The organism is Photobacterium profundum (assembly GCF_003026285.1).
In the GTDB taxonomy this organism is placed as follows: Bacteria; Pseudomonadota; Gammaproteobacteria; order Enterobacterales; family Vibrionaceae; genus Photobacterium; species Photobacterium profundum.
Genome location: NZ_PYOD01000021.1, coordinates 1 through 57,671, shown reverse-complemented (window position 1 = coordinate 57,671; position 57,671 = coordinate 1). Strand labels below are relative to the sequence as shown.

The 57,671-nt window shown below is 42.1% G+C and carries 49 protein-coding genes and 1 tRNA gene (1 of these 50 running past the window's edge); 18 read left to right on the top strand and 32 right to left on the bottom strand.

What is annotated here, in order from left to right:
• The 11 genes from lpxD to rpsB all read right to left on the bottom strand — a co-directional run.
• Positions 1 to 452, bottom strand: partial view of a UDP-3-O-(3-hydroxymyristoyl)glucosamine N-acyltransferase gene (gene lpxD / locus C9J48_RS25040; protein ID WP_006232674.1) — the start only. Its footprint begins 574 nt before the window's first position; the window shows 452 of its 1,026 coding nt (coding positions 1-452); it begins with the start codon at positions 450 to 452; the stop codon falls past the left edge of the window.
• Positions 453 to 532: 80 nt separating this feature from the next.
• Positions 533 to 1,042: an OmpH family outer membrane protein gene (locus tag C9J48_RS25035; protein ID WP_006232673.1), complete on the bottom strand. Its 510-nt coding sequence runs from the start codon at positions 1,040 to 1,042 to the stop codon at positions 533 to 535.
• A 19-nt stretch (positions 1,043 to 1,061) separates the two neighbouring features.
• On the bottom strand, positions 1,062 to 3,482 hold the full coding sequence (bamA, locus tag C9J48_RS25030) for an outer membrane protein assembly factor BamA (protein ID WP_006232672.1): 2,421 nt from the start codon (positions 3,480 to 3,482) through the stop codon (positions 1,062 to 1,064).
• A gap of 37 nt (positions 3,483 to 3,519) precedes the next feature.
• Entirely contained in the window at positions 3,520 to 4,875 is a 1,356-nt protein-coding gene (gene rseP / locus C9J48_RS25025) for a sigma E protease regulator RseP (protein WP_006232671.1), read from the bottom strand.
• A 2-nt stretch (positions 4,876 to 4,877) separates the two neighbouring features.
• The gene (gene ispC / locus C9J48_RS25020) at positions 4,878 to 6,071 is read right to left on the bottom strand and encodes a 1-deoxy-D-xylulose-5-phosphate reductoisomerase (protein WP_006232670.1); all 1,194 of its coding nucleotides are present in this window, start codon (positions 6,069 to 6,071) and stop codon (positions 4,878 to 4,880) included.
• A gap of 62 nt (positions 6,072 to 6,133) precedes the next feature.
• A complete protein-coding gene (locus C9J48_RS25015) occupies positions 6,134 to 6,982 on the bottom strand; it encodes a phosphatidate cytidylyltransferase (protein WP_006232669.1) in 849 nt (282 codons plus the stop codon).
• Positions 6,983 to 7,094: 112 nt separating this feature from the next.
• A complete protein-coding gene (gene uppS / locus C9J48_RS25010; RefSeq protein ID WP_006232668.1) occupies positions 7,095 to 7,859 on the bottom strand; it encodes an undecaprenyl pyrophosphate synthase in 765 nt (254 codons plus the stop codon).
• Between the two features lie 85 nt (positions 7,860 to 7,944).
• Positions 7,945 to 8,502, bottom strand: coding sequence for a ribosome recycling factor (gene frr / locus C9J48_RS25005; RefSeq protein WP_006232667.1), 558 nt, complete (start codon positions 8,500 to 8,502; stop codon positions 7,945 to 7,947).
• A gap of 143 nt (positions 8,503 to 8,645) precedes the next feature.
• Positions 8,646 to 9,368: a UMP kinase gene (gene pyrH / locus C9J48_RS25000; protein WP_006232666.1), complete on the bottom strand. Its 723-nt coding sequence runs from the start codon at positions 9,366 to 9,368 to the stop codon at positions 8,646 to 8,648.
• A 99-nt stretch (positions 9,369 to 9,467) separates the two neighbouring features.
• Complete coding sequence (gene tsf, locus C9J48_RS24995; protein WP_006232665.1) at positions 9,468 to 10,313, bottom strand: translation elongation factor Ts; 846 nt, start codon at positions 10,311 to 10,313, stop codon at positions 9,468 to 9,470.
• A 111-nt stretch (positions 10,314 to 10,424) separates the two neighbouring features.
• A complete protein-coding gene (rpsB, locus tag C9J48_RS24990) occupies positions 10,425 to 11,153 on the bottom strand; it encodes a 30S ribosomal protein S2 (RefSeq protein ID WP_006232664.1) in 729 nt (242 codons plus the stop codon).
• A 324-nt stretch (positions 11,154 to 11,477) separates the two neighbouring features.
• Between rpsB and map the strand changes: the two genes are divergently transcribed.
• The 3 genes from map (at position 11,478) to C9J48_RS24975 (ending at position 15,655) form a co-directional block, all read left to right on the top strand.
• Positions 11,478 to 12,305, top strand: a complete 828-nt coding sequence (map, locus tag C9J48_RS24985) for a type I methionyl aminopeptidase (protein WP_006232663.1) — start codon at positions 11,478 to 11,480, stop codon at positions 12,303 to 12,305.
• A 156-nt stretch (positions 12,306 to 12,461) separates the two neighbouring features.
• On the top strand, positions 12,462 to 15,086 hold the full coding sequence (gene glnD / locus C9J48_RS24980; RefSeq protein ID WP_006232662.1) for a bifunctional uridylyltransferase/uridylyl-removing protein GlnD: 2,625 nt from the start codon (positions 12,462 to 12,464) through the stop codon (positions 15,084 to 15,086).
• Positions 15,087 to 15,274: 188 nt separating this feature from the next.
• Positions 15,275 to 15,655 carry a DUF3461 family protein gene (locus tag C9J48_RS24975; protein ID WP_006232661.1) on the top strand — a complete coding sequence of 127 codons (381 nt, stop codon included), beginning with the start codon at positions 15,275 to 15,277 and terminating at the stop codon, positions 15,653 to 15,655.
• A 45-nt stretch (positions 15,656 to 15,700) separates the two neighbouring features.
• On the opposite strand, the gene C9J48_RS24970 is transcribed toward C9J48_RS24975, so the two are convergent.
• The 3 genes from C9J48_RS24970 to C9J48_RS24960 all read right to left on the bottom strand — a co-directional run bounded on the left by C9J48_RS24970 (position 15,701) and on the right by C9J48_RS24960 (position 17,361).
• Positions 15,701 to 16,156: a flavodoxin gene (locus tag C9J48_RS24970; protein ID WP_006232660.1), complete on the bottom strand. Its 456-nt coding sequence runs from the start codon at positions 16,154 to 16,156 to the stop codon at positions 15,701 to 15,703.
• Positions 16,157 to 16,303: 147 nt separating this feature from the next.
• Positions 16,304 to 17,038 carry a tRNA pseudouridine(65) synthase TruC gene (truC, locus tag C9J48_RS24965; protein ID WP_006232659.1) on the bottom strand — a complete coding sequence of 245 codons (735 nt, stop codon included), beginning with the start codon at positions 17,036 to 17,038 and terminating at the stop codon, positions 16,304 to 16,306.
• Between the two features lie 2 nt (positions 17,039 to 17,040).
• Positions 17,041 to 17,361, bottom strand: a complete 321-nt coding sequence (locus tag C9J48_RS24960; RefSeq protein WP_006232658.1) for a YqcC family protein — start codon at positions 17,359 to 17,361, stop codon at positions 17,041 to 17,043.
• Positions 17,362 to 17,542: 181 nt separating this feature from the next.
• Here C9J48_RS24960 and C9J48_RS24955 point away from each other — a divergent pair, with 181 nt between their 5' ends.
• The 4 genes from C9J48_RS24955 (at position 17,543) to C9J48_RS24930 (ending at position 21,770) form a co-directional block, all read left to right on the top strand.
• The gene (locus tag C9J48_RS24955; RefSeq protein WP_036804077.1) at positions 17,543 to 18,583 is read left to right on the top strand and encodes a DUF3549 family protein; all 1,041 of its coding nucleotides are present in this window, start codon (positions 17,543 to 17,545) and stop codon (positions 18,581 to 18,583) included.
• Between the two features lie 41 nt (positions 18,584 to 18,624).
• Positions 18,625 to 18,939, top strand: a complete 315-nt coding sequence (locus C9J48_RS24950; RefSeq protein WP_006232656.1) for a DUF3301 domain-containing protein — start codon at positions 18,625 to 18,627, stop codon at positions 18,937 to 18,939.
• 2,278 nt (positions 18,940 to 21,217) lie between these two features.
• Positions 21,218 to 21,448 (top strand): DUF2789 domain-containing protein, encoded by a 231-nt coding sequence (locus tag C9J48_RS24935; protein WP_006232651.1) that lies wholly within the window; start codon positions 21,218 to 21,220, stop codon positions 21,446 to 21,448.
• A 46-nt stretch (positions 21,449 to 21,494) separates the two neighbouring features.
• Entirely contained in the window at positions 21,495 to 21,770 is a 276-nt protein-coding gene (locus C9J48_RS24930; RefSeq protein ID WP_006232650.1) for a hypothetical protein, read from the top strand.
• Between the two features lie 117 nt (positions 21,771 to 21,887).
• On the opposite strand, the gene C9J48_RS24925 is transcribed toward C9J48_RS24930, so the two are convergent.
• Both C9J48_RS24925 and syd read right to left on the bottom strand, forming a co-directional pair.
• The gene (locus tag C9J48_RS24925) at positions 21,888 to 22,661 is read right to left on the bottom strand and encodes a Zn-ribbon-containing protein (protein WP_006232649.1); all 774 of its coding nucleotides are present in this window, start codon (positions 22,659 to 22,661) and stop codon (positions 21,888 to 21,890) included.
• A gap of 2 nt (positions 22,662 to 22,663) precedes the next feature.
• Positions 22,664 to 23,218: a SecY-interacting protein gene (gene syd / locus C9J48_RS24920; RefSeq protein ID WP_006232648.1), complete on the bottom strand. Its 555-nt coding sequence runs from the start codon at positions 23,216 to 23,218 to the stop codon at positions 22,664 to 22,666.
• Between the two features lie 156 nt (positions 23,219 to 23,374).
• On the opposite strand from syd, the gene queF reads away from it, so the two are divergent.
• The 5 genes from queF to xni all read left to right on the top strand — a co-directional run bounded on the left by queF (position 23,375) and on the right by xni (position 30,843).
• On the top strand, positions 23,375 to 24,220 hold the full coding sequence (gene queF, locus C9J48_RS24915; RefSeq protein WP_006232647.1) for an NADPH-dependent 7-cyano-7-deazaguanine reductase QueF: 846 nt from the start codon (positions 23,375 to 23,377) through the stop codon (positions 24,218 to 24,220).
• Between the two features lie 117 nt (positions 24,221 to 24,337).
• Complete coding sequence (locus C9J48_RS24910; protein WP_006232646.1) at positions 24,338 to 26,617, top strand: tetratricopeptide repeat protein; 2,280 nt, start codon at positions 24,338 to 24,340, stop codon at positions 26,615 to 26,617.
• Positions 26,618 to 26,753: 136 nt separating this feature from the next.
• Positions 26,754 to 28,313 carry a GGDEF domain-containing protein gene (locus C9J48_RS24905; protein ID WP_006232645.1) on the top strand — a complete coding sequence of 520 codons (1,560 nt, stop codon included), beginning with the start codon at positions 26,754 to 26,756 and terminating at the stop codon, positions 28,311 to 28,313.
• 296 nt (positions 28,314 to 28,609) lie between these two features.
• Entirely contained in the window at positions 28,610 to 29,983 is a 1,374-nt protein-coding gene (gene ppnN / locus C9J48_RS24900) for a nucleotide 5'-monophosphate nucleosidase PpnN (RefSeq protein ID WP_006232644.1), read from the top strand.
• Between the two features lie 83 nt (positions 29,984 to 30,066).
• On the top strand, positions 30,067 to 30,843 hold the full coding sequence (xni, locus tag C9J48_RS24895) for a flap endonuclease Xni (protein WP_006232643.1): 777 nt from the start codon (positions 30,067 to 30,069) through the stop codon (positions 30,841 to 30,843).
• A gap of 125 nt (positions 30,844 to 30,968) precedes the next feature.
• On the opposite strand, the gene rlmM is transcribed toward xni, so the two are convergent.
• The 4 genes from rlmM to C9J48_RS24875 are packed head-to-tail and all read right to left on the bottom strand — an operon-like array spanning position 30,969 to position 34,036.
• Positions 30,969 to 32,051, bottom strand: a complete 1,083-nt coding sequence (gene rlmM, locus C9J48_RS24890) for a 23S rRNA (cytidine(2498)-2'-O)-methyltransferase RlmM (RefSeq protein WP_006232642.1) — start codon at positions 32,049 to 32,051, stop codon at positions 30,969 to 30,971.
• A 9-nt stretch (positions 32,052 to 32,060) separates the two neighbouring features.
• Positions 32,061 to 32,435 (bottom strand): DUF423 domain-containing protein, encoded by a 375-nt coding sequence (locus C9J48_RS24885; protein ID WP_006232641.1) that lies wholly within the window; start codon positions 32,433 to 32,435, stop codon positions 32,061 to 32,063.
• Positions 32,425 to 33,135 carry an alpha/beta family hydrolase gene (locus C9J48_RS24880; RefSeq protein WP_006232640.1) on the bottom strand — a complete coding sequence of 237 codons (711 nt, stop codon included), beginning with the start codon at positions 33,133 to 33,135 and terminating at the stop codon, positions 32,425 to 32,427. The genes C9J48_RS24885 and C9J48_RS24880 overlap by 11 nt, the downstream gene beginning before the upstream one ends.
• A complete protein-coding gene (locus C9J48_RS24875) occupies positions 33,128 to 34,036 on the bottom strand; it encodes a transcriptional regulator GcvA (protein WP_006232639.1) in 909 nt (302 codons plus the stop codon). The genes C9J48_RS24880 and C9J48_RS24875 overlap by 8 nt, the downstream gene beginning before the upstream one ends.
• 439 nt (positions 34,037 to 34,475) lie before the next feature.
• Between C9J48_RS24875 and csdA the strand changes: the two genes are divergently transcribed.
• Together csdA and csdE are read left to right on the top strand one after the other, a co-directional pair.
• On the top strand, positions 34,476 to 35,696 hold the full coding sequence (gene csdA, locus C9J48_RS24870; protein ID WP_006232638.1) for a cysteine desulfurase CsdA: 1,221 nt from the start codon (positions 34,476 to 34,478) through the stop codon (positions 35,694 to 35,696).
• Positions 35,697 to 35,710: 14 nt separating this feature from the next.
• Positions 35,711 to 36,145 carry a cysteine desulfurase sulfur acceptor subunit CsdE gene (gene csdE, locus C9J48_RS24865; protein ID WP_006232637.1) on the top strand — a complete coding sequence of 145 codons (435 nt, stop codon included), beginning with the start codon at positions 35,711 to 35,713 and terminating at the stop codon, positions 36,143 to 36,145.
• 119 nt (positions 36,146 to 36,264) lie between these two features.
• On the opposite strand, the gene tcdA is transcribed toward csdE, so the two are convergent.
• The 3 genes from tcdA to C9J48_RS24850 form a co-directional block, all read right to left on the bottom strand.
• Entirely contained in the window at positions 36,265 to 37,077 is an 813-nt protein-coding gene (tcdA, locus tag C9J48_RS24860) for a tRNA cyclic N6-threonylcarbamoyladenosine(37) synthase TcdA (RefSeq protein ID WP_006232636.1), read from the bottom strand.
• Positions 37,078 to 37,209: 132 nt separating this feature from the next.
• On the bottom strand, positions 37,210 to 38,313 hold the full coding sequence (mltA, locus tag C9J48_RS24855) for a murein transglycosylase A (protein ID WP_006232635.1): 1,104 nt from the start codon (positions 38,311 to 38,313) through the stop codon (positions 37,210 to 37,212).
• Between the two features lie 300 nt (positions 38,314 to 38,613).
• Complete coding sequence (locus tag C9J48_RS24850) at positions 38,614 to 38,988, bottom strand: DUF2850 domain-containing protein (protein WP_050764926.1); 375 nt, start codon at positions 38,986 to 38,988, stop codon at positions 38,614 to 38,616.
• 187 nt (positions 38,989 to 39,175) lie between these two features.
• Here C9J48_RS24850 and argA point away from each other — a divergent pair, with 187 nt between their 5' ends.
• Positions 39,176 to 40,501, top strand: coding sequence for an amino-acid N-acetyltransferase (gene argA / locus C9J48_RS24845; RefSeq protein ID WP_006232633.1), 1,326 nt, complete (start codon positions 39,176 to 39,178; stop codon positions 40,499 to 40,501).
• Between the two features lie 224 nt (positions 40,502 to 40,725).
• Here the strand turns inward: argA and recD are convergent, their stop codons facing one another.
• From recD to C9J48_RS24825, 4 genes are all read right to left on the bottom strand, one after another.
• Complete coding sequence (recD, locus tag C9J48_RS24840; RefSeq protein WP_006232632.1) at positions 40,726 to 42,831, bottom strand: exodeoxyribonuclease V subunit alpha; 2,106 nt, start codon at positions 42,829 to 42,831, stop codon at positions 40,726 to 40,728.
• On the bottom strand, positions 42,824 to 46,444 hold the full coding sequence (recB, locus tag C9J48_RS24835) for an exodeoxyribonuclease V subunit beta (protein WP_036804073.1): 3,621 nt from the start codon (positions 46,442 to 46,444) through the stop codon (positions 42,824 to 42,826). Before recB ends, recD begins: the two co-directional genes overlap by 8 nt.
• Positions 46,445 to 46,899: 455 nt before the next feature.
• The gene (gene recC / locus C9J48_RS24830; protein WP_006232630.1) at positions 46,900 to 50,364 is read right to left on the bottom strand and encodes an exodeoxyribonuclease V subunit gamma; all 3,465 of its coding nucleotides are present in this window, start codon (positions 50,362 to 50,364) and stop codon (positions 46,900 to 46,902) included.
• A 196-nt stretch (positions 50,365 to 50,560) separates the two neighbouring features.
• Positions 50,561 to 51,538: a TDT family transporter gene (locus C9J48_RS24825; protein ID WP_006232629.1), complete on the bottom strand. Its 978-nt coding sequence runs from the start codon at positions 51,536 to 51,538 to the stop codon at positions 50,561 to 50,563.
• A 183-nt stretch (positions 51,539 to 51,721) separates the two neighbouring features.
• Between C9J48_RS24825 and C9J48_RS24820 the strand changes: the two genes are divergently transcribed.
• Positions 51,722 to 52,612, top strand: coding sequence for a LysR family transcriptional regulator (locus C9J48_RS24820; protein ID WP_006232628.1), 891 nt, complete (start codon positions 51,722 to 51,724; stop codon positions 52,610 to 52,612).
• Positions 52,613 to 52,629: 17 nt separating this feature from the next.
• On the opposite strand, the gene C9J48_RS24815 is transcribed toward C9J48_RS24820, so the two are convergent.
• Positions 52,630 to 53,316 (bottom strand): DNA-3-methyladenine glycosylase I, encoded by a 687-nt coding sequence (locus C9J48_RS24815; protein ID WP_006232627.1) that lies wholly within the window; start codon positions 53,314 to 53,316, stop codon positions 52,630 to 52,632.
• 83 nt (positions 53,317 to 53,399) lie between these two features.
• Between C9J48_RS24815 and C9J48_RS24810 the strand changes: the two genes are divergently transcribed.
• Positions 53,400 to 53,702: a YebG family protein gene (locus C9J48_RS24810; protein ID WP_006232626.1), complete on the top strand. Its 303-nt coding sequence runs from the start codon at positions 53,400 to 53,402 to the stop codon at positions 53,700 to 53,702.
• 302 nt (positions 53,703 to 54,004) lie between these two features.
• Positions 54,005 to 55,036, top strand: coding sequence for a 2,3,4,5-tetrahydropyridine-2,6-dicarboxylate N-succinyltransferase (dapD, locus tag C9J48_RS24805; RefSeq protein WP_006232625.1), 1,032 nt, complete (start codon positions 54,005 to 54,007; stop codon positions 55,034 to 55,036).
• A 92-nt stretch (positions 55,037 to 55,128) separates the two neighbouring features.
• Here the strand turns inward: dapD and C9J48_RS24800 are convergent, their stop codons facing one another.
• The 4 genes from C9J48_RS24800 to C9J48_RS24785 all read right to left on the bottom strand — a co-directional run bounded on the left by C9J48_RS24800 (position 55,129) and on the right by C9J48_RS24785 (position 57,666).
• On the bottom strand, positions 55,129 to 55,452 hold the full coding sequence (locus tag C9J48_RS24800) for a DUF2799 domain-containing protein (protein WP_242610864.1): 324 nt from the start codon (positions 55,450 to 55,452) through the stop codon (positions 55,129 to 55,131).
• Between the two features lie 99 nt (positions 55,453 to 55,551).
• Positions 55,552 to 56,748: a multidrug effflux MFS transporter gene (locus C9J48_RS24795; protein ID WP_006232623.1), complete on the bottom strand. Its 1,197-nt coding sequence runs from the start codon at positions 56,746 to 56,748 to the stop codon at positions 55,552 to 55,554.
• A gap of 113 nt (positions 56,749 to 56,861) precedes the next feature.
• Positions 56,862 to 57,164: a hypothetical protein gene (locus C9J48_RS24790; RefSeq protein WP_006232622.1), complete on the bottom strand. Its 303-nt coding sequence runs from the start codon at positions 57,162 to 57,164 to the stop codon at positions 56,862 to 56,864.
• 425 nt (positions 57,165 to 57,589) lie between these two features.
• Positions 57,590 to 57,666: transfer RNA gene (locus C9J48_RS24785), tRNA-Asp, on the bottom strand.
• Positions 57,667 to 57,671: the final 5 nt, after the last annotated feature.

Here is a 57,671-nt window from a genome sequence, read left to right as displayed (position 1 = left end):
CCTGCACCAATAACTGCATGCTGTCCAATAAAGGTGCCAGCACCTATTTGTACATTGGCGCCTATTTGAGCGCCTGATTCAATAACCGCATTATGACCAATAGCAGCACCTTCACCGATTATTGCATCATCAGCAATATATGCAGATGACGCAATATTTGAAGCAGATTTAGGTGTCGTATCCAATAATTGAGCAAGAAGTGCGTACCCTAAATACGGGTCCTTCAGTACCAGTGCATTCCCATCAAAAAACGGTAAATCGGCCTCTTTCAGCATAACTGCCGACGCCTGACATTCTGCTAAATGTTTACGGTACTTACTTGCAGACAAGAAGGTAATTTGCCCTTCAGCCGCTTTTTCCATGCCAGCAATTGATTGAATTTCTACAGAACCATCTCCACGAAGTTCCGCACCCAATTTATCTGCTATTTCAGCAAGAGTAATACGTGCCATTGTTAACCTTATTCTTTTATAACTGCTCAGCTCAACGCTATCTTGCCGTTGAGCAAAATAGCGTTAAGAGAATAATCACTTTATTTTACTGCAGTGATAACTTTATTAGATAAGTCATCTTTAGGATCTGCAAACAATACAGCTTGTGCATCAACCACGATATCATAGCCTTCTTTCTTCGCTACAGTTTGGATTGCTGTACGAATTTTCATCACTAATTTCTGTTCTTCTTCTTGACCACGACGACGCTGGTCTTCTTGAAGTGCTTTAGCCTTTAGCTTGTACGTAGAATCAAGAGATGCTAATTCACGCTGAATCTTAGTACGATCAGTTGAGCTCATTAACTCACCATCACGCTTCATTTTCTCGACCTTTGTTTTCATTCTATTTTCAATGCCGCGAAGCTCATCAATGCGATCTTTGAACTCTTTACGTAGCTTTTCAGACACATTGTAACGCTTAGCTAACTGAGCCATTGCTTGACCCGTTGCAACATAGCCCACTTTTTGTGCAGCTTCAGCTGCTTGCGCATACATTGAAGATGATAAAATAACTAAACTTAAACTTGCTGCTTTAATCCACTGTTTCAAAAGACTTCTCCTCAAAAAATTAGAATGTTCGTCCAATAGTGAATGTGAAGAATTCTTCATCATCACCGTCGTATTTCTTGATCGGACGAGCAATCGAGAATACCAATGGGCCCATCGGTGACATCCACTGTAAAGCAGCACCGTATGACGCACGAATTAATCCCATGTCGGAATAATCTTCAAGATATTTACCGTCAGTATCTTTCAAATCATATTCCGTATCCCACACTGTACCTGCATCAATAAATAGACTAGTACGGATCTGATTACGAATTTCATCTGATGCAAACGGAGTTGGAACAATAAGCTCCATACTTGCTAATGCAACGGCGTTACCACCAGCAGCATCGTCAGTACCTGTTGCACAATTGTTATTACCACCAATTGAGCTACCTGAACTACAACCACCAACATAAACAGCTTTAGGACCAACAGTGTTAGAACGGAAACCACGTAACGTAGTGAAACCACCCGCGTAGAAGTTTTCGTAGAATGGCAGTAATTGATCACTACCATTGTCGGTTGTGCCATAACCATTACCGTAACCTAAACGACCACGAAGCAATAAGCTAAAATCATGCCCGTCGTTTAATGGGAAGTATTGGCGAACATCGTACTGCGTTTTGAAGTACTGAGCATCAGAACCCGGAATTGTCATACGGAACGATGCACGTTGGTGATTACCCGCTGTAGGGAAATAACCACGGTTCAAGTTATTACGAGTCCATGAAACCGACCAATCAAAGTCATCTAATTCAATCACATTTTGACCTCGATCGAAGCCATGAATCTTTTTGAATTTTTCAATTTGGTAATATTCTTGGGTATTCGAAATCTTGTTATGATCGTAACCTAGGCCAAATTCGAAGAAGTTTAATTCATCAAACGGGAAGCCCCATGTCAAACTTGTACCATAACTTTGGTTGGTATAGTCCGAAATGTTTGCATCCGATGCTTCAAACTCGTTGTAGTAAATTTTACCACCTAAGCTAATACCATCGATCGTAAAGTAAGGGTCACGGTATTCTAAACTTACATTTTTTTGGTAGTCGTTCATCATCGCATTGATGCCAAAACGATTACCTGTACCTAAGAAGTTATCTTGCTGTATACCCGCCTGGAAGCTGATACCTGACTCAGTACCATAACCAACACCGAAGTTAATGCTACCAGCATTAGCCTCTTTCACGACATATTTGATATCGACTTCATCATCAGAACCCGGTACACGAACGGTTTGTACATCGACGGTTTCAAAAAAGCCAGTTCGATTCAAACGGCTCTTACCGCTTTCAACCGATTTAGAGTTCAGCCAGCTGCCTTCCATTTGACGCATCTCTCGACGCAACACTTCATCTTTTGTTGATGTGTTACCTGAGAACTGGATATTACGTACATAAATACGCTTGCCAGATTCAACGTTTACAAGCAATGAGACTTCATTATTATCGTCATCAAAATCAGGAATAGTCGTTACCTGCGGGTACGCATACCCAGACTCACCTAATGTTCGCTTAACGGCTTCTTCAAGTGCCGTCACTTGTGCACCGTTATAGGTATCACCAGTGTTGATCGTAACAAGCTCGTTTAGGTCATTATTATCTTTCGACAAATCGCCACGGAACGTTACATCTTTCACTTGATACTGCTCGCCCTCATCAATTTTAAGCGTGATATACACACCTTTTTTATCTGGAGAGATTGAGACTTGAGTAGAGTCTAACTTGTATTTCAAGTAACCATTATTCAAGTATTGCGAGCGTAATATTTCTAAATCACCTGCGAGCACTTGCTTTTGATATTTTTCATCAGCAAGGAAATTCCACCATGGAATATCAGCCTTCAAGTTAAATTTACTGCTCAGCTCTGCATCAGTAAAAACGTCATTACCAATGAAGTTGATCTGCTGAATTTTTGCCGATACACCTTCAGTGAAAACAAATTTAAGATCCGCTCGATTTCGAGGCAATGGCGTAACAACAGCTTGTACGCTGGCGTTATATTTACCGACACTATAGTAAAAGTCTTCTAACCCTTTTTCTATTTTACTGAGTGTCGTACGATCAAGTGCTTCACCAATACGAAGATTCGATGAATCTAGATTATCAGTAAGTTGCTCTTCCTTGATCGCCTTGTTTCCCGAAAATGTTATATTGGCAATTGTCGGACGCTCAAGCACTTTGACAACCAGTGCATCACCATCACGAAATACTTTAATATCTTCGAAGTTACCGGAAGCAAAAAGAGCCTGAATAATTTCCGCCACATCACGGTCATCAACATTATCGCCTACACGTACTGGCATTTTTAACAATGCAGCCCCCATAGTGACACGTTGAAGCCCTTCAAAACGAATATCATCAACTACAAATTGTTCCGCGCTCTGCGCAACACTGCTACCGAGTAAGAGTGATGCGATCAACAGTTTTTTTATCGCCATTACTGTTCTAATTATTCCTTGCTAAAAAACGCACTTATTAAAGGCGGGTAAAATCATTGAATAGCGCTACGGCCATTAATGCAACCAAAATGGCTGATCCCACTCTATAGCCAAGATCCTGGACACGCTCAGAAACGGGACGACGGGTTACAGCTTCAATGGCAAAATACATTAAATGTCCACCATCAAGTACCGGAAGCGGTAACAAGTTAACTATCCCTAAGTTCACACTAATCAGAGCTAAAAATCCAAGGAAATACACCAAACCGTAATCGGCGGTCATTCCAGCCCCTTTCGCTATGGATATTGGGCCACTTAGATTTTTAAGCGCCACATCACCAGTTACCAACTTTGTCACCATGTCAAAGGTCAACGTCACCAACTGCCATGTTTTTTCTGTTGCTTTTCCTACTGCTTCTATAGGACCAAACTGAAGGTTAATACGGTATGACTCGGGCCAAGCTTCCACTTCTGGCGCAAAACCTGCGTAGCCAATTAACTCATCATTCGCTAATTTTTTTGATTTCGGTGTCAAAGTCACCGAAACACGCTGCCCTTCACGCTCTAATTCAAACAACAGTGCTTGTTCAGGGTGCGATCGAACAGCATCAACAACCTCTTTCCATTGGGTGATCGGGGTATTATCGATCGCCACAATTTTATCATTTAACCTGAATCCAGCATCAATTGCTGCTCCACCGTCAACAAGTTGTGAGATGGAAAGGGTTATTGACGGTGAATAGGGTGTAATACCAAGAGTTGTTAGAACACGTTCGCTTTCAGGGTCAAATGACCAAGAACTTAGGTTTAAAGTGCGCTGAACCTCATAATCATTATTAGGTTCAGTGACTGTAATAACCATTTCTTTATCACCAATATGAGAAATCATCGCCATATTAGCGGATTCCCAATCAGCGGTTTTGATTCCTGAAATAGATTTTAGTTCCATTCCAGAGCTAATTCCTGCTTCCGCCGCTATCGATTGCGGAGCGACTTCACCAATTATGGGACGAACTGCAGGAATTCCAATCAGATAAACGACCCAATAAGCAAAGATAGCAAACATAAAGTTCGCCATTGGTCCGGCAGCAACAATCGCACTACGTTGCCATAGTGGTTTATTATTGAAAGCCATATGTTTTTTATCAGCTGGTACGTCATCAACACGCTCATCGAGCATTTTAACGTAACCACCAAGTGGAATCATAGCCAGAGTATATTCTGTGCCATCTTTACCGACTTTACGCCATAACGACTTACCAAAACCGATGGAAAAACGTTCAACATAGACACCGCAACGTCGTGCGACCCAAAAGTGACCGAATTCATGTGCTGCAATTAGAATCCCTAAAGCCAGTATAAATGACCCTAGATTCCATAAAATACTCATCATATTCATGCTACCTTACGAATTATGTTGTGAGTCAAAATACGAGCCCGCATATCTAACTCAATCACACTTTCTAAATCTACTGGTGTCGTCATATCGGCAGAATTAAGAATTTGCTCATTTATTACAGCAATATCGGTAAAACCGATTTCATTATTTAAAAACGCCGCAACCGCTATTTCGTTCGCAGCATTCAATGCCGTTGTAGCGGCTTGACCTTCATAACATGCATCAATAGCAAGTTTCAGACAAGGATAGCGCGAGTAGTCTGGCGGCAAGAAAGTAAATTCGCCAATATTACTAAAATCTAATGGTGCAACACCCGCATCCACTCTATTTGGGTAGGACATTGCACACGCAATTGGCGTTTGCATGTCGGGTAAGCCCATTTGCGCCAATACTGAACCATCTTTGTATTGCACCATGGAGTGAATAACGGACTGTGGGTGAATAATCACTTGCAGCTGCTCTCTAGACGCATTGAATAACCACCGAGCCTCAATATATTCAAGCCCTTTGTTCATCATAGTTGCGGAGTCAACTGAGATTTTAGGTCCCATAGACCAATTAGGATGTGCGATTGCCATCTGCGGCGTAACCGATGCCAATTCAGATATATCAGTATACCTAAATGGCCCACCAGAGCCCGTTAACAAGATTTTACTAATACCGTGTTCTTCTAGATCACAACGCCCCATTGCTCGTTGAATCTCAGCAGGTAAACATTGGAAGATAGCATTATGTTCACTATCAACAGGTAGTAGCTCTGCACCATATTGCTCACACGCATCAATAAACATCTGACCAGACATCACTAATGCTTCTTTGTTTGCTAATAAAATTCGTTTACCCGCTTTCACACCAGCCATTGTCGGTAATAAACCTGCAGCCCCAACAATTGCGGCCATGACAGTATCAATCTCATCAAGTGCAGCGACTTGGCAGAGTCCAGCGTCACCAGCCAGAACTTGGGTACTAATTTCATGCTTTTTCAGTAATGCCGACAATTCCTTCGCTGCCTGTAAAGATGCCATGGCCGCGTATTTTGGTTTCCAAATACGGCATAACTCGAGCATTTTCTGACTATTCGTACCGGCAGCTAAAGCAACAACCTCAAACAATTGTGGGTTCTGTGCTGCAACAGCCAATGTACTACTTCCAATAGAGCCAGTAGCACCAAGAATCGTTAACTTACGCATAAAATCACTTAATTCAGCTATGAAGGGCAGCTTAAGAATCGCTGCCCGCTATATGATGTTGCTTACAGTACCCAAAGGTACAGTAACGCAAAAACAGGAAGGGCAGCCGTTAAACTGTCAATACGGTCAAGGATACCACCGTGACCAGGTAAAATATTACCGCTATCTTTGATGCCGGAAACACGCTTGAACATACTTTCAACCAAATCACCCAAAACAGATGCAATCACTGTAATAATAGCAATGATGAAAAGATTGCTTAAGCTCGTAAATGGAATATCCATCAAAGTAGCTCCACCCCATGTGATAAGGATCGCTAACAATGCCCCGCCGACTAAACCTTCGATAGTTTTATTCGGGCTAACCGCAGGTGCCATTTTAGTTTTACCAAAACGTTTACCAGAGAAGTACGCGCCAGTGTCTGCTGACCACACCAGAAAGCAAACCAATAACACGAGTTTTGCACCATGGTATGGATTCTCTACATAGTTAACAGCTCGGAGCATTAAGATACTCCAAAAAAATGGGATGAGCGTAAGTAACCCAAAGAAGTATTTTAGCGAAGAAGATGTAGACCAAAGTTTTACGCTGGATGGGTATGTTATTGCTAAAGTAGATGCAATTAACCACCAAATTCCACCAACAAACAATATGCCATGGTGTGATTCGGTCAGTGTTGATAATGCAGTTACATCGGAAGGTATTACTACTAAGCTTAAGCCTAGGGTCATCACAGGTACGATCATAGCCACAATTCGCGATTTAGCATCAACAAACTGTGTCCATTCCCAGAAACCAATCAACGTAATCGCGGCAAGAGCAACGACGAAAAAAGAAAATGGTAGTAAAAATATCCCAGCAATCACTAAAGGCGCGAGGATTAGTGCAGTAATAATTCGTTGCTTTAACAAGCGGCGTCCTCTCGTTTGTTATTTATTTTCATTATTCAGATAGAACATCACGATTATATTTTCATGATAATAATCAATGCGTTTTATTAAAAACGCATCATTTGAATAATATTTATTCTTGTATTAAAGCTTTAATCTGTTCACCCGTACAACCAAAGCGGCGTTCGCGGTTAATATACCATGCTATAGCGTTAGCAAAGCTTTCTTCATCAAAATCAGGCCAGTGCTGCTCTGTAAAGTATAATTCGGCATAAGCTGCCTGCCACAACATGAAATTACTAATACGGCATTCACCACTCGTACGGATCATTAAATCCACATCTGGTAAATCAGCAGTCGACATGCCTGCAGACAACATATCCTCAGTGATATCTGAAGCAGTTAAACCTTGTTCAGCAATTTGAACGGCCAATTTTTTCGTTGCTTGCAAGATATCCCATTGCCCACCGTAATTGGCTGCAATATTCAAGACTAAACCAGTATTGTTAGCCGTTAACGCTTCCGAGGTTGCTATTTTTCGTTGAAGTCGCTCACTAAAGCCACTTTTGTCACCGATAATACGTAACTGGATATTGTTTTTATGAAGACGTTTAACTTCACGAGTCAGTACAGTCATAAACAGTTCCATCAATAATGAAACTTCGTCTTCAGGGCGACGCCAGTTTTCGCTACTAAAAGCAAACAATGTCAAAACCTTAACGCCAAGACGGTTAGCCGTCGAGACACTTTTACGCACGGCTTCAACGCCAGCCTTATGGCCAAATACTCGAGCCTTTCCTTTTGCCTTCGCCCACCGACCATTCCCATCCATAATGACGGCAACATGCTTCGGTAAACATTCAGCAGAAAGTTCAGTTTCGATAGTACGCTCTGCCATGTTTCTCCCTCAAAAAAAAACGCTGTGCTGTACGCACAGCGCTTCAAATATCATAAAGCTAAATTATATTGAAAAGACAAGTGCCTTAAACTTCCATTAGCTCTTTTTCTTTAACTTCAAGAACAGCTTCAATATTCTTAACAGCAATATCTGTCAATTTCTGAATTTCATCTTGTGCACGACGATCATCATCTTCAGATATTTCTTTGTCTTTTAGCAATGCTTTTAAATCTGCATTCGCATCACGACGGATGTTACGAATAGCCACACGGCCTTGCTCTGCTTCTTTACGTACAATCTTCACAAGATCACGACGACGCTCTTCCGTTAACGGAGGCAATGGTACACGAATTACGGTACCTGCAGACATTGGGTTTAACCCCAGATCTGACATCATGATAGCTTTTTCGATTTTTGGCGTTAGCTCTCGGTCAAAAACCGTAATCGCCAACGTACGTGAGTCTTCAGCAACAACATTTGCAAGCTGCTTAAGTGGTGTATTCGCACCGTAGTATTCTACGTAAATGGTATCAAGTAGACTTGGATGCGCACGACCAGTACGGATCTTAACAAGTTGGTTTTTTAGCGCGTCAACGCTTTTTCCCATACGCTCTTGCGCATCATTTTGAATTTCATTAATCACGATTTAGTACCCCTGCTTGATAATGGTCAGGTTATTTAGTCACGGCGGAGGCCTCAAAAGCCCCCATCCTGAATTAGTCGTTTTTATAGCCAACATGTTTTAAAGCTTCACCAACGTGAAGGCTCATACTTTCACATTAACTATTAAGAGATCAAAGTGCCTTCTTGCTCACCCATTACTACGCGACGAAGAGAGCCAGGTTTAGTCATGTTAAAAACACGAATTGGCATTTTATGGTCACGAGCAAGCGTAAATGCAGCTAAGTCCATCACTTTAAGCTCTTTTTCAAGAACATCTTGGAAACCAAGCTTATCACAAAGAACTGCATCTGGGTTTTTAACTGGATCATCAGTGTAAACTCCGTCAACTTTCGTTGCTTTCAATACTACGTCAGCTTCAATTTCGATGCCACGAAGGCATGCTGCTGAATCAGTAGTAAAGAACGGATTACCAGTACCAGCAGCGAAGATCACAACGCGACCTTGGCGAAGTTGGCTAATAGCTTCAGCCCAGTTGTAACTGTCACATACACCATTTAGTGGAATTGCAGACATCACTCGAGCGTTCACATAGGCACGGTGTAATGAATCTCGCATTGCCAAACCATTCATTACAGTTGCTAGCATACCCATGTGGTCGCCCACAACTCGATTCATACCCGCTTCAGCTAAACCAGCGCCACGGAACAAATTACCGCCACCGATAACAAGGCCAACCTGTACACCCAGTTCAACGAGTTCCTTAACTTCTTGTGCCATACGGTCAAGAACTTTTGCATCAATACCGAAACCTTCTGATCCCTGTAGTGCTTCACCACTTAGTTTAAGTAAAATTCGTTGATAAATTGGTTTAGGGTTTGTGGTCATAAGTATTACCTTCCAGGCTAACTAAACTAAAGAGATATGGAGTTGTAAAAAGACCGCAGCCTTGGCTACGGTCTTTAGAGTTCTTTTTGCTGTAAAGGATTAACCCTTCTGAACAGCTGCAACTTCTTCTGCGAAGCTCATTTCTTGTGCTTTCTCGATGCCTTCACCAACTTCAAAACGGATGAAGTTTGTTACTGTAGCACCTTTAGCTTTCAACATTTGACCAACAGTTTGTGCTGGGTCCATGATGAATGCTTGACCAGTTAGAGAAACTTCGCCGGTGAATTTCTTCATGCGGCCAACAACCATTTTCTCTGCGATTTCAGCTGGCTTACCAGATTGGATAGCGATATCGATCTGGATTTGCTTTTCTTTAGCAACAACTTCTGCAGGTACATCTTCAGGAGTTACGAACTCAGGCTTAGATGCAGCAACATGCATAGCTACTTGCTTAACTGTTTCTTGGTCTGCATCAGATGCAACAACAACACCAATACGGTCGCCGTGACGGTAAGAACCAATTTGTGCGCCTTCGATGAACTCAACACGACGAATGCTGATGTTTTCACCGATTTTAGTTACTAGAGCAATACGCTTCTCTTCGAAAGTAGTTTGAAGTTCAGCAACTTCAACACGACCTGCAAGAGCTGCATCTGCTACTTCATTAGCAAACGCAAGGAAGCTAGCATCTTTAGCAACGAAATCTGTTTGACAGTTAACTTCTAGAATTGCAGCAACGCCATCAACTTCTTTGATGATAATTGTGCCTTCAGCTGCGATGTTACCTGACTTTTTAGCAGCCTTAGCAGCACCGCTCTTACGCATGTTATCAATTGCTAGCTCGATGTCGCCATCTGCTTCAACAAGTGCTTTTTTACAATCCATCATGCCTGCAGCTGTACGCTCACGCAGTTCTTTAACTAGGGCAGCTGTAACTGTTGCCATTGTCATATCCTCGGTTTGAATTCTTGATATAAAAATCAGGGGCCGAAATGGGCCCCTGTTAACCATTCTTAGTTTACATTAGGTAAGCTAAGAAACTCAAAAGAGCGGCTATTAAGCTTCTGCTACGAAACCATCTTGTTCAGCTTGAACAACGATATCTTGGTTACGAGCTTCAGTTACAGTTTGTGCTACAGCACCAGTGTAAAGCTGAATTGAACGGATTGCATCATCGTTACCAGGGATAACGAAGTCAACGCCGTCTGGGTTTGAGTTAGTATCTACAACAGAGAATACAGGGATACCCAGGTTGTTAGCTTCTTTAATAGCGATGTGTTCGTGATCAGCATCAATTACGAACATTGCGTCAGGAAGACCGCCCATGTTCTTGATACCACCTAGAGACTTTTCAAGTTTCTCCATTTCACGAGTACGCATTAGCGCTTCTTTCTTAGTTAGCTTTTCGAACGTACCATCAGCTGACTGAATTTCTAGCTCTTTCAGACGTTTGATTGACTGACGAACAGTTTTCCAGTTAGTCAGCATACCACCCAACCAACGGTTGTTTACGTAGTACTGATCACAGTTGATAGCTGATTCTTTGATAGATTCGCTGGCTGCACGCTTAGTACCAACGAAAAGCACCTTACCTTTACGAGCTGCAATCTTGTTGATTTCAGCTAGTGCTTCGTTGAACATTGGTACAGTTTTCTCAAGGTTGATGATGTGTACCTTGTTACGAGCACCGAAAATGAATGGCTTCATTTTTGGGTTCCAGTAACGAGTTTGGTGACCAAAGTGTACACCAGCCTTAAGCATGTCGCGCATTGATACAGTTGCCATTGAATAATTCCTCTATGGGGTTAGGCGTCCACATATCCCATCCTACCGACCCTCTATCCATTTTACCTAAGTCCATAATGGGCTTATTAAAAATGGCGGGCACCCCGGAGCATGTGTCGATATGTGTGAGTGATTAATAAAAGTGTGTGTAATTTAACTAATAGAGTCGAAACCAAATTAGCTAATTACGGCGCGTTTTATACCATATCTTTATAGCAATAATCCAGACTAAGTTTAGTTGATGTATCTAAACTTGGTTTCCATCGCCCCTCCTCACTGTTAACATATGATTAATAGCAAACAGTAAAATATAGAGAATATTGTATGAGCATTAAGATCAAAACGGCTGATGAAATAGAAAAAATGCGCGTAGCCGGCCGTTTGGCTGCTGATGTGCTAGAGATGATTGAACCCCATGTAAAAGCGGGCGTAACGACAGAAGAGATAGATCGAATCTGTCACGATTTCATCACAAAAGAGCAGAACGCAATTCCTGCGCCACTCAACTATCACGGTTTCCCTAAATCGGTTTGTACATCTATAAATCACGTTGTTTGCCACGGCATTCCCGCTGAAAAAGATGAAGACGTTAATGGCTCTTACAACAAACCAGCAGTATTAAAAGATGGCGACATCCTTAATATCGACATTACTGTTATTAAAGATGGCTACCACGGTGATACCTCTAAGATGTTTGAGATCGGTGAAGTTTCACTGGATGACAAACGCCTATGCCGTGTTGCACAAGAAAGCCTTTACCTTGCAATCAAGAAGGTAAAACCTGGCACTAAACTAGGTGAAATTGGTACTGCGATTCAGAAATTCATTAAAACGGGTAACAGCCGCTTCTCTATTGTTAAAGATTACTGTGGGCATGGTATTGGTAACGAGTTTCATGAAGAGCCTCAGGTTGTTCATTACAAAAACAACGACCGTACGGTGTTAAAAGCAGGTATGTGTTTTACTATCGAACCGATGATCAATGCTGGTAAATTTGGCTGTGTATCTGACGATAATGATGGTTGGACTGTATATACTGTTGATGGCAAAAAATCAGCACAGTGGGAACATACACTACTGGTCACTGAAACTGGTTGTGAAGTGCTTACATTACGAAAAGATGAAACACTACCTCGTATCATCAAAGCATAATATTGAAAAAGTCGGCCATGTGCCGACTTTTCCTTAGTACGAACTCCCCCCTTAACACTCTCCCCCAACCGTTAGCAATCTATCGATAACCACTACCCATTTATTATGATCCAGTTATAGTAAGACTAAGCACTACATCACAGGGCATGGACCGCGATGATTAACACCTCTACGATAACTAACCCTCAAACACTTCCTGTTGAAGCTATTACCCAAGAAAACTTGCGTAACGCGCTTGAACAATTTGCTGAACAGCAAAAACAACAATTTATCCAGCATCGTCCAGTAACCGATTTGGTACTGTCCCGCTCGACTTTTATTGATAAATTACTAATTCGTCTGTGGGAACATTATGGCGTAAATCAATATCCGAATATCGCATTAGTCGCTGTAGGTGGGTATGGTCGGGGTGAGTTACATCCATTATCAGATGTCGATATTCTAATCTTAAGCGCTCAACCACTGAGCGATGAAACAGGAAAAATCGTCAGTGAATTTTTAACCTTCTTATGGGATCTGCGTTTAGAGATCGGCCATAGTGTACGGACTATCGATGACTGTATTGAAATTGGCAGCGATGATTTAACGGTTGCTACGAACCTAACCGAGGCACGCATACTCTGTGGCAGTAACGATGTATTTCAGTGCCTACAAGAACGTATCAATGCAGGTAACTTTTGGCCGAGTGAAGACTTTTATCGGGCTAAATTAGAAGAACAAAAAACACGCCATGCTCGTTATCACGACACCACATATAATCTAGAACCTGATATCAAATCAAGCCCTGGCGGATTACGAGATATTCATACTTTAAGCTGGGTTGCACGCCGTCATTTTGGGGCAACCAGCTTGTTAGAAATGAGTCGATTTGGCTTTTTAACTGATGCGGAATACCGTGAATTAGTTGAATGCCAAGATTCACTATGGCGCATTCGTTTTGCCTTACACATTGAGTTACGCCGCTACGATAACCGCCTCACTTTTTCACACCAACCATCCGTTGCTGAGAATTTAGGCTACACCGGAGAAGGCAATCGCGGTGTCGAAATGATGATGAAAGAGTTTTATCGCACATTACGTCGCGTACTTGAACTCAATAAAATGTTACTTCAATTGTTTGATCAAGCAATTCTCGATAACGACAAAACAGTTGAAACAATACAGCTTAGTGATGACTTTCAAATTCGCGGGCATTTAATTGAAGCAACAAAACCGGCATTATTCCAAGCCCGCCCGGAAACGATCCTTGATATGTTTTTGCACATAGCACAAAACGGTGACATTGACGGTATAGCGGCTCCGACACTTCGCCAACTACGTACAGCTCGACGACGTTTAAACGTATTTTTAGTTGATATTCCCGAGGCCCGTGAAAAATTCATGGAATTGGTTCGTCAGCCAAATACTTTACAAAAAGCATTTCGCTTAATGCACCGTCATGGCGTTTTATCGGCATATTTACCTCAATGGAGTCAGATTGTAGGTCAGATGCAATTTGATTTGTTCCATGTATACACGGTCGATGAACACAGCGTTCGCCTTATCAAGAATCTCAATAAATTTAATGATCCAGAAAATCGAGAGCGTCACCCTATTTGCTGTGAAGTCTATCCTAGGATCATCAAAAAGGAGTTACTCACCATTGCGGGTATTTTCCATGATATAGCCAAAGGCCGTGGTGGGGATCACTCAGAGCTTGGCGCAGTCGAAGCGCATAAGTTCTGTATTCAGCACGGTTTATCACGCCCAGAAGCTAACCTCATCGCTTGGTTGGTTCAAAAGCACCTGCTGATGTCAGTCACCGCTCAGCGTCGAGACATCTATGACCCAGAGGTTGTCGCTGAATTTGCCAAAGAAGTGCGTGATGAAGAACGCCTCGATTATTTGGTTTGCCTAACCGTGGCTGATATTTGCGCAACAAACCAAGAGTTATGGAATAGCTGGAAGCGCACTCTGCTCGCAGAGCTCTATTACTCAACACAAAAAGCGTTACGCCGTGGATTAGAAAATACCCCTGATGTACGTGACCGTATCCGCCACAACCAACAGCTATCTTCTGCTATTTTGCGCGGAAAAGGCTTTGCACCTCGTGAAATAGAAGTGCTATGGCAACGTTTTAAAGCTGATTATTTCTTGCGTCATACACACAAGCAATTAGCCTGGCATGCCGAAGCGCTACTCACGCATGATCATGATAAACCTCTCATACTGTTGAGTAAAAAAGCGACAAGAGGGGGGACGGAGGTTTTTGTTTATAATAAAGACAAAGCCAAATTATTTGCAATTGTGGTATCAGAACTGGATAAGAAAAACCTCAGTGTTCACGATGCCCAAATCATGAACAGTAAAGACGGTTACACGCTTGATACATTTATGGTGCTGGATCCAAGCGGACAAGCCATACCAGAAAATCGCCACAATACGATTCGACGTGCACTTGTTAACGCACTGACAAAAATGAAATCAGAGCGTAAAAATAAACGCGCACCACGTAAATTAATGCACTTTAACGTTAAAACCCAAGTCGATTTTTTGCCAACTAAAACGGGGAAAAAAACAACAATGGAGCTTATTGCATTAGACACGCCTGGTTTGCTTGCTCGAATTGGTGCCGTTTTTGCCAAACAAAAAGTCAGCCTGCAAGCCGCTAAAATCACCACCATTGGTGAACGAGCAGAAGATTTCTTTATTTTGGTCAATGAGCACGGTAGTCCGTTAACGGAAGAGCATCAACAAGCATTGAAAGAGGCATTAATCATCAAGCTGACCCCTCAAGATTAGGCTTGAGTATAAATACCTGATGCACTCGAATACCTTATTCATACGCATTCTTTACGCTAAATATTTTTTACTTAAAGGATGCGCGATCTTCACCACACTCTGGCTCGACTATCAGGACGTTATGATAGGTTCTTGCTACAGTTCTTTTATTGCTCGTAAAATATCAGAACATATAAGCAGAGGCCCTTATGTATCCACACCTCACCAGTATTGGTATAGAACAACCAGAAAAAATTGAACGTTACAGCCTGCGCCAAGAAGCCGCCAATGACATTCTAAAAGTCTATTTTGCAAAAAATAAAGGTGAGTTATTTGCAAAAAGTGTGAAATTTAAATTTCCTCGTCAGCGTAAATCCGTATTAGTGAATAGCGGCAGCCGTGAATACAAAGAAATAACTGAAATAAATCGAACACTGACTCATATTATTGATGAGCTCGATATCATTACTAAAAGAAAGCATACAGAAGTGGATATTAAGAAGAAAATTTTAGGTGACTTACGTCATTTAGAGCGTGTTGTAAGCCACAAAATATCAGAAATTGAAGCTGATTTAGAAAAATTAAAATAAACATCATTGATTTCTGCTCTCTTCTTGAAGAGCAGAAATCATCATCTAAACAATTTGCTTCAAAAAACGACTTAACCAAGGAAGCGCCGCTTCTAATGCATCAAAGTTAACGCATGCATCAATATCTAATCGTTCTGCAACAGGCTTAGCCTGCAGTTGTTGCAGCATCTCATCAAACTGACGCCCCGCCCCACAATAACGGTCTTCACCATAACTTGAATCCCCCATTGAAATCACGCCATAACTTAACTTAGGCATCAATGGAAATTGATCATTCAGCGCAACATATAGTGGCAAAAGGTTATCAGGCACTTCACCCTGCCCCGTTGTCGAGGTAATAACAACAATGGTGTCATTTTGATATGCTAAAAAATCATCAAGTTGAGGATCTAAATACAGCTGAGCCGTATGCCCATTACTGCTTAACTGGGTAATTACATCTTGGGCAACATCTTCAGCGCCACCAAATACAGAACCAACAAATACACCAATTTTAGCCATAGCGTCCTAGCCTTTATTTTCAGAGAGTCCAAAAATGAATTTGGCTTTTTATATCCGAAGATGCAAATAAGATAACTCGACAACGAGAGCTACCTCATTAAAAAAGTGCTGTAATGATTTAGCCACTAAGATTGACCGTTCTAGTCACTATTTTAAGTTTAGTAGTTCAGTAGACCAATTAAATTTAGACATCACCCGTAACCATGTTTCATCAATTGATGCACGAATATCTAGCGCTTGCTTTGTTATTGGATGAACAAATTGCAAGCGAGAGGCATGCAACATCAAACGGTGGCAATCATAATTTTCACGGAACATACGATTGTGGCGACCATCACCATGATTTACGTCACCAATAATGTGATGGTTTAAATGATGCATATGGCGACGCAACTGGTGTTTACGGCCCGTTTCAGGTTTCATTTCAACTAAGCAATAACGGCTAGTTGCATAACGACCTACTGGAATATTGGTTTCTATGGTAGCAAGTGGACTATAGGCTGTTACTGCATCTTGGGCTTCTTGTTCTGCTGCGTTTTTATCCGCTATTTTATCAAGTTCTTTTTTCAACGGGTAATCAAGTACTGCAGCGTCTTTGATCCAACCACGAACAACAGCGTGATATGTTTTATGAATATCTCGTCCAGAAAATACAGGCATCATTTGCGATGCAATTTCACTCGATAAACCAAATAATAACACCCCAGATGTAGGGCGATCTAACCGATGAAGTGGAAATACATGCTGACCAATTTGGTCACGTAATGTTTGCATTACAAATACCGTTTCATGGCGATCAAGCCAAGAGCGGTGAACCAACATGCCAGAGGGCTTATTAACCGCAACTAAGTATTCATCTTGAAAAAGAATGTCTAATTCCACAATTATTGAGCCTTAAATAAGTTATCTAACTCACGTATTACGCCAAGAATAATATTTATCCCACTATCGTGCTTCATTGCTTCTTCAACATATGGGGAAAGTTCAAAATGTTGAGGTAACGGTTGTTTCAGCGCGATAAGCTGGGTCATTCTCGGAATAAGAATCCATTGCAACCACTGACTACAAGATAGCGTATCCACAGCAAAAGGTTCCGTACTCGCAAGTGCCACATCACTTGGTGGTACATTTTCCCATAAGTCGGCATCGCGTAAGGCTGTCTCAAGTTTTTCCAGTAACAACATGCTATGACGATATTTATCCATGCAACAGATCCTCATGAAATTGGCGCGCTAGAATACCATTTCATCCCCCGACACCCAACAACGGATACACCTTACAATCAAGATTCTGGTACTTAATGACATGAATTACGCAATTGAATAGTCAGTTAATTACTGTCTTTGATATACTCACGAATCAGATTTAGGAGCAATAACTATGTCCATGGATAAATTTCATACCCTTACCCAATTACTTGATAATGCCGGTTGTCAGTACAAGATTTTCGACCTTGGTCGCCGTGTTTGCGAAATTGATATCGAGCAATTCAAAGCTGTAGAAGAAAATCGTCAGCCTTATCCATGGCCATTGCAGCAGCATGCGCACCTTTCTATCTCTTTTTGGCAGAACAATAATGCACCTTGGGTTTGGTTCTTACGTTTACCATTAGACGAGCGTGGATTATTGAAGCAAGCCGCTGTAGGCGATTTTATCAAGTATGTTATCGAAGCCATGGGCGCAACGCTCAATGCTGAGCCAACAGAAGAGGAACAAGAAAAATTAGCCGCTAACCCATACACATTTAAGCCTAATGACGACAAAATGGCGATTTTTCATGCCCAATTACGTCAAGCTCTCTCATTATCGACCAGTCAGTATTATGAGCATGCTCAGCTATTTCTAAGTGGTGATCTCGGCTGGGATCAATGGCAGGGTGTCGGTCTGCAAGGTTTGGCTGATATCTGTGCAAGAATAAAGCAAGAAAATAACAGCACGTTACTAAGAAAAGCAGTGAACAACCTACCAATGCCCCCTCTTTATGCATTACTGGGTTGTTTAGAGCATTGTGATATTCCAGAAACACTAAGCAAGCGTTTAGAAGAAAGATTACACACCGAAATGGCATCTTCAGAGCCAGATCTCTTCTTACTAGCCGCTATTATCCGTTCGCTTGCAGGTAGCAACGCTGTCACGCTTACAGAGCAGCTTAATGCCTTATTACAACGCGCAGAGCTTTGTCATCTAGAAGTCTTAGTCGCGATTGCAGGACGTTGTTGGTATGGTTTAGCGAACACGGACACCGCAAGCCTATTCTTATTACGTCTTGCTGAAACAAAAGATCAAACGCTATTTAATCAGCTATTTACCGATCTTGTCATGTTGCCTTTACTTCGTGGAATTATGCTTCAAGTTCTTCACAGTAAAGCAAACCCTGCATTAGTTGAAGCGATAACCCAGCTCCAACAACATGCTCATAGTAAATAGTCTGTGCTATTTAAAGGATATTAAGGATAGTTTTATTTGTTATGGATAACTTAATCGCAATCTTGCTGGTCGCATTCGGCGCATATTTGTTTTGGCAACAACGACGTCAAACTGAATTCGCCGAAAAATTTATCATCCAACGCTGTAAAAACCTTGGCTTACAATTACTCAGTACAGCAAGAGGTTCCCATAAACTAAAAGACAATAAGGGCAATTGGGGGTGGCGAACGGTATACCTGTTTGAATTCTCAGCCGATGGTCATGACTATTATGAAGGTTTTGTCGAAATGAAAGGGTTTAGACCCATGACGTTTTATGTGCCTGCTCACCATATCCCAGATATTGACGTTGATTAGCCATCACAAAAGCTAACTCTTAGATAGCAGACATAAAAGAGCGGGCGCGACTTGCGTCGCGCCCTTAGGTCTTACTTGCAGCAATCCGGCTACTATGGTGCTCCCTGCATCATTCCATTGACTGCTGTAATCCGTCAGCATTGTCCTTTTATCTTCGTCCTGAAGAGATCCTTTGGCTTTCCTTAACCCGTCGATACATCCTATATCAACTCTCATCTCCTTCCTGGAGGTGTCCTTTACTTCAACCCTGAAGTGTTCCTTTATGCCTCTATCCTAGAGGTGTCCCTAACTTCGTCCTGAAGTGGTCCTTTTGTCGTCCTGACCAATAAACATCCTGCTTACTGTTACCGAATCCTTCGGTGGTCCTTTTACTATCCATGTTCGATATATCATCCTGATACACCGGTCTCATCCTGAGACTACCAAATCCTTGGCTTTTTCCTGTTCCGTTCCGTCAGTTCCTTCCGACACCAATAAGATTACGCCGAATCCTTAAAAAAAGAACCACCTAGAAAAAAATACTGTATGACGAAATAAACACTTCGAACAAAAAAAGATAAAATCACAACAAAAACAACACTTTAACTAACTTCGTACGTTTTGACCTACCTAAAATCACATGATTTCCCACAGCTTTGTAAGAGATCTCGCACAAGCTAGGTAGATATAAGAGATTAACCATCAACAACACGAACAATTCGGAAATTGCAGAAACGAGAAAAGGCGTGACTTTCGTCACGCCTTTAGATCTCACTTGCAGCAATCCTGCTACTACCATGCTCCCTGCATCATTCCATGATGTGCTTCTTCCTAAAGCATAATTCCCCACTCTATCCTAGAGTGTCCTACGGTATTCCCTGACCCGTTGAATAATCCAGCTTCAACTCTCTCTTCAACCCTGAAGGTGTCCCTGACTTCGTACTGAAGAAAATCCTTTGAGCCTCAGTCCTAGAGGTGTCCCTAACTTCGTCCTGAAGTAGTCCTTTATCATCCTGACCAGCAAACATCCTGCTTACTGTTGCTAAATCCTTTGCTTATCCTTTCACTATCCATGTTCGATATATCATCCTGATACACCGATCTCTTCCTGAGACAACCAAATCCTTGGCTTTTTCCTTTTCCGTTCCGTCAGTTCCTTCCGACAAGAGAGATATTACTTGATATGCATACTTTAGAAGTGGACAAGATAAAAAATGATAAAAATAAAAAATATAACAACTTCATCACAAGCATTTAATTGATTGAATTTTAAAGATTTAACCTCACATCATGCGTAATAGTCGCAAGATGAAATATAGTTTTCCCACGAGCCTGTAAGAGATCTCTCACACCTGAAATAAACAATATCCAGTAATCGATTTCATTTGAGGTAAATAGATAGAAATTACAACAATAATTCAACATTTCATTCAGGAAATACCCTGCGAATACTTGTCGTTTAAGATACAAAGAGGAGAAATAAAAGATGATGTAGACAAGAATAAATTTATAGCAGACATAAAAGAGCGGGCGCGACTTGCGTCGCGCCCTTAGGTCTTACTTGCAGCAATCCGGCTACTATGGTGCTCCCTGCATCATTCCATTGACTGCTGTAATCCGTCAGCATTGTCCTTTTATCTTCGTCCTGAAGAGATCCTTTGGCTATCCTTAACCCGTCGATACATCCTATATCAACTCTCATCTCCTTCCTGGAGGTGTCCTTTACTTCAATCCTGAAGTGTTCCTTTATGCCTCTATCCTAGAGGTGTTCCTGACTTCGTCCTGAAGTGGTCCTTTTGTCGTCCTGACCAGTAAACATCCTGCTTACTGTTACCGAATCCTTCGGTGATCCTTTTACTATCCATGTTCGATATATCATCCTGATACACCGGTCTCATCCTGAGACTACCAAATCCTTGGCTTTTTCCTGTTCCGTTCCGTCAGTTCCTTCCGACACCAATAAGATTACGCTTTTAGATTTTTTGAGCAAGGTAGGCAAAGTGGACTTCAATCACAGTTCTTATCACAACATTCATCAAAAAACATAATAAACATAAAAAACAGCACCTTACACCAAAGGCCAATCTTAATTCTGATAATATTAACTTAAAAGACGCACGTACTTGTAAGAGATCTCTTACAAACCAAGTAGAGATATCCCGCCAGACTCTCACTACACTTTATTTCGTTAACGCAAATCACCATCAAAAATTGGTATTAACAGCCAAACTTATCCTACATTCATAACAGGTGCGCGAGTTTCATTTGTAATAAAAACCGACTTAAAAGGGACATAAATATGGAAACATTCAATCATAACTTATCAAATCTTTTCAGCCAGTTAGGACTAAATAATTCTCAATCATTCATTGAATCATTCCTTTGTGAACATCACCTTGAACAAAATGAGATGTTAACTGAAGCCAGCTTCTGGCTGCCCGCTCAGAAACGATTTTTAAAAGAATCCCAAGAACAGGATGCTGATTGGAGTGAAGTTATTGATCAATTAGATACTTTGCTACGAAAATAGCGTGTATCTTCAATATCAAATACAATTTCAGGAAGTATGAAGTAGCATGTCGACGATTACTCTCGCGCTAGAGCAGGCGATTACCTCTCTTATTGCTGAAGGTAAAGAACCTTCCGTTGCATTAATTAAAGCACGATTAACTGAACCGCTACCAATGCCTCTTATCATAAAGGCACTACAGGCGTGGAAAAAAAATGCAAAAGTACCAAAAATTGAGAGAACAGAACCTAACCTCTCCAATGAAGAACGTATCATGCAACTTGAACAACAAGTCGCGGATCTAACAGCTCGTCTTACCCAATTAGAAAATGTAAATCATTAGATCGAGATGATGCCGGCATTATCTTGATCGGCATAATATTTAATATTGAAAGCTGCTGATAGTTCAAAGGCACCATACGGTGCCCTTTTATCAATAGAGGATCATACAGTAAGCAGATTACTGAAAGTCGTAAGATAAGTTCGAAACGATCCGACATTCATCGCACTTGTAGTGAAACAAGTTATGCAGTGGTTCATCCAGACGCCAATCACCATTACATTTAGGGCACTTACGCTCAAGTTCTGCCGCTAAACTGTCACCACCAACACGATATTGATAATAATACGTAGGTATCTTCGTTAAAAATTCAATACGTCCACGCAGATCCCATCCACGACGAAATAAATCACTATCAACATCACGAATTTCATGCAGGGTCGCATGTTCGGCTTTACACCCACCCGCCATTTGAATTTCATCGCAAGCTTGCCATTCTGTTTGCCACTTCAAGATAGCTTTATGATCGCCATTAGATGTAGGACCAATACGGTAAAGCGGAATCGGCATTAACGTTTCGCCACACCGTAATGGCGAACAGGTATGAACAAAGGTGGTATAAATAACTTGCCAAGACGGCGTTAAATTTTCAGCGGCAGCTTCTGAATTAATATCACGCCCAAGCAGTTTAATCTTAGGCGCTAATAAGCACGCATTGTTCAAACGCTTGATATGCGCATTGACATTTTCACTGTTAAATTGCGAGTGCAAGCCATCTTGCTCTGGACATACCGCTCTAACGCGGAAAATACCGTCATCCATTACAATGGGAAATTCTCGACCAAGTACCTGACCGTTATAACGTAATGCATCCATCAAGCCGTTGATTGCAGCATCAACAGCGGATATTGTGGTGTTATCAAAACACTCAAATTGCAGCTCTACAACGTACATCTTTAAGCCTCTCGTACTACGGGCACTAACTGCTGTAAAAAGCTAGCCACATCTTTTGCTAACACATCGCGTTCATTTTTACCCAAGGTTTCAAGTATGACCTCCCCGGTTAGATTACAAATGGCGATCACTTTATCGGCACTATCAATAACACCAATGAACACTGTTGGCTTTAATTTTAGACGTCGTTGCGTCACAAGATGCCCAAGAATATTTTCTTGTAAACGTACGCTATCTTGCTCACTGAACACTTGCAACAGGTCTAATTCAATTTCACCAAATTTTGCCGTCATATCACCACTAAACTGGGTGCTATAAAAATCAACAATATCTCTATGTAGCTCAATCTCAATACCCTTCTCAACCCCAGCTAAATCCCCCTGAGGTTGACGAGTAATGGGTTTCCATGTCACTTCATCACCAGAATCATGTTCAACACACGGTGACTCAAGTCCAACTAAATCTTCGCTACGTGGAAAATCGTGACCTGCATCACGCCAAGCTTGTAAGAAAAGAGAAGAAAAGTCAGATAAAGCGACAGCAACAGGATGATTCATTCGCAACCTCATTAAAGATTAAGTAAACTTTGCACTATAGTATTTTTAATATAAATCAGTGACGCTTCAACTTATCCCCTACTAACGTGAATACAGCGTTATGAGGCTATAAGCAGAATCGCACACATATTCTAATCCAAGAGTGTCAAATACAGTATGAGCAAATATAAAGATGCTAAAGAATTAGCGGGTTTAACACTGGGGCAAAAAACCGATTATATCGATCAGTACGATGCCTCTTTACTGCAACCAGTACCTCGAAGTCTAAACCGCAGTGACTTAAACCTTGGCGAAAGCTTACCATTTACTGGCTATGATATCTGGACACTCTATGAGCTATCATGGCTAAACAGCAAAGGGTTACCTCAAGTTGCAATTGGTGAAGTGCGTTTACCCGCTTCTAGCCCTAACCTAATTGAGTCAAAATCGTTTAAGTTGTATCTCAACAGCTTTAATCAAACCCGTTTTGATAGCTGGCAGCAAATTGCCGATACATTACAGAAAGACCTGACAGCTTGTGCAGGACAAGAAGTAGATGTCACGATTCAGCCATTAGAAGATTTCACTGACCAAACGGTGATCAACTTTGCTGGCAATTGTATTGATGATCAAGATATTGAAATCGACAATTACGATTTTGATGCACAATACCTTAAAGATGCTGCAGAAGGTGAGATTGTGACGGAAGACCTTCACAGCCATTTGCTGAAATCTAACTGCTTAATCACCAATCAGCCAGATTGGGGCAGCGTGAAAATTTCGTACAAAGGTAAGCAAATCAACCGCGAGAAATTACTACGTTACTTAGTGTCTTTCCGTAACCACAATGAATTCCATGAACAATGCGTAGAACGTATATTTACTGATATCATGAAGTTCTGCAAACCAGAATTATTAACGGTTTATGCACGCTATACACGTCGTGGCGGGTTAGATATTAACCCATACCGCACGAACCAAGGCAAAACACCGAGTGATAACTTCCGCCTAGCGCGCCAGTAATCTTAATAATTCCAACACATTGAATAATAAGTCCAGTAAAAAGGTTTACTTTGCTGGACTTGATTCACCAAGCCAGTAATATTAGACCACTGTGTTTATTGTGGTTTAAGAGATGATATGAGTTTTCGCCGCTGGTTAATAAGTGTAATAGTGATTCTGATTGCTTCCTTTAGCGCGAGTGCAAAAATCTACACTACTCCTATATTGGCTGATGCAAACGAGCTATTACAAACTAGCCCAGAAAAATCATTAGAAATCTCCGATCGTTACATTAAGCAACGCCGCCTCACAGAAAAAAAAGGCGCTTCTCGTGTTCATGCTAACGATGAAACCGATCACACCGTTCGTACTCCATTAAATACAATTAATGCCCTACAAATAAAAGCCCAAGCTTATTCACTATTGAGTGACTCAGAACAGGCATTAAGCACAATAAAATTAGCGGAAAAGCTGGCCGTTGAAAATGGGCTAACATATACCATTTTAGAAACACGTTTATTACATGCTAAATTTTATTGGGAAAACCTCAAAAATAGTGCAACCGCATTAAAAATGTTAGACAACATTGATGCCGAAATAGAACAGACACAATCACTCAAGCGCACCAAACAAGTAACGTTTTTACAATATTGGTCATTGATGCAGCGAGCTGTCATTGAGTCAAAATTAAACAATGATAATCAAGCCGAAAAATTATTTATAAAAGCAAAACAACTGCTCATCAGCATTGATGATTCATCAGAAAAAATCATATATCAACTCACTTTAGGACGGCACTATCTGCGTCATAGTCATTATGATTTAGCTTTAGATCGTCTTCTAAGTGGTTACTGGTTAGCCGTTGAAAATGAAGATAACGCCCAAATAGCCTCTGCAAATTACATGCTAGCGAATTTATTTGAACAACGAAAAGTATTTGATAAGGCATTAGAGCATGCCACTCAAGCGGGTGAATTTTACGAACGCTATCAACGTAACCAACCTTTAGCTAAAACATTGACACTCATAGCCTCTATTTATGAGCAGCAAAATCGCTATAACTTGGCATTAGTCCATTATTTTAATGCGCTCGACCAAGAAAGTGAATTGAAACACAATGTACGCTCAGCTCAGCTCCGCCTTAATATTGCAAGAGTTTACCTGCAACTTTACAACTACCCAAAATCTGAACAGTATTTACAACAGGCACGCCTTCTTGCACAGCAAACTGGTAATGATGTCATTTCGGCTGAAGCACAGATCTTAGAAGGTAAACTTGAACTAGCTGAGGGCCGTATAGATAAATCAATTACGACACTGCAAGCGGGGCTCATCGCTTCCAGTCGTATCGGCAAAATAAACCTGCAATTAATGGGTGAATCGATTCTATCTCAAGCATTTGAAAAGCAGAATGATTACTACAATGCCCTATTAAGTCAGCGCCGCTACGAACAACTCTTTGCTAGCCAACAAGAAAAACAAAGAAAAAGTAACGTTGAGGTATTTAAACAACAGCAACGAATGCTTGAACGATCTCTTCGCCTAGAAGAAATGGAACGCCAACAGTTTGAAAATGAAAAATCGATCTATAAACAACAAAAAATCAGTCTGTTTCTAATCAGTGTTATCGTTCTTCTCATCACTTTTTTAGTGCGTCGCCATACTGTTGCCAAACAACTGCAAAGCCGTCTTTCTCACTTACGTAGCGAACTCTATACTCACCCACGTAGCGGTTTACGTAACTTACGGATGCTTAATGCTCGCCTACCCAACTCTTTACAACAAAGTAGTGCCAACTTCGAGCAATGGCATTTAGGCGAGATCATCAATGAACCATTAAGTGATCGGCTACGTTTTGGTTTGTTTGAAGCAACCTTCCTTAAACATATTTATTTACAGCAAGGTTATCAGCAAGGCTTAGAAATCGAACGACAATTCGGTGAATACTTAAAAGAACAAGTCTGTAAACCTGCACGGCTTTATCACTTTTCCGATGCGATGTTTTTATACATTGAGCCAAACTCTCGCCTTAATGGTGAACCTAAGCAACTGGCTGACTCGATTCAACAATTAGTGAGTAATTTCTTAAAAGAGCATAAATTAGATGCTGCTGTATGTATTGGCATGGCGGAATACCCTTTTCTACCACGTGCATACACTGCCATTAACGATCAAGAACTGATTGATATTCTATTGATGGCGACCAATGCTGCTCGCCTAAATAGCAAACAAGAGCCAGGCAGCCAATGGGTACACTTAAGCGCTATTGATGCAGCACCTGCGGCCAGTTTCGCATGCGATAATATTCGAAAAGCTTGTATTCAGGGGATTGATAACGGTTTAGTGAAAGTTCAAAGCTCTTCATCAATAGAGTTCAATTGGAATCCTGATCACGATTTTGATAAAAATGTTAATTAATCGATTCCAGTAATCAAGTTATGTGCCGATATTCTTAAATGACTAGACTTTTTTTGCTAGTATGGATGGAATGTGTTTTTAGTAAACCTATGATAAAAAAGGTTAATCATATGAGCTTAGGTAAGCAATATACAGCGTGAGTGATATTAGCGCTGTTGTTTCTGAAGTGAGTAAATTGAAACAACGTTTAGATCAAGCTCAACTTTCTTACCGCGATGCTTCACTGAAGTCTCGGCGAGAGATTGTAATATTAAAACGTCTAATTACTCGCCTATCTGTTGCATGCCGAGGGTTAGATGAAGAGCTAGATACTAAACTTACAGAGCTACGCAGTGAACTTGAGCAACCCAAAGATATCAGCAAACTTATTCCTCGCCTTGCGATCATAGAAAGACTGGTAACTCGACGAGCTGGCATCACCGAAAAAGAAAACCTACTAATAGAAAATCAGATCCATCAAAGCGGCGAAACACTCAAACGTGTTCGCGGTTTACCTGCACAGCTTAAACGTGACCTGCGTAATTTACTGAATAACACATCGACATCACTCACTCACAGCCATCAACGTATTATTACGTTAGTTGAACTCTATGAAAGATCGCTAAAATTGCTTTCTGTATCCACTGAAAATGTGGTGCTTAAAGATACGTTAGATCATGACATACAGCATCAATTAACCAATGAGCTGCAACACCTTATTTCTGAACTCGACTTTGACGGTGAATCAGGCGATAAGCTCCTGACAATACGTAATCGCCTTTTGATTGGCGTTCCTCCGCAAGCTTTACTGGAACTGGCACTCGAGGTCATTCGTTTAGTGCTAGATTCTACACATCAAGAACGTCGGTCTTCACAAAAGTTTCTTGATGGGGTCAATGGTGATTTAGCCACACTACAAAAAACAACGAATCAGTATGTAGGCCAATCATCGGCACTGTATGAACACCGTGGTGGGCTAAATAATGAATTATCGACTATCGTTACCACAGTCAAAAAAGGGCTAAGCGAGCACAAAAATCTCGAAACATGGCGTCCACAAATCACCGAGTTAACCAAGGAACTACAGGTTCTGACAGATCGTAATCGCGCACTCGAAAAACGCGAAAAAGCCCTTATTGAACAGCTAAGTTACAACGAAAATAAAATTACGACACTCTTTGAGCAAACTCAAGACTACCGTCAGCGCTTAAATGATCAAGAACGTAAGATGTTCCTCGATCATTTAACGAAGGTATATAACTGTGCTGCATTGAATGATCGCCTTGAGCATGAATATCGCCGCTGGTTACGTTATCAACACCCACTGTGTGTCGCATTAATTGATATCGATAATTTTAAAGACATTAATGATAGTTATGGACATGTCGCAGGTGATAAGGCATTAAAAATCATAGCCAGAACCATTCACCAATGCCTTGGAGAAACCGATTTTATTGCTCGTTATAAAAGTGATGAGTTCATGATTATCATGCCTGATATTAATGAAGATAATCGCACTAAAAGTTTAAATAAAATCCGAGAAACCGTCGCGCAATTACCGTTTAGATTTAAAGAACAAAATGTCAGTATAACGATTTCTATTGGCGCCACATTATTCGAAGGTAACGATACCCCAACCGAAATTACCGAACGCACCAGTAAAGCCCTCGATAATGCCAAGAATAGTGGCCGTAACCGTTTCATCTGGATTTATTAATACCCTTCAACTTTCTCTATCATTATTACTATCAATTCATTATAGACGGCTGCCTCAACTTCTTTATTCATATCTGGTCAAACGATATGTCACTGTGTATGGTGAAATAACAGGCTGATTTTAAAGAGTCTGCTACTGTTAAATATACGGATAAATAATTAATCTAATCAATACGAATAACTCCTCAAGTTTTTCAATTACGGGCATGTCCGCCAACGTATTTATGTTTGGATACAATCAATAAATACCACAATACTTGCGAACTATACCGTTTCATCGTAACCAGGGAGGCCACTATGATTACACATATCAGTCCAGTCGGCGCTATGGAGCTACTTTCACAATTGGAAGTGGACCGCCTTAAAGCGACCGCATCAAGCGACTTATACCGCTTATATCGTAACTGTTCTTTAGCGGTTTTAAATTCAGGTAGCCACACTGATAATTCCAAAGAATTATTAGAAAAAAATAAAAGTTTCGATGTGCACGTAATGCGCCGTGAGCGAGGCATAAAATTAGAACTGATCAATCCACCAGAACATGCCTTTGTTGATGGTCGCATCATCCGTGGTATTCAAGAGCATATGTTTTCAGTACTGCGTGATATTGTCTACGTGAACATGCATGTACAGCAACGTAACGACCTTAACTTAACCAGCGCGACCCATATTACTAACTTTGTGTTCAGTATCCTGCGTAATGCTCAAACTCTCCGCTCAGGGGAAGACCCAAACATCGTGGTATGTTGGGGAGGGCACTCAATTAACCCTATAGAGTATCAATATACGCGTGAAGTAGGCCATGAGCTGGGCTTACGGGAGTTAAATATATGTACTGGATGTGGCCCCGGAGCCATGGAAGGGCCAATGAAAGGCGCAGCTATCGGTCATGCCAAACAACGTTACAACCAAAGCCGCTTCCTTGGTCTCACCGAACCATCCATTATTGCAGCTGAGCCACCTAACCCCATTGTGAATGAATTAGTTATTTTCCCTGATATCGAAAAACGCCTAGAAGGGTTTATTCGCGTGGGTCACGGTATTATCATTTTCCCGGGTGGAGCGGGTACTGCTGAAGAGTTACTGTACATTTTAGGTATTTTAATGCACCCGGATAATGCGGCACAGCCTTTACCGTTAGTCTTAACTGGGCCTAAAGAAAGTGAACCGTACTTCCGTACTCTTGATTCCTTTATAAAGGATACCCTTGGCGAACCAGCGACTCAGTACTATCAAATTATTATTGATGACCCCGAAAAAGTTGCCCAAGTAATGAAATCGGCAATGCCTTTAATTAAAGAGCACCGGTTAGCGACAGGTGATTCTTACAGCTTCAATTGGTCATTGAAAATCCCACCAGAATTTCAACTACCTTTCGAGCCGACACATGAATCAATGGCCAGCTTAGATTTGCACCTGAATCAACGACCAGAGAACCTTGCTGCTAACTTGCGTCGAGCATTCTCTGGCATTGTCGCGGGTAACGTAAAAGAAGAAGGCATACAAGAAATTGAACGCTACGGGCGTTTTAAAATAAATGGCGATCTAGCGTTGATGAAGCGTATGGATAAACTCCTGAAAAATTTCGTCGAACAGCAGCGTATGAAATTGCCAGGCACTCAATATGAGCCCTGCTACGAAATCATGACGGCACAAGAAAGCGTCAAATAATCATAGTAAGGGTGACACCCTCACATAGCTATGCGTACAATAAGGGCTGAACGGCCCTTTTTCACTCCAATAGAACTGTTGCTATGACTATCCATCTTGTTGTTATTGATGCCTTAAATCTTATTCGTCGTGTTCATGCAGCTCAACCTGGTGAACCAGACGTACAAAATACCGCTCGTGTTTGTTGTCAGGCATTAAGCAAGATCATTAAGTTCAGCGAACCGTCTCATATTGTGGCTGTTTTTGATCATCATGGTGATGACCGAGGATGGCGAGCAGAGTTATTACCGCACTATAAAGAAGGTCGTAAACCTATGCCGCCAGAACTTCAGGCGGGTATGGAAATAATTCAAGATGCATTTATGGACCTCGGCATCGACTCTTTATTGTCCGATGGTGATGAAGCCGACGATTTAGTCGCAACGCTGGCGCTTAAAGTCGCCTCCCGTCATCAACAGGTCACTATTATCTCAACAGATAAGGGCTATTGTCAGCTACTTAGCCCAACACTAAGAGTCCGTGATTATTTCCAACAGCGTTGGTTAGACAGCCCCTTCGTTGAAAAAGAATACGGCGTGAAACCTGAACAATTGCCAGATTACTGGGGGTTGGCTGGGATAAGTTCGAGTAAAATACCGGGCATACCGGGTATTGGACCTAAAGCGGCGCTAGAACTTTTATCGTTATATCCAGATCTTGATTCCATTTTACAGGCTGAAGATTTACCCACTAAATGGCAAAAGAAAATAACCGATCACCGAGAATCGGCAGAAGCAAGTAAGAAAGTCGCGTCATTAAAAACTGACTTAACACTCGGCTTTAACTTACAAGACATTCGCTATTTAGCTCCTAGCTCCTAGCTCCTAGCAAAGAATACGGGTAAGCATCGTTATTAACATACAAAAAAACGCCATCAATTCGATGGCGTTTTTTATGTGTTCACGGCTACATTTTACGGCGCATTATCGAGGATAACACCTTGTTATTAGTGCGGGGAACGATTATCTAAGCAGCGTACATGTACCGTTATTTCTTCACGGTCATGGTAAAGATGTTTAGCCTGCAGCTCAAACTTCATTCCATTTTTAATGAAGTATTGCTTTAGATTTTCAATATCTTGAAGTACTTCATCATAACGGCCTTTCATTGGCAGTTTAAGGTTGAAGATAGCTTCTTTTGCCCATGCTTTAACCAGCCACTCACCCATTAAGTGAGCAACACGCGCTGGCTTTTCGATCATGTCACATACGATCCATGTTACGTTTTTACGCGCAGGTTCAAATTTAAAACCATCGACGGCGTGATATTTAACTTGGCCTGTATCCATTAGGCTTTGCGCCATTTGGCCATTATCAATCGCATGCACAAACATAGAACGTTTTACTAACTGATACGTCCAACCGCCTGGGCAAGCCCCAAGATCAACGCCCCACATACCTGGAGCTAAACGTTCATCCCATTCATCACGAGGAATAAATACATGGAAAGCTTCTTCCAGTTTAAGGGTTGAACGGCTAGGCGCATCTGATGGGAATTTCAAACGAGGGATGCCCATGAAGAATTGCGAATTATTATTTGTGTAAGAGTAACCCACAAAACAACAACCCGGTGCGATAAAGCAGACGTGAAGCACTGGCTTCCACGTACTATCTTGTGCGTACAACACCTCTTTTTTACGCATTGCTTGGCGAAGAGGCACGGTAAACTTACGACAGAATTTTAATAACTCTTTCGCTTCATTTGTGTCTGGTGTTTCAATACGTAGCTCACCACAACGTGGGAAACCTTTTACAGCTTCCAGAATCGGTGAAATACGATCTTCTTGCGGTAGGTCTGTTAGCAGTTTCGTTGCTGCAAACATTTGACGAGCAAAAATTAATGAAGAAAAAGGCTGTAATTTAATGAATTTATCGGCATCACCCTGCTGATGAAATTCAAATACCACATAGCCGGTATTGTTTTTCGTCCGAGGAAAACCAAATAACTCCAGTTTGTTCGCTTTGTCTTGAACTTCACCGGCACATTCTTTTTCAAAGCCTGGACGACAATACAATATAACGTGATTCACTTTGAATCCTCAAGCTGAGCGCCAGGCAGCCATTGCAAGCGCTGCCCAACCAATAATAAAACAAATGCCCCCCAGCGGAGTGATGGGGCCAAACCATTTTATCCCTGTTAATGCCAGCGCATATAAGCTGCCACTAAAGAGTAAAATTCCTGCTGCAAAAAACAGGGCTGCGTATAATACCGCTTTTGTCGGCATAATGCGTGCCCATAATCCACATCCGAGCAAAGCAAGTGTATGCCAAGCTTGATATTGCACGCCGGTATTAAACACATCGAGTAAATATGGCGGCAATTGCGATTTCAATCCGTGCGCGGCAAATGCCCCAAGAGCGACCATCACCACACCACTTAAGGCTGCGAAAAATAAGATGTTTCTAGACTGCACCCACGCTCTCCTTAATAAAATCAACCAAGTATTCCACCGTCTTTTCTCGGTTTTCTTGTTCGGTATGGCCTGATTTTTTTCTCGGTTTTAAACTATGATCACCATCAGGTAAAAATGTCACAGAAACCGAATCAGCATACTGCCACCCTTCAACTTCTGGCCGTGTACCAAACGTATCACGCTCACCTTGCAGAATTAATGTTGGTAAAGTGGCAACTTTTAAGTGCTCACCTCGAAAGTTTTCTGGTTTCCCTGGCGGGTGAAAAGGAAAACCTAAACACGCAACACCCTGTACTTTCGCCGTACAATTTTCGACACCTGGCGATTCATTAGCAACATCACTCACGATCAAGCTCGCCATACGTCCGCCCATCGATTTACCACCAATCACTAATTTACCATCGGCGAATTGATCAATATGGTGCTGCAGATCGAGTAACAGCTTAGGTTGACGATCAGGAGGGCGTTTTTTGCCATCTTCCTGACGTTTAACCATGTAAGGAAAGTTAAAGCGAATTACCCGAATGCTATGCGCGGCAATACCTTGAGCTATTTCCGTCATAAACTCATGATCCATGCCGGCTCCTGCGCCATGAGTAAACAGAAACGTCGCTATTGCCTCTTCATCACATTTAGGCCCATCCACAAGGTAGGTAGGCAATGCAGGCTTCTCGCTAGCTTCTACGTTAGAATTAGGCATCCGTAATATCTTCCTGCTCTCTTGCTGCTTTTGCCAATACCCAATCACGGAAGGCTTGAATACGGCCAGTTTCAGCTTGTCGTTCCTGACAAACCAAATAAAACGCATTTTTACTCATTAATATTTCATCAAATGGACACACTAAGCGACCAGCATCTAATTCAGGCTGAGCAAGCACGTTGTTGCCCAGTGCAATTCCCTGACCATGCACAGCCGCCTGTAATACCATGGTGGAATGACTAAAGATCGGGCCTTGATTAACATTGATGTCACTTAGCTCATAGTGACGAACATAGTTTTTCCATTCTTTTCGCGACGTATCATGTAGTAAAGTATGTAATTTTAAATCACTTAAGCTGCGTAACGGTTTAATACCGGTAAGTAACATCGGTGAACAAACTGGCAAAAGGTACTCTTGATACAGCTTGTCGGCACGTAGACCGGTCCAATTACCACGGCCATAATAAATCGCAACATCGACATCATCTGTTAACGATCCTTCATCTAAATCAACCGCCTTAATTCGCACATCAATCTCAGGATGTTGCTCATTAAAATCAGCTAAACGAGGCACCAGCCATTGAATAGCAAAACTAGGAGGTAAACTAATGGTTAATGCTCCTTTCGCTCCCCTTTCAAGCACTTTATCAGTTGCTTCAGATATCGCTGAAAAAACATCTTTTATATCGAGAAAGTAGCTTTGTCCCTCTTCGGTCAACAGTAATGAACGGTTGCGACGACGGAATAATTTAAGCCCAAGAAATTCCTCAAGCGCTTTAATTTGGTGGCTTACAGCAGCTTGTGTGACAAATAGTTCTTCCGCTGCGCGCGTAAAACTTAAGTGCCGTGCTGCGGCTTCAAAAACCTTCAATGAGTTAAGCGGTGGTAATCGTCTAGACATAGTTTTCCGATGTTAGCTGATACATTAGTTTTTTTAATGGTGAGTATTATAAATTGTCCATTGTTCAAGAGCTACATAAACCCTATGATTCGTGTCGCAACGTAGGCTTAAGCGTCTGATATTCTGCCCTCTGGCATTATCGGTTAAGTCAATGTTGCGATGTTGTGTTTGCATATTGTCCGAGTTGTGTCGGACAGGTAGTGAATCTACCATTTACTTCTTTTTTGTTTGACCTGTCTGTCAAAGTTTGATTCTTAGCACTGCGCCCCAACGCAGTGCTTTTTTTTTATCTGTACTTTTCTTATCGGCAAAACACACGCTCTATAAGTATAATTACTCAAAGAATAGAGAAATTATTTAAGGAATAGGGATATCTACTTGCCCTTGCCGTAAATAATTAGCATGATCGCTCCCTTAAATTTACGCAATGTGACTCACCATGACTGCTCAATTCGATATCAATCAAGTTTATCAACAGTTTCCAGCCTTACAACAAAACTGTAATGGCCAACCGCTTGTCTATCTCGATAGTGCAGCAACGGCACAAAAACCACTCGTGGTGATTGAAACGATCCAACAGTATTACAGTGGTCACAATGCCAACGTTCACCGTGGCAGTCATAGCCTAACAGCATCCGCTACTGCAAAATTTGAACAAGCTCGCCAAACCGTTCAACAATTTATTCATGCTCAACATAGTTGTGAAATCATTTGGACCCGTGGCGCGACAGAAGCGTTAAATCTTATCGCTCAAACATATGCTCGCCAAACGTTACAACCTGGCGATGAAATTCTAGTCAGTGAACTAGAACACCACGCGAATATCGTGCCTTGGCAAATCGTCGCTGAGCAAACGGGCGCACACGTGGTTAAAATACCCATGCTTCCCAATTGCACGCTAGACATGGATGCCTTCCACCAGCTATTAACCGATAAAACCAAAATTGTCGCAATTGCCCATATCACCAATGTGACAGGCACTCGTAACCCTATCGAAGCAATAACGACTGCTGCCCATCATTACAATGCGGTTGTTGTTGTTGATGGTGCTCAAGGTATTGTTCATGAAACGGTAGATGTTCAAACACTGGATGCCGACTTTTATGTTTTTTCTGGGCATAAACTCTATGCACCTGCGGGTATAGGTGTACTTTATGGCAAGAAAGCACTGCTCGAGGTGATGCCTCCTTGGCACGGTGGTGGCAAGATGGTTGAGAAAGTATCATTTTCTGGTACTACATTTTCAGCATTGCCGGGGAAATTCGAAGCTGGCACCCCTAATGTCGCAGGTAGCCTTGCATTAGCAACAGCCATTGAATGGTTAGAAAGCTTAGATCGTCATGGTGCCGAACAACACATTGCACAGCTTCGTCAAAAGGCCATTGAAGGTATTAGTGAAATTGATGATTTACGTATCATCGGCCTACAAGAGCATGCGAGCCTATTTTCATTTGTTGTTGATGGCGTGCACCACCAAGATATTGCTACCCTACTCGACCAACAAGGCATAGCATTACGAGCTGGACATCATTGTGCTCACCCGATGCTTGATGCATTAGGGTTAACAGGAACGTTGCGCGTATCCTTGGCCCTATACAACACAGAACAAGACGTTGAGCGCTTTATTGCTGCGCTCCATAAAGCCTGTAGTTTGCTGTAAAAAGAGAGAAAATCATGACTGACGCGACACTGCCTCAACATCCATTCGGAACAGAAATTACCACGAACGATATCGTTGAGCAGATGCAAGCTGCGAATGGCTGGGAAGATAGATACCGCACAGTAATTCAATTAGGCAAAAAACTGCCCGTATTACCTGAAATATTTAAGCACGAAGAGTTGAAAGTAAGTGGCTGTGAAAGCCAAGTATGGTTGGCACATGAGGCACAAGATGGTCAGTTTCATTTTATGGCAGATTCAGATGCGCGCATTGTACGCGGTCTAATTACATTAGTGCTTGCTGCTTACGAAGGTAAAAATGCGGAAGAAATTCGAGAATTTGATATTGATACCTATTTTGAACAACTTGGTTTAATTGCCCACCTTAGCCCATCACGTGGCAATGGTTTAAAAGCCATTGTGGAGCAAATTAAAACGCTTGCTGACTAGCATCATCTTTTTGAATAAACGATCGTTTGTTTGAATACTAAAAAGGAGAGCTTCAGCTCTCCTTTTTATCGCAAAAACACTGCACATAAATCAGCGGCTATCGACTCGCCGAGATAACGTTATTTCTGTAAATGCTTTTCAACTATTTTTTGAATAATACGAGAAACAGCAACAAAGCCGAATGTTGCCGTTACCATAGTTGCGGCACCAAAACCACTCGCACAATCCATTCGTTTAGGGCCGTCAGCCGATGCTTTGACATTGCATACTGAACCATCAGCTTGCGGGTACTTTAATTGCTCAGTAGAAAACACGCAATCAATGCCAAATTTACGCTTCGGGTTTTTACTGAAGTTATGAAAGCGGCGTAACGTATCACGTAATTTCTTTGCCAGCGGATCTTGGATTGTCTTGGTTAAATCTGTAATTTGAATTTGAGTCGGATCAGTCTGACCACCTGCACCACCAGTAGTGATCACTTTAAGCTTATTGCTCTTACAATATGCCAGCAACGCCGCTTTAGGTTTCATGCTATCAATCGCATCAAGAATGTAGTCATAACGCGCATCAATATACTCAGCGATATTCTCGGGAGTAATAAAATCATCGATCAAATTGACCTTACACTCAGGGTTGATCAATTTAATACGTTCAGCCATGACTTCAATCTTGCTCTGACCAATGGTACCTGTCATCGCATGGATCTGACGATTAATGTTGGTAACACAGATGTCATCCATATCAATTAAGGTTAATTCACCCACACCTGAACGAGCGAGCGCTTCTGCAGCCCAAGAACCTACACCACCAATGCCAATCACACACACATGCGCAGCACGTAATATTTCAACTTCGCTGTTGCCATATAGACGGCGTGTGCCACCAAAACGTTGATTATAATTCTCTGAGGCTGGGGTTTCTAATTCGCGCATAAATTATTCACTGATAGCTAAGGATCGTTCAGATAAAGAATGAGCGCGTTTTATACGCGCTCTGGTAGAGATTGTCCAGTATCCCACAAATTGTAGGTGAAGGTGATATCGCTTACTGCACTCGACTCAGGCTTACTTTTCAGCGACTGGCATTAACCATGGATCTTCAGTGGCACTGCCTTGAAGCCCAAGCTTCCACACCCGGCCAAAATGTTTGTAGTGACCAGCATCCGTTCCTGCCTGTTTTCCCATGCCGTGATATAAATCAAGGTGATTCTTCTTCACAGCACCGCCTGTATCAAGCGCCATCAGCAACTTCAAGACATGCTGACCGTTCCAATTCCCCGCCTCATCCAATTGAGGGACTTCGGCTAAAATAACACTGCCCATTGGTAAGTATTCGCGATCTGCTGCCACTGATGCATGCGCCAGCAATGGAATACCCGCCGTTCCCATCACATCTAAAGATTCTTTAGGCTGAAAGAAAACATACGATGGGTTTTGCTCTAACAACTCACGAACTGTCGCTTCGTCATTCGCATTCACCCATTCTTCAATCGCTTTCAGTGACATTTTTTCACGAGGTACTTCGCCGCGATCAATCAACACACGTCCAATACTGACATAACGATGACCATTTTTACCTTTGTATGCGAAGTACTGTAATTCACCATCATCGTCGAAATGCACAAAACCGCTGCCTTGCACTTCCATCATAAAGACATCAAGCATCGATGCACTGTAACCGAGCTCTAATCCTTGGCCGTCTAATGCACCTTGGTAAATCTCTTCACGGCTAGGGCAACGCTCTTCACACGTTGGCATACCATAAACAGGATAACGGTAGGTCTCATCAGGTTGATGGCGCAGTTCAATCACGGGTGAGTAATAACCCGTAAACATCACATTGCCTTTACTATCCCCGCCCCCCATTTGAGCCACTTGGATACCATAATTTCCAAGCTGGCGAGGGTCGCCGTTTTGTTCAGCCCAATTTTCAATCTGACGATAAAGCGATTCATATTTTTTTGCCATTGACGGTGAACGCTCAATAACCCTTTTCATCTGTTCTGAAAAAGTACTGTAATCTTGAGGTTGTTCAGACTCTACCGTGGGTACTTCATTCAAGACTTGTTCAAAGTCACCATCTAAATATTGTTGTCCACGATTTGTAGGCAACTGCGAGCACCCAGCTAAACCAATGATAATCATTGCAATTGTTATTTGACGAAACACGGTAAAGACCTATATTGATAAAATTATGAACATAATTATTATACCGCGTCAGCACGGTACATTACGAATGAGAGCAAACACTTACTTCATTAATATGCGAATAATTATTTTAACGGTAAACCGTTTCAATGTGTCATGGTTTTGTTTTTAACGCGATAGAATATCAATGGATTCACAATCTAGTAAGTGATGGCAATTCCTCATCACAAATTAACTTGGTTATTGAAATCTTACCCTCATCACTCAGGTAAATGAAAAACACACTGTGATGACAGAATCACGCAAGGTGTCACTTGCGAATCACCCCTTTCGGGTGCGGGCAAATATTGAAATATAATGAGCGGGTTGTTGACGTACTAAACGGTCAGATAAATAGTTATACAGGTACACATCATCTCCCAGGCGATAACTTAATGTATTACCATCCCATTGGTAGTTAGTGCTAATTTGTCGCCCATTAACAAAAACACCTGATGCACGTAATTCAAAGCTATCAGCAGCATAGTGTGCAACTTCTTGCTCCGTCCAAGTACCATAAATATTGGCGAGGGGTTTAGGGGCAAACCAATCAACCTTGACCATTCCAGTTGCCATCATGATCGCTGAAATTAGCGTAATAACGATAATTGAAACAAGAAATGTACTTTGGAATTTTTTGAGATTTGTACTCTTCATTACCAGCCATACACAGCGAAAGACTTGACGTAATATACCGAATTCATATGGCAATATTGCGCTAAAACCTTTTGCTTATTGAAGAATGGGATCTTGAATCAAAAAAAATATTACAATACTGACTGTACAATTCCGCCAATTCATTTACTTTGAGTGAATAAGTATTTCCTTACATGGATGTAACATATTGAAACTTCGTAGTACTGCCCTAGTAAAAGGCTTTAGGCAATCAGCCCCCTACGTGAATGCACATTCAGGTAAAACGGTTGTCATTATGTTAGGCGGCGAAGCCATTGCTGATCCTAACTTTGCAAATATTGTTAACGATATCGCGCTGTTAAACAGCCTTGGGTTACAGATTGTTGTGGTATATGGCGCTCGCCCGCAAATATCACACTTATTAGCCTCACAGGGCTACACAACGCCTTACCATAAAGGTATTCGGGTTACCGACGCACGCGCGCTAGAATTAGTAAAACAAGCTGCGGGACAATTACAGCTCGATATTACGGCACGATTTTCGATGGGGCTCAACAACACACCAATGGCAGGGGCGCAGATAAATGTCATCAGTGGCAATTTCATCATCGCCCAGCCACTGGGTATCGATGACGGTATCGATTATTACCATACAGGCCGTATTCGCCGTATTGATATTGATGGTATTCAACGCCAGCTCTCCCAAAACTCGATTGTTTTGCTGGGGCCAGTTGCAAGTTCAGTGACGGGGGAGTGTTTTAACCTTACCTCAGAAGAAGTCGCAACTCAGCTAGCCATAAGATTAAAGGCCGATAAGCTAATTGGTTTTTGCTCTGAACAAGGTGTTATTGACCTTGATGGTGAAGTGGCATCAGAAATGCTGCCCAACGAAGCAGAAACGGCTCTACAACGTTTAATCGAAGCACAAGAAGATGATTGTGGTACCGCTCGTTTCTTACGAGGAGCCGTTAGTGCATGCCGTGCTGGCGTACCACGAAGCCATCTGATTAGTTATAAAGAAGACGGGGCATTAATCCAAGAGCTCTTCTCGCTTGATGGTATCGGTACCCAAATCGTAATGGCAAGTGCTGAAAAAATACGTGGTGCAGGTATTGATGACATTGGTGGTATTCTCGACCTTATCTACCCTCTCGAACAAGAAGGTATTTTAGTACGCCGCTCTCGTGAACAACTAGAACAAGAAATCGAACAGTTCACCATTATTGAACGCGATGGGCTGATTATTGCTTGCGCTGCACTGTATCCATTTCCTGATGAAAAAATTGCCGAGATGGCATGTGTTGCTGTTCACCCCGATTTTAGAGACGGGGATCGTGGTGTCATACTGCTTAATCGCCTTCGCCAGCAAGCTAAAGAACAGCGCTTAAAACATATTTTTGTCTTAACCACTCGCAGCGTACATTGGTTCCTAGAACAAGGCTTTATCGAATCCGATGTCGATCAATTACCGATGGCTAAAAAAGCACTATATAACTTCCAACGTCGATCCAAGATTTTAGTATTGGCTGTCTAATACCATTCTTGGTAAGTAGTTGATCATAATGTTGCGCAGGAAAAATCGTTTATAACTAGGCGTGAATTGCAGATAACTAGTGGCTCTAATTACAAAATTCATAACGATGTTATAAGTTATTTTAACCAGCAAGAATGATCAAATACTTATGTAGGATAGTATAACCTATAATAGATAAACGCCTGCAATAGCAGGCGTTTATTGTCATTTACATCCACTCAAGCCTACCCTAATAAACAGGCTAATCCACTTGCTCTTTCTGTTCGCAATCTTACAGCCCGAGCTATCACATCTGGTTGGGCAAACAAATACAAGCGGGTTTTCGCTCGTGTAACGCCGGTATAAATCAGCTCTCGTGTTAAAATAGGCGTGAAGTCTGCAGGCAACACCATTAAGGTATCTTCAAATTCAGACCCTTGCGATTTATGGATCGTCATCGCGTACACGGTTTCATGCTCAGGCAATCTGCTTGGCAATACGCTGCGAATAGCCCCATCAGGCATTTCAAAAAACACGCGCAGATGCGGTTTATTGGGATCGACTTTTTCATCAATCATGGCGATGCCAATATCACCATTATAGAGCCCTAAACCATGATCATTTCGGGTGATCATGACAGGTCGACCTTCATACCAAGTATCATCGGTTTGGCTTATTTTTCCAATTCGTACCAGTTCACGTTCTATGCGTTGATTCAAACCAACCACACCAAAATCACCCTCCCGTAACGCACATAATAACCGCACGCTAGAAAAGGCTTTTAATACCACTTCCGGCTCTTGCTTATGTTCAATGGCATCTAAATAATCACGGTAAAAGGTTACCGTTCGATTAATCATCTTTTGGTAGTTTTCTGCACTCAGAGGATAATGATTAATGTCTTTGAAATCATGTTGGCAAACTTTTTCAACATCATACGGTTTTCCATCATTAATCGCTTTCGCCAATTTACCAATACCCGACTCGGCATGAAAACGGTAACTTTTTTGCAGCATACATAAGCTGTCTGCAATAGGGCTGACACTGTTGCCTTCATGCATACCAAGATGAATACCAGAGACATTAAACCCTGTTAATTGGCTCAGTACTTGACCTTGCTGTGGGCTATATCCCTGACTGGAAAAAGCACAAATATCACCTAGCACAGCACCCGCTTCAACGGATGCCAGCTGATCACGGTCACCTAATAGAATTAATTTAGCATGGGACGGTAATGCATCAAGCAAACGTGCCATCATTGGTAAATCGACCATCGATGCTTCATCAACCACCAGCACATCAAGGTGTAATGGATTATCTCGATGATGACGAAAATCAACTTGATTAGGTACTGAACCTAATAAGCGGTGAATGGTACTTGATTGCGTTGGGATACGCAGACGCACATCAGGGTCAACAGGTAGCGACTGTACCGCTAAGCCAATAGACTCTGTCAAACGGGCAGCAGCTTTTCCTGTGGGTGCGACTAATTTAATGTTCGGTGTAATGACCTCATCACCGCTATTAGCATCATCAGCTTGCATCACTAATGCAGCAAGTAACTTGGCGACGGTCGTTGTTTTACCAGTACCCGGCCCACCTGATATCACCGAAAATTGGCGTGTAATCGCCATCGCTGCTGCTACTTTCTGCCAATTAAGGCACACAGCTTGTGGCACCAAATCATTCAATACCGATAACTCTTCCGCTTTATTGGCCGAAGTTAATGCCACATCAATGGCTTGCCAATCCAACTCACCCGCTTGAACTACATCTAACTTATCACACACTTCTTTCTGGCGACGTTCAACACTGTCACCAGTATCAGATGTTGTTAACGCCCCTTTTTTTAACTGCTGTAAGGCTTGATACAAATAGGTATAAGTACGAGGAAACAGCGTATTAAGCACCGATGGCATAACAGCGGCTGGTGCTATCGATTGTGCAGAATGCAGCAGTTTGTTCGCCACCAGCTGCTCAAAATGCCAATAACGGTGCAAGTATAAACGACCATCTTGAAGCACCAATGGTGTAGCATGCTGTTCACCTTGTGCCATATTGGAAATAACCGATAGACCACTCAGCTCTGCTTCCCAATATTCAGGCTCAGGCAAGCCATCCTGTAAAGTGACCGACACGCGGCTAGATAAGCCAAATAATGATTGAGTATTCAGATCACTTAACATCAAACAGACGTGTCCTTTGCCTAGCTCATGGCTGACAAGGGCAGTAATCAAAGCCACTAATGAAGAATGGGATTCAGGGCTTCGCAACGCAACGAATTTAGCAAACTGATAATCAAGTTGACGCAATGCACCTTGCTTTGTGAGTTCTTGCAAACGCTTAAGCATCAATCTGCTCTCCATCAATTAATTGTTCTAGTTCCAACAGTAATGCTTCACTTGGCCGCGCATGGAAAATGCCACTGTCGCTGCCTGCTTCCATACCGCGGAGAAACAAGTAAAACACGCCACCAAAGTGGGTTTCGTAATCATAACTAGGCATGCGGCTGCGCAGAAAGCGCTGTAATGCAAGAGCATAGATTTGGTATTGCAAATCATAACGGTGATCACGCATGGCTTCGACCAGCTGCTCACCACGGTACACACTAGGGTCATCCCCTAAATGGTTCGATTTCCAATCGAGTACATAGTATTTACCATCATGCTCAAATACTAAATCGATAAAGCCTTTCAGCATGCCACTGACCGTCGCAAAGCCCAGCTCACCGGCTTTGGCTGATACAGTGTCATGCTTTGCTATTACCTTATTCAACATTCTCGATGACAATAAGGTGATTGGCAGTAGAAACTCCATTTCCGTTAGTCGCTGTGACGGGTTCTTATCGACCAATTTCATACCCAGCCCGTCTAATGAGCAGTTCAGTACATCTTTAATCAATTGTTGTAATACTGGTAACCACACCAGATCATAATTTTCTTTTTGCAACAAATCGGTCAAGGTTGCCACGGTTTCAGGGCTGTCGACGGGCGCTGTAAATTCAATCTCTTCAAACACTGTATGCAAGAATGTACCGGGACGCGCACCACGCGGAAAAGTATAAATTGAATATTCAGGCTCTAGTTCAACCAGATTACCGTCATGATCAGCGCTGGTTTCGCCATCAATCGCCGTTTCAACCGCTGATTCAATATCAAACCCCGGAAGATCTAAACTACTGTCATGGTAGGCCTGATGCCCTTGCTTCACTAGGCTGGAATAACTGGTCATCCACCAATTGCGCTCAAGCGACATCGTAAACTGATTAGGTGATAACTCTGCATCTTCTTGCTCTCGCGGCTGCCACTTATCTTCAGGTAAAACAGGTGGCTCAGCAATGGTAATCGCAGGTTGGCTTTCTGCTAATTTCGCTAAGGCTAGTTCCAAATCAGCAATGGTGCCTTCTTTGCCATTTTGAATTAAATGCCCCATTGCTGAGTGATGTAATCCGGTCGGTTCTTTGGTACTCCGACCATTACGAATCGGAGCCATACCGATATAACAACCATACACCGCACGCGTTAGGGCGACGTAAATAAGACGAAGATCTTCTGCTAGGCGCTCTTTATCCGCTTTTTCAATTGAATCCGTTTGCTTGGCGATATCCAATACTGTGATGTTTTCTGCTTCATCGTGGTATTTCACTTCACCTTTACTATCAACCTCACGATAACTACACACAAACGGCATAAAGACGAGGTCATATTCTAGCCCTTTCGATTTGTGAATCGTGACGATTTGTACCAAGTTGCGCTCTGATTCCAAACGTAAAACCTGATCTTCAGCATTACCGTTTGGCTCTGCTACATGCTCGGCCAACCAACGTAATAAACCGTAATCACTGTCTAAGGTTTGACTCGCTTCTTGCAGTAACTCAGCAATATGCAGTAAATCGGTTAAACGGCGCTCGCCGCCTTCTTCTGCTAACAGGTTTTCAGCCATTTTTTCTTTTGCCATCACGCTACGTATCATTGCCATTACGCCACGTGTTAGCCATTGCTTACGGTAATCTTTGAAGTTATTGATTGCCGCTTCCCATGCATTCTCACTGTTGTTGAGTTCATCAAGTTCAACGGCTGTTAATGCAAATAAGCTAGAGGCCAATGCCGCACGTAATGCACGATCATCTTCAGGAGTAAGTACTGCTTGTAATAAACGTTGAATATCTGCCGCTTCAGCGGTTGAAAATACGCTATCACGGTTTGATAGATACACACTGGCAATGCCTTGCTCTGACAATGCCTTTCGTATTAATTTACCTTCATTACCAGTACGTACTAGCACCGCAATGTCACTGGCTTGAATTGCTTTTTTACTGTCTTTATCTTGGAAAAAAGCACTGCCTTGTTCTGCTTGAGTCAGTACATTCTGAATTTGTGCCGCGGTCGCATTCGCCATGGCTTCTTGATAACGGCCTTTCGTGACAGGCTTACCATCAACGCTATCTTGATGCCAGAACGTCAAGGCGTGTTGAGCTTGATTATCTAACCACCAGCTACGGTCAGGGGCTTTAGGGCTATGGTTAACCGATAAAAATTGAATATCTTGATCGTAAATAAACGGGCTTTCTGGTCGAGCGAAAACGCTGTTCACCGACGCAATCATATCTGCTGTTGAACGCCAGTTAGTATCGAGCGTGTAATGATCGTGTACCTGACGACGCGCTTGAATGTACGTGAAAATATCTGCACCTCGGAAGGCGTAAATTGCCTGCTTAGGATCGCCGATCATAAACAAACCGCATTCCGGTTGAGCACGATAAATATTACTGAAGATACTGTATTGCTGTGGATCGGTATCTTGGAATTCATCAATCATTGCGACTGGATACTGGCTCCGTATACGCCCAGCCAGCAGATCATCTTGATCGTTATCGATCGCAGCAGATAATTGGGTTAACAAGTCATCAAACGACAACCACCCTTTACGCTCTTTTGCTTGCGCCAATAACACACGACACTGTTCAATGGCATGCGCCATTAAAGGATCATGCAAGTTAGCCGGATTATCGAGCAGCTCACCAATGGCGACAAATACCGCATGCTCAGGCGCTTCACCCTTCGCGGTTTTTTCGATTAATGTTTGCTGATGAAAACGGTCCAATTTGTCGGGTAATTCGTAGCTATCAGTGGGTTGTGCTGCCCACTGGCTCACCTGTGCCAGCCAAGTTGGTAAGCTTTTCTTGGTATAACTGCGCTTATTAACTCCTGAATTGGCAATCAGAGGTTCAAGATCTGCTTCATGCTCACGCCATAGTGCTTTAATCGCATCGATACGCTGCATGTTTTGCTGATGCAAATCAGCTAATGAATCGCTCATTGCCGCAACTGACAACTTCACAGGCGCACCGGTTAAGCTGCCCCCGATGTCTTTTAACAACGCCGCCGGAGATGACCAAATATTGCGGACTTCATTGGCTAACGCATGAGGTAGATGGTAAAAATTTCGACGCCAATAATCGGCAGCTACCAAGCTTTTCAACTGGCTTTCATCGGTAACAAATTCATTATTAAAGCGACTACCCGATTCAAACGCATTTTGGGTAAGCATTCGCTGGCAGAAGCCGTGAATGGTATAAATGGCCGCTTCATCCATTTGGCGTTCTGCATTCAACAGAATTTGTGCCGCCGCTTTATGATCACTAATGGCGGTTAATAGCGGTTCAATAACCGGATCGTTACTAAAACCACGACAAAATGCGATTTGAGCATCATGAATGCGCGCACGGATACGATCTCTTAATTCGGCAGTTGCCGCTTCAGTAAACGTCACCACCAAAATCTGATCAACAGTCAGCTCTGATGCATGACGTGTTTCAGCGTTACCGTGCCCCAACAGCAAACGTAAATATAAACTCGCAATGGTAAACGTCTTTCCTGTACCAGCAGATGCTTCAATTAAACGCGCACCATGCAGTGGGAAAGTCATCGGCTGCAATTTAGTGGGTGTATTCGCACTATCCATTGGTTGATGATTCAAGTCAGACGAATTATCCAAGCCTGATTGCACATTCAAATCTGGTTGCATGATATTGCCAAAGCCTTTTGTTGTTGGCGTATCAGATATGCCGTTATTGAGACATTCACCATCCAATACCCATGATATAAATATGTGTTTTACAAACCATTTCTAAATGAAGTGGGAGCCGAATAACGCCCCTATCGTTCACTTCAGTGATAGTGATCACATTTACATTGTGATCAATCACTTATAAACACTTTTTGATTTGTAAAATACCATTATGCTTTAATGATGTGAGAGCTTACTCACGGTTTAGCGCCAGAGGTTTAGCTAGTATCGCCCGCAAGAAACGTGGTCTACCTCTGGACCTGTGGTCGTACAGCGAACACCCTACAAATAAAAAATGATTTGCTGGCGACCACGCTACACCTTCTTACTCCACAGCCAATCACTTATTCTCATTCATCTTCTACAACATCACTGTTTAAGATCGCAGCTTGTAAAACACGACTCGCTAATTGTGAGGCTTCAGCAGCAAGCTCATCATTCCATTGTGGCCATACTCGTGCGATATAGCTATCTGCACCTTCCCCAGGAAATAAGTACCCATCATTAAAGCAATCAGCCATCTTTTTCAGTGACTTATCAATGGTGTCTTCATCATCTTTCCAGCTACCATCACGGCCGATACATGCCTGAATACCCGCTTGCGCTGTTTTAGGAAAATAAGGCAAAGGTTGATTCAAGCCGTGGTAATACAACTCCACCACATCTTGCAGGTAAGCCTTGGCTTGATCCGGTTCGATAATAGATAACACAAGGTGTTTATCGGTACCTATTAGGTGAGTTTGTTGACCACAGTGGCTTGCTGCTAAACATAAATGATCAAACCAAGCTGTTAAGTGATCTTGCGCGCGAACTTTGCCGCTACGGTAACGCACTAAACCGGATTGATAACGCTGTTTTAACCACCCTTGCAGGTTCACCTCATGACCGTCGACTTGAAAGCGAAGATCAACTTCATGATCATCCTGTGGGCAATTAACAAGTGGCACAATTTGATCAGCTAACGACACAACTTCTGTACGTGTCATCGCTAAATCTAGATCACCAAATGCCGCGACAGGTAACCCACCAGCCGCTTTTTGTTCAGCAGAAAATGTAGCAAAAACGGCATCCTCATTCTTATTGCTCACCTTTGCATCAAGCAGCAATGCCAATAGTTCATCACGTAGCAAGTAGCTTTCTAAGCCATTCAATATGAACGGTTCATCATCTTCCATCACCCCCATAGGTGGTTCAAAGAAGACTTTCAAACGTCGATTAAAGAAGTAACGTACCGGTAAACGCCAGAAGCGCTGCAACTCCGCCAATTCTAAGACCAACTCCTGCTCACTAACCATGGGCTCTGCATCTAATGCTGTAAGCTGAAATGCTTTGTTTGCCTCACCATGTCGCGCAGCGGCTGGTAACCATTCAGCAGCAAAACTTGATTTCTCACCAATAAAGGCGGTTGGGCTAAAAGGCACCAGAGGGTGGTGATGAACTAACAGTTCTTCTTTCAATCGTTTGGCAGATTGATCTACGGGTAAGACTTCATCGCCTTCCATGCAGTAACCTTGCTGACAGTATTCCACCAGCTCACTGACTAATACTGATGGCACTTTCTCAGCGTTATCTTGAATCGAACGACCCACATAGCTGATGTACAAGGTTTCTTGTGCCGATTGAATGGCTTCAAGAAACAGATAGCGGTCGTCATCACGGCGTGAACGGTCACCTGCTTTGGTGCGGCCATTCATCAAATCAAAGCCTTCTGGCGCGATATTTCGCGGGTAAGCCCCATCGTTCATCCCCAGTAAACACACGACTTTGAAGGGAATTGAACGCATTGGCATCAAGGTACAGAAGTTGACCTGTCCTGCTAAGAAGCGTTGACTTACCCGTTCACCAGACAGCTTATCTTGCAAGTACTGCGTCAATACGGCTGGTGAGATCAATGACTGATAACCCGCATCTGCAAGTTGTTCATGCAAGCGATGTAGGTTATCGCGAATCGACTTCAGCACCAGCTCACCGTCTAATTCAACGGCTAAGAAATCGTCTAGTAATTGATTAAGCAGGTCGGTCCAAGACGATACGCATTGAGGCTGTGCCAGCTGCTCACGATAAGAGATCAAGCTATCAATAAACCCTGCAAGTTGCCCTGCTAGCTCGGCATCTAAACCTTGAACCTGCTCATAGGCAGAGATGCCATCAAATAAGCCCGCATCATGAGGCATGGCATAGCCCAACAACATTCGCTGAATACCGAATAGCCACGTATTTTGATTTTGCTCTGGCAGCTCAAATTGGCATGCGGTTTTCTCATCCAACCCCCACCGAACACCCGCTTCTTCTATCCAACGTTTAATTTTTTCGAAGCTATTACTATCAAAGCCAAACTTGTTCATAACAGCCGGAACTTCTAACAGCTCCAGTAACTCAGAGGCATTACAACGGCTTTCAGGCAAAGTCAGTAAACGGACAAATGCTAGCAAGATAGGGTTTTCTTGCTCGGCAGTTCGATCTGAAATCGAGAATGGAATATAACGATTACCTGGCGCATTGCCGAAAACGGATTGAATCGCCGCGCTATACGCATTGATGTCGGCCACCATCACAATCACATCACGTGGTTTTAGCCCTTTGGCTGTTTCGGCTTCAAACATAGCGAGCAAATTATCATGCAATACTTCCACTTCGCGCATCGGGCTGTGGCAAGCATGAATCGATAATGACATGTCACCATCGCTGATCGGAAACTTGTGGTCGCTGGAATCCAGAATCTGATCGTTCTGACGATCTTCTAGATTTAAAATATCGGCCTGAATCGCGTGCAGTAGCGAGTCAGGCTCAATATCAACAAAACCCGCATCCACTTCGTTGACCTGCATCTCTGATAATAAGTACATATTGTCACGCCCCAGCTTACCCATAGAGGCCAGTAAACTATTACCCACAACATCATTATGCATGTCATCATCATAATGATTTCCATCGGTATCTTTCAGCACTGCGACATTTTCGTCACCATGCAGCGTATCATCACTTGAAACATTCAGTTGCTTGATAGTCACTCGTTGATTGGCAGCCAATCGAGCCAAATGCTTACGATCGCGAATATCACCCCAGTAATAACGACAAGGGTTAGTAAACATCAAATGTACATCAATGTGCTCACCCAGTGCCGCTAATGCATCAAGATAACGAGGCGGTAATGATGAAATACCAAACACAAATAATCGCGGTGGTAAATTAGCTGGCAATGTTCCGCTACTGGCATAATTATCTAGCGTATCAATGAAATGTTCATATAAATTGGCGCGATGATAAGGCGACTGCCCCAATGCCAATGTTTGATCGTATAACGCTTGCCATAAAATAGGCTGCCAAGGGTGTTCATCCCCTAATTCAGCAACAACTTCACCTGCTTCCCATTGTTGAATCCACTCAGGGCGATACACTAAATATTGGTCGAAGATATCTGCTATTTTCTCGGCCAATTGATAAATTTTAAGGCTTTCTGGGTCATTATCTAAATAGCGTTTTAATGGTTCAAATTCCGGCAAACCCAACTGCTTAGGTAACACTTCCATCAACTTCCATGTCATCGCCTCTTTATTAAACGCACTGCGCTCGGGCACGTCGGCTAATACCTGAGTAAACATCTTCCAGATATAAGTCGCAGGCAGTGGAAACTCAAGATTTGCCGCTATGCCAAATGATGTCGCTAACTCCATTTTCAACCACTGAGACATACCAGGGCTTTGCACCAATATTTGCTCAGGTTCAAAAGGGTTATCTAGAGGGTTCAGGCGGATCAATTCGACTAACAGTGACTTCAACAAATCCAGTTGGTTGGAGTGATAAACAGTAAACACGCAGATATCTCACAAAAAGAGAAAGTTACATTGATTGTCTACCATCAACTTGCTGGCTGCAAACCTAAATTACAAATACAAAAAAGCCCGGCAGAACCGGGCAAAACACATAACTTCTGAATATAACGCTGACAAATAGCACACTCAAAATAATATGATACACATGAGCTTATTCTGAGTAATGCCAAACGTAATATTAAGCATTATGTGGAACAGGATTCAATAATCGTGAAATTGGGCGGTAGAACGCTAAGTAACGAATCGCGACATAAGAAACCACTGCCGTTGATACATAAAGCTCGATAGTTGCAAGACTAAATACTTGCTGAACATATTCAGGCGAAAAGCCGTATGCTGCCATCCAAACTGCTGTTTTATAAAGCGCTGTTGCACCAATCACCATTGGGAATGTAAATGCTGCATAACCAGGACTGAAATCAAGACGTAATAAGCGAAAGAAAGCAACATAGATAACAAAAGTCATTAATACTGCAATACCAGCAAGTAAGGCAACAATCACTGGCGATGGATTTTGTACCACCGTTAAATAACCTGCTAGCGATAAACTCGCAGGCGCTGCCATTATCGCAATTGTTGGTTTAGCTGCATCTGGAATTTCATGGCTAAAAATCAAACGGTAAATCATGATAGGTAACATGACCGCATACACACCCATACCAAACACTAATAACGCTTCAGCTATCGGACGCAAGGCACCACCAGGAAACGCCACATCAGCCACAATCAAACCAATCGGTGGCACAAACCAACTCGGTACCATGTGATGTAATTTAAACTCAACCACACGATGGTAAACAAACAATGCCAAGAAAACTAAATGCAGTATAACGGCAAATAACCACAGTACCTGCGCAGCATTCGGCGCATAAATACCTACCGCTTTTGAGACTGCCATTAAAGCCATCGCAAACGTTGGCACAACACTCCCAACAACATGGTGCGTTAAGTCATTCCAAAGCGACTTAGGATGAAAAAGAAATTTTGTAGCAAGAATCACTAACAATATTGATGCAATCACAGCGCCTGTAACCTGCCCTGTACCATTAAGATCCGCTGCATTTTCCCAGCACCAACCAAGACTTGCGATACCTAATGCTAAACCCGCCATAGGGGTTGGAGCGCCTGCTACTTTATTTTTAGTTGCTTTAATCATTTTGACCTCTCTAATTTCACCCCAAATCTCATGTGTTATGGTTAAAACCATTTCGGGCTGAAAACATTAATCTCTGAACACAAAATTATTATATATAATTTGAATTATTTATAATAATTGAATATATTGAACAAGAGATTAAGTTTTACTTAACGATAACAATGATAACTAAGAAGGGACAGTATGAACATTGCGCTGAAGCAATTAAAAGTTTTCGTCACCGTCGCACAAGAGCGGACCATTACGGCAGCAGCTGACAAACTGTTTTTATCTAAGCCTGCAGTTAGCATGGCGTTATCTGAGCTCGAAAAACAACTCGACCATAAACTTTTTGACCGCAATAATAATCGTCTTATCATTAATGAACAAGGCAAGCGATTGCTTCCTTTAGCTGATGAATTACTGTCACGTAGTCATTCAATTGAGAATTTATTTGATCAAACTGGCCCTGTAACAGGTAACCTGAAAATTGGCTCGAGTGATACGGTAGGTAATCAAGTTACCCCATTTTTATTAAGAGATTTTCGCGAGAGCTCGCAGCACTATGATCAATCACTGTTTATTTCGAATACCGCCCAGATTTGTCACAAATTAAGTGAATTTGAACTCGATATCGCTTTAGTCGAAGGTAAAGTACAGCAAAATGATCTTGTGACTGAACCTTGGCTCGATGATGAAATGGTTGTAGTTTGCCACCCAAGTCACCCGTTAACCTTGATTAATAACCTTCGCTTGGTCGATTTAGAAAATTCTGAGTGGGTACTAAGAGAACCAGGGTCTGGCACGCGTGAATTCTTCTTAAATCGCATATCACCTCGGTTGGAAAAGTGGCATCAAGCATTTGAACTCAACACCACCGAAGCGATCATCAATTGTGTGGCTGCAAACTTAGGTATCACTTGCCTATCAAAGTTAGCCATTCAACATGCCGTGAACGACAACCGGTTGGTGATTCTTAAATTACCCTTAGATATGCGTCGTCAATATTGGTTACTTTTTCATAAAGAAAAATACCAAAGCCCACTTCTTAAACTATTTCTGAATTTTTGCCAGAAGTGGGATTTAAAACGATAGGTCTAACCTAGGGTTCTCTATATCCGGTTGTCACCGCAACTGAACGAAATGATCTGGCTGATCTGAGATAATGGACGGCCAGTTTCTTGCTGCCAATCATTAAACGCTTGTTGCGTGGCTAATAATGATTTTTGAGTATCTCGCCCCCCGTCAATAACCCCGATATTACGTAGATAAGACTCCATATCTTGAGTCAATAAAAACGTATCTTTACCCATTACACGCAATGTATAAGGGCCAGTATTTCCACCAAGACGTTTGCCATTTTTTTTCATGTAACGCCATAAGCCAATAATGTCACTTTCCGGCCAGTCAGCAACCATTGCCGCAAAAGAACCATACTCAAGTGCTGCCTCATGGATCATTTGTGCATTCGCGGGAATAGTCATCACTTTAGTAAGATGGCGAATAATCGCAGGATCAGTCGCTTTTCGTTCCCACATATCAGTTGGTATCAACAGCATTTTTTCAATATTAAACTGAAAAAAGACCTCTTCGAAATTTGGCCACTTACTGCGTACCACTTTCCAACTAATACCGCATTGAAACACCTTCTGTGAAAATGCAGCTAGCCATCGATCATCAGGAATTGTTTTAATTTCCTGAGCGCTTAAAGGGACTGACAGTAAACTTTCCAGTTCATCATCTCCCCCTTTTCTTTCAGACGCTCGAGTATAAATTTGAGCAAATTTTTCTTTCACCATCACATTAACACGCTTATCACTGGACAGAAGACGTCATACTACTGTATAAGCAGCCAGTAAATCAATTTCTGGAGAGGGTGACCATGGCTGTTATCGTCAAATATGTAGTTGAGCGCAACGGAGAAGAAAAGATGACTTTCACCTCTAAGTCCGAAGCTGACGCATACGACAAAATGCTTGATATGGCTGATGAAATGTTTACTTTGCTTGCTGCTAGTGAACTTTTTGAAGATGAAGCTAAACAAGAAGAATTATCATTATTTTTAGCGCAAAAGCGTGAAGAAGTATTGATTGCTCTAGGTGCTAAAAAAGCAAAACCAGCACCTAAAAAGAAAGCTGAATCTGCTAAAATTGTTGAAGAGCAATCACAAGATGAAGCGGCTTAATCATTAATAATGATTTCAGAGGTAAACAATAACTGAGCTTAACCCTTCATTTTTTATTTCCTCTCAATGAATAAACCTCCTATCTAGGGGGTTTTTTTATGCATATTCAAATATTGTCTTACTATTATTCTCGTCATATTGCTGTCATTTTTGACTGATTGCTTATTCAGCCCTTCTATATCGCTTCAAGTGTCTTTATGATGGTTTTAATGTAATACCAATTTATACAAATTCAGCGACGAGCTTTTTAATGATCAAACTGATCCAGCTCTGAAAATATTTGAAATGGAGAACAATTAATAATGGCTAGCTTTTCAATTGCCTTAGGTACTGCGACTAAAAACCGTGACGGAAAAATCATCGAAGCATTTTTCCCAACACCTACGCTTAACCCTTCAGAAGAACTTGTTAAAGCAGTCGCTGCCGTTGTTTCTTATAAAGAAGGCAACCAGTCTATCGAAGTGACTCCAGCTCAATGCGCTGATCTTACGGTTATATTTCAAACTGCTGGTGATGAAAAAAGCGCACAATTTGCAGCGAAAGCATCACAATCTTCACAGACATTGATTCTTGTAATTCTGGCGACAGATGCAGCGCCAACATCTGTTTCTGAAGGCTTCTTAAAGCTTCAACTTATCTCGCACCGTCTAGTGAAACCTCATGGCGTAGTACTTGATGGCATCTTCGGCTTGTTACATAACATCGCATGGACCAACAAAGGACCTATTGATTTACCAGAGCTTGCAGAACGTCAAATGGATGCACGTTTGAATGGTGAAGTTATCATCGTCGATTGTGTTGATAAATTTCCTAAAATGGTTGATTACATCGTACCTACTGGTATTCGTATCGCTGATACTTCTCGTGTTCGTTTAGGCGCCCATGTTGGCGAAGGCACAACTGTAATGCATGAAGGCTTCATCAACTTCAATGCTGGTACAACTGGTGTGAGCATGGTTGAAGGTCGTATTTCTGCTGGCGTAATGGTTGGCGAAGGCTCTGATATTGGCGGCGGCGCTTCTATCATGGGTACATTGTCTGGTGGCGGTAAGATGGTTATCTCTATCGGCGAAAACTGCCTATTAGGTGCAAACGCCGGCTTGGGCTTCCCAATGGGCGATCGTTGTACTATTGAATCAGGCCTGTATGTAACTGCGGGTACTAAGGTTCGCATGCTTGATAACGAAGGCAAAGAAGTTGAAATCGCCAAAGCACGCGATCTTGCTGGTAAAGCTGACCTACTATTCCGTCGTAACTCAATCACCGGTCAAATTGAGTGTTTGACTAATAAGTCTGCAGTTGAGCTTAACAGTGAGCTTCACAGCAACAACTAAGCTAATTGCTTAGTAGATACGTGTATGTAAATATCACGCATTAAAAAGGCTACCTCGGTAGCCTTTTTTGTCTCTAACTGAGGGAGTGCAATTCAGTATCCACGTTCAATCACACTGTAGCTACTGCGCCCTTGTTTCGAGGCAGCACAATCATCGGGGTAACCTTGATTAATCACTGTTGTCACTGTTTTCCTTCCTGAACAGTAATCAAACCGCCCTTTTAGGTAACCGGCTCGGTAAGATTCATATTCAGTTTCCGATAACGCACCAAGATTATTTAGTTTTTTTTCATTTAATTCACGATAACCTTGCTCACCATGATAAGTTCCAAGCTGCTGCCACTCTTTATTTTCAGAGAGATCTACTTCGTACTGAGCAGCACAACCAGACAAGATGATCAGGACAATAAACACCATTAACCTCACCATACTTATTTCCTCAACCAATGACGTTTCATTTTCAACTACTGATAGCAGTGTCATTAGGTAAGTATGGTTCAGTGTCTCTATTTCGGGTTAATTTAATGCGGCTGCTGCTTGTTTACCACTTTCGCTTTTTGCACCAATACGCACCAGTATCAACCCCAAGCCAGCTGCAACTAACAGTACCACCCCTAAATGCCACGCTTGGCTCATGCCTAATCGCAGTAAAAAACCACTGATCAATGATGCAAATACCATTTGGCAAGCTCCAGATAAGGCAGAAACCGTCCCAGCTCGGCTGCCATATGGAATCAATAACATTGACTGTGCACACGGAAAAGCCATGCCATTTGCCATCGCGAGTAAGAAGTGACCCGCACTGATCCACTGTGGAGTCATCGGAGAAAAGAACAGTACAATACCAGCGATTAAATGAAGAAAAGGCGCAATCTGCAACACTTTTTGCGTGCCGAAAATAGGACGTATTCGCTGGCATAACAAGCCACCAGAAAGCATCCCGAATGCAGGAATCATCGCCCATAGTGCGTACTGTTCAGAACTCATGCCGATTTGTACTTGCATAATAAACGGCATTAACGAGATCGAAATCACCACTAATGAAAAGTTGATCCAGCCGATCCCTGCAAAACTAAGAAAGTGGCGCTCACGCATCAACGAGAAATAAGACACCACCAATTTACCTACAGATTCAGGTTTATTGGTTTGGTTAAGCGTTTCTGTAAAAGCAAACAACAGCACAAGCCAAATCAAGCCGATATAGGCTAACAAAATGATAAAGACCGTTAACCAACCCCAATAATGATTAACTAGCCCACCAATTACTGGCGCAACAATGGGTGTAAAAGCAGCAACAATAGCGACCCATGTCATCGCTTTCACAAAATTTTGATTTTGATAGGAATCACGCAAAGTGGCTCTTGCTAACACAGCAACACTGCCCGCCCCCAAGCCTTGAATAAAGCGTCCAGCTAATAGCCATGAAAATGAATCGGCATGCGTAACAGCAAGAATCAAACCGAGCAGGGCAATTAATAAGCCTGACAATAAAATAGGTCGACGACCAAACACATCTGAAAGTGGGCCATATACTAATTGAGAAGGACCAAAACCCAGAAGATAAACAGAGACTAATAATTGGGCTTGATCAGCACTAACATTTAGATCTTGTGCGATCCAAGGTAAAGATGGGAATACTAACCCTAGGCTTAACTGTCCAATGCTGACAATCAAACACGCTAGTAATAAAGGTTTCCAGTTGAACCTTTCCATGTTTCTCCTAATTTATGCGATGTACCCTCCATTATGCACGTTATTAACAAAACGATAAGCAGCGTAAAAATAAGGCATAATTTCCCACTAGGAATGAATGCCTTGTTTAAACATTAGTGCTTTTTAATTGTATATGTCAGTGGGTTTTTAAGTGAAAACTTACTGCCTGTAGTTTCAGCTTTACGCTGCTTCATTCCCAGTAATACTTCTTTCTGTACACGTATAATAGAGAAGAAACGGATCACCATAAAGGCAATGAAGATCGGCATAATGAACTGTGCTATAGGCGCAGATTTCAGCACTAAGTCATTGATTAGCCATACAGCGATCATCAATAACATAATGAAAAAAGAGTGAGGCTTCAGAACAATTTTAACTTCGTCTTCATTTTCTGTTCTCTCATAAAAAAACTTCATGCATGTACCTATTTATTGGGTCTTAGAAATTGCCCTAACATTCTCATACTCGTCCAGCAGGTGACAAGTGCTTAATGAACTCTATTTCAAGTCAGTTGTAACAATTCATTGAAAGCACAGTAAAGCGTGTGAGTGTTAGTACAAGAGAATATCTACTCAGTACTAGTTTCCATTTTCTATAGACGTAAAAAAGCCCTAATATTTTCAGCTCTACCTTAAGAGAGGGCTTCTTCAATAATGGCTACGTTAACGGGACTTTCTATCTACCTCAAACCAGCACAACTCATGGCGTGACAGGCCGCTAAGCTCTACAATAAAAAGCCTAACTAACTGAACTACTACTTCGCAGTGTCTATTCTGTGCGAATATCTATTTTATACAGACGTAAAAAAGCCCTAATCTTTCGATTAGGGCTTCTTCAATAATGGCGGAGTGGACGGGACTCGAACCCGCGACCCCCGGCGTGACAGGCCGGTATTCTAACCAACTGAACTACCACTCCGCAGT

Excerpts from the sequence above, each read along its gene's own strand:
- C9J48_RS24950 (WP_006232656.1), top strand. The coding sequence starts at position 18,625 with ATGGATAACTTAATCGCAATCTTGCTGGTCGCATTCGGCGCATATTTG.
- C9J48_RS24875 (WP_006232639.1), bottom strand. The coding sequence starts at position 34,036 with ATGTCTAGACGATTACCACCGCTTAACTCATTGAAGGTTTTTGAAGCC.
- C9J48_RS24800 (WP_242610864.1), bottom strand. The coding sequence starts at position 55,452 with ATGGTGTTTATTGTCCTGATCATCTTGTCTGGTTGTGCTGCTCAGTAC.
- C9J48_RS24850 (WP_050764926.1), bottom strand. The coding sequence starts at position 38,988 with ATGAAGAGTACAAATCTCAAAAAATTCCAAAGTACATTTCTTGTTTCA.
- rseP (WP_006232671.1), bottom strand. The coding sequence starts at position 4,875 with ATGATGAGTATTTTATGGAATCTAGGGTCATTTATACTGGCTTTAGGG.
- C9J48_RS24810 (WP_006232626.1), top strand. The coding sequence starts at position 53,400 with ATGGCTGTTATCGTCAAATATGTAGTTGAGCGCAACGGAGAAGAAAAG.
- C9J48_RS24825 (WP_006232629.1), bottom strand. The coding sequence starts at position 51,538 with ATGATTAAAGCAACTAAAAATAAAGTAGCAGGCGCTCCAACCCCTATG.
- pyrH (WP_006232666.1), bottom strand. The coding sequence starts at position 9,368 with ATGACCACAAACCCTAAACCAATTTATCAACGAATTTTACTTAAACTA.
- map (WP_006232663.1), top strand. The coding sequence starts at position 11,478 with ATGAGCATTAAGATCAAAACGGCTGATGAAATAGAAAAAATGCGCGTA.
- glnD (WP_006232662.1), top strand. The coding sequence starts at position 12,462 with ATGATTAACACCTCTACGATAACTAACCCTCAAACACTTCCTGTTGAA.
- C9J48_RS24935 (WP_006232651.1), top strand. The coding sequence starts at position 21,218 with ATGGAAACATTCAATCATAACTTATCAAATCTTTTCAGCCAGTTAGGA.
- syd (WP_006232648.1), bottom strand. The coding sequence starts at position 23,218 with ATGAATCATCCTGTTGCTGTCGCTTTATCTGACTTTTCTTCTCTTTTC.
- C9J48_RS24955 (WP_036804077.1), top strand. The coding sequence starts at position 17,543 with ATGGATAAATTTCATACCCTTACCCAATTACTTGATAATGCCGGTTGT.
- C9J48_RS24795 (WP_006232623.1), bottom strand. The coding sequence starts at position 56,748 with ATGGAAAGGTTCAACTGGAAACCTTTATTACTAGCGTGTTTGATTGTC.
- C9J48_RS24790 (WP_006232622.1), bottom strand. The coding sequence starts at position 57,164 with ATGAAGTTTTTTTATGAGAGAACAGAAAATGAAGACGAAGTTAAAATT.
- tsf (WP_006232665.1), bottom strand. The coding sequence starts at position 10,313 with ATGGCAACAGTTACAGCTGCCCTAGTTAAAGAACTGCGTGAGCGTACA.
- csdA (WP_006232638.1), top strand. The coding sequence starts at position 34,476 with ATGACTGCTCAATTCGATATCAATCAAGTTTATCAACAGTTTCCAGCC.
- C9J48_RS24910 (WP_006232646.1), top strand. The coding sequence starts at position 24,338 with ATGAGTTTTCGCCGCTGGTTAATAAGTGTAATAGTGATTCTGATTGCT.
- xni (WP_006232643.1), top strand. The coding sequence starts at position 30,067 with ATGACTATCCATCTTGTTGTTATTGATGCCTTAAATCTTATTCGTCGT.
- dapD (WP_006232625.1), top strand. The coding sequence starts at position 54,005 with ATGGCTAGCTTTTCAATTGCCTTAGGTACTGCGACTAAAAACCGTGAC.
- recB (WP_036804073.1), bottom strand. The coding sequence starts at position 46,444 with ATGGATAGTGCGAATACACCCACTAAATTGCAGCCGATGACTTTCCCA.
- C9J48_RS24925 (WP_006232649.1), bottom strand. The coding sequence starts at position 22,661 with ATGTACGTTGTAGAGCTGCAATTTGAGTGTTTTGATAACACCACAATA.
- bamA (WP_006232672.1), bottom strand. The coding sequence starts at position 3,482 with ATGGCGATAAAAAAACTGTTGATCGCATCACTCTTACTCGGTAGCAGT.
- C9J48_RS24880 (WP_006232640.1), bottom strand. The coding sequence starts at position 33,135 with ATGCCTAATTCTAACGTAGAAGCTAGCGAGAAGCCTGCATTGCCTACC.
- C9J48_RS24930 (WP_006232650.1), top strand. The coding sequence starts at position 21,495 with ATGTCGACGATTACTCTCGCGCTAGAGCAGGCGATTACCTCTCTTATT.
- ispC (WP_006232670.1), bottom strand. The coding sequence starts at position 6,071 with ATGCGTAAGTTAACGATTCTTGGTGCTACTGGCTCTATTGGAAGTAGT.
- uppS (WP_006232668.1), bottom strand. The coding sequence starts at position 7,859 with ATGGCAGAGCGTACTATCGAAACTGAACTTTCTGCTGAATGTTTACCG.
- rpsB (WP_006232664.1), bottom strand. The coding sequence starts at position 11,153 with ATGGCAACTGTATCAATGCGCGACATGCTTAAGGCTGGTGTACACTTT.
- C9J48_RS24960 (WP_006232658.1), bottom strand. The coding sequence starts at position 17,361 with ATGGATAAATATCGTCATAGCATGTTGTTACTGGAAAAACTTGAGACA.
- recD (WP_006232632.1), bottom strand. The coding sequence starts at position 42,831 with ATGCTTAAGCGTTTGCAAGAACTCACAAAGCAAGGTGCATTGCGTCAA.
- C9J48_RS24820 (WP_006232628.1), top strand. The coding sequence starts at position 51,722 with ATGAACATTGCGCTGAAGCAATTAAAAGTTTTCGTCACCGTCGCACAA.
- queF (WP_006232647.1), top strand. The coding sequence starts at position 23,375 with ATGAGCAAATATAAAGATGCTAAAGAATTAGCGGGTTTAACACTGGGG.
- C9J48_RS24970 (WP_006232660.1), bottom strand. The coding sequence starts at position 16,156 with ATGGCTAAAATTGGTGTATTTGTTGGTTCTGTATTTGGTGGCGCTGAA.
- C9J48_RS24815 (WP_006232627.1), bottom strand. The coding sequence starts at position 53,316 with ATGGTGAAAGAAAAATTTGCTCAAATTTATACTCGAGCGTCTGAAAGA.
- C9J48_RS24975 (WP_006232661.1), top strand. The coding sequence starts at position 15,275 with ATGTATCCACACCTCACCAGTATTGGTATAGAACAACCAGAAAAAATT.
- ppnN (WP_006232644.1), top strand. The coding sequence starts at position 28,610 with ATGATTACACATATCAGTCCAGTCGGCGCTATGGAGCTACTTTCACAA.
- tcdA (WP_006232636.1), bottom strand. The coding sequence starts at position 37,077 with ATGCGCGAATTAGAAACCCCAGCCTCAGAGAATTATAATCAACGTTTT.
- csdE (WP_006232637.1), top strand. The coding sequence starts at position 35,711 with ATGACTGACGCGACACTGCCTCAACATCCATTCGGAACAGAAATTACC.